A 57,671-nucleotide genomic window follows, 5' to 3' on the forward strand; every position below is an offset into this window, starting at 1 on the left:
TTCGATGCGATAATTACCATCAAAATCTGTTTGTGCGCCTTTTTCAGTACCTTCAATGAGAATAGAAGCACCTAGAACAGGCTGACCTGTTTGGTCTATAACATTACCAGAAAGTTCCCCATATACTTGAGCTCGTATCTGATTTATAAATAGCAAAGAAAGTATTAAAGCAGTATTTTTGATATTCATGACAGTAGGTTTAAGGTGTTTTAAAACACATTTGTTTAATTTTTTGATGCAAATATTAAACAAATAAGTATTATATAATAATAATTTTACACAATTTGGTGTTAAAAAATAGTTTTAATGAAGATTTACGAATTAATTAAGCAGTTGATAGATCTAGTAGGAGAGTTTGTAAATGAGCGAAAAAGTAATGATATACATTTAAAATCATTTGCAAATTGGTTATCTAAGCGTATGGATCAAACTAGTGCTTCGGAAAATTATACTATTACCGGGCATAGTAGAGAAGCAGAAATAGCCGCGCACATTGGTAGGTTAAGTAGATATTCTAATACATATATTAAATCGGCATTAGTTGATTTGCCATTTACTACTGATATGGATTTTGCTTTTACTGCGATTCTTCATCGATCGGGAGAGATAGGAAAAACGGATTTAATAAGAAAAATGGTGTATGATAAATCTTCTGGAATGGAGGTGATTAAGAGACTTCTGAAAAATGAAATTATAGAACAATTTCCAAATCCTGATGATAAAAGAAGTAAACTTTTGCGTCTTACAAAAAAAGGAGAAGAGCATGTAATTATGGCATATGGCGAAGCAAGCAAAGCTGCAAAGGTAGTAAGCGGTTGTCTAACAGAAAATGAACAGATATCATTATTGAATACTTTGAAAAAATTAGATGATTTTCATTTACCTATCTATCTGGAAGAAGAAAAAGATTTAGAAATAATTAGGGAGAAGTATTTTGTATAAAGTAAGATAAATCTAATCTTTAAAAATCTTAGTTGTAATATTCTAATGAATTAAACGTGTAAAATCTAAATCAGTATGTTTATCGTTCCAAATGAAAAGTTATTTTTGGTATCTAAACCTTAATTATGAATTTAAAACACTCTATCCTAAAAGTGCAAGCGGCTCTTGGTAATGTAAGAGCTATGGAAAAATTGCATGTGGATACTTATACCGAGGATATTATTATTAAAGTTGAAGGTACTCGATTTGCTTCTTCTGAATTAAATGAAATCTACATGGATGTTGTGGAGTTAGCTGGTTATTATTATATAAAAACAATTGTTTTAGGGAGTTTTCATATTAAAACATGGAAGGGAGCGAATCTTTTGATTAAAGGAAGAAATTTTGAATTAAATCTAGTTTCGGATATGCAAGAAATAGAATCTGACTTTTCCAATGTATCTAATAGAAGTGTCACTCAAATAGATTTTATTATTGAAGAACAGGATATTGATAAAATTGAAAAATCTCAAATAAACAAAATCACCATTTCTTCTAAAAAGAAGACAGCTCATTTTGACAATATTGTTATTGCTGACGAAGAAGAATAGTTCGTGGTGTTCTTTTTAAGAATCTAGGATTTCATTATTTTTAAACTATGAATACTACTTTAAATATTGCCTTAATTCAATCTCATTTAGCATGGGAAAACCCAATCCAAAACAGAGCAGTCTTTGAACAAAAAATCAAATCCATACCGAATGATACAGATCTGATTATTCTACCAGAGATGTTCAATACCGGGTTTACGATGAATGCTGTTGAAGTTGCCGAGACTATGGATGGAGATACCATAGCATGGTTACAAAAGTTAGCTAAAGAGAAAGATTGCGCTATTGCGGGAAGTGTTATTATAAAAGATGCCGAAGCGTATTTTAATCGTTTTCTTTTTGTAAAACCCGATGGGAGCATTAAGAAATATGATAAACACCAATTATTTACGCTGGCTAAAGAACAAGAAGTTTTTACGGCAGGTAATGATGAGGTAATTATCACATATAAGGGTTGGAAGATTAAACCACAAGTATGTTATGATCTTAGATTTCCTGTTTGGGCAAGAAATACTTCAGGATATGATGTGTTACTTTATGTAGCTAGTTGGCCAAAGCCACGAGTAAATGCTTGGGATACACTTCTAAAAGCAAGAGCTATTGAGAATATGTCATATTGCATCGGTGTAAATCGAGTAGGTCTTGATGGAAAAGGATATGAATATAATGGTCATTCTGCTATATATGATGTATTGGGAAATTCTGTTTTACAAGAAAATCCAATAGAAAGAGAGGAGATATTATATGCAACTCTAGATAAAACTCATATCGAAAATACTCGTAAAAAATTACCTTTTCTAGAGGATGCGGATAACTTTCGGATTACTCCAAAATAAACGTTTGTTTTAATTCCCAATTCGCCCTCACTTCTATGGGTTTAGGGTAATAAACTACTTTTTCTGCCTGAATTCCTTTTAGAAAATCTCCAGTATCCCACTTTCCATTTTTATTAGTATCAAAAATCACCCTTAGATTATACTTTCCGGGATCTAAATTATCAAAAATGGTTGTCTCTTCTTTATTTACTACTTTTTCGTCAATAAATACTCCCTTTTCATCAGTCGCCTGAATTAGAACTGGATATTCTTTTACATTTTGCAGGGTGAAAAATATTGTACCATAATCAGCCAATTTTGTAGTTCTAAAATTAACATTAATAGTATCATTTACATTACCTACAAAATCGGTAACAGCTTCTGGCAACAATTGCACTGTATAGGTATTACTTTCTGTTCTTTCGAAAGTAAATATTGCTTCATTATTAATTTTATCCAATTTCACTGAAAACGGTACGTTTAACGTATCTTTATCAGTTAATGAGATTAGTTTTTCATCAATGGTTTCTAGAGGAGTATTGGATAAAAGAGTGAAATCTTGATTAAAAGCTAGACTTCTTTTTATATTACTCGTAAGTTTTAAGGAGTCTTTATATTGATCTTTAAACCTCGCTATCAATGTATCTCGGAAATTTTTACTGTTAGTTACTTCGAAAATCAATGAATCTGCCTCGAAAAAAGGTTTAAACCAATAATGCAGCGTATCTTTTGTTTTATCTGGAAAGATTCTAGTTTCAAAATTTTCAGGAGTGTTACTTACCAAATTGATCTTCATTGAATCTGCTATACCGTTATATCCAAAAACAAAAGAGTTTTTTGATACTTGTTTTGGTTTTAATGCTTTAAAATCTAGAATTTCTTTAAATAGATCTATATTAAAGACTTTTGCTGTATCCGCAGGAAGTGTTACAATCTCTTCATAAAAACCAATTTTATCTTGTTTTGGTTGATAGGTATAGTTCGTAGCAACATCTTTTAGAGCAATTAGCTTGTATTTACCTTCTTTTAGATTATCTAAATCAAAATTAATACTGTCTAAAGTGCTTGTTATATATCTAGGGACCTCATTAAAAACTAAGGAATCAGAGTAGTTTTCATCAATTTCATATAGTGCAACTGTTATAAAAGGATCCGCTTTTTTTTCTAATGCATCTCCAACAGTACCTTGTATTCTAAGCGAATCTAATGAATCTCCAGTAGAGAAAACATATTTAAAAAATGGATTAGCGTTTCCTTCATTATTATCTTCGATGCTTTGACCAAAATTGATACTGTAGGTGGTGTTTTCTAATAAAGTGTCTAAAAATTTAATTTTCAGATACTTACTGGCGCCTCCTAAAGGTGTTATCTCTGGTTTGGGATCCATAGGAGGGGATATAATGATTTGTTTTTGTGCATCCTTTAGCTTAACGTACTCATCAAAATAAATCCGAATTTCATTCCTGTTAAAATTGGTTGAAAAATTAGGCGGGATTGCCTTTACAAACTTTGGAGGAATTTCATCCTTTTCACCTCCCGTTATCGTACCTTTTTTGGCACAACTAACAATCAAGATTAAATAAAAAGCAGTTAACAATAACGTATAGGATCTTTTATACATAGCTCCGTTACAATTTTTTAAAGACACAAAGAAACGACTATTTATAACAAACAAAAAATCTATATAGTGATAGCCATGGTAGCAATGCTTATTTTAATACCTGGGATCGATTTAAGAACTTGAATACAGGCTTCTAAAGTCGCTCCAGTGGTTACGATATCGTCTACAAGTAATATATGTTTGTTTATCAATAAGGACTCATTTTGTATTCCAAATGTTTCAGAAGTGTTTATCCAACGAGTTAAACGGCTATTTTTTGATTGTTTTTCATTGTAGGAATTTTTTTTCAAAACAATATCGATGTATTCTGCATCTAGTTTTTTAGCAATTTCCCTCCCAAATTTCTCTACTTGGTTAAAGCCTCTTTCTCTCAATCTTTTCGGATGGAGAGGTACAGGGATTACAGAATCAATATATTGATATTCAGATAATTGAGTTAGTTCCTGTCCTAGCCAAATACCAAGTTCTTGACCTATTTCTTCTCTACCTCTATACTTAAGATTATGTATCAGATTTTGCACTAAACTATCCTTTTCAAACACCAATAATGAGGTGGCATTTTCTATTTTGGCTCGCCCATAAAATACTTTTTCGATCTTTTTAGCGTTTACCTTATGAAAATTACCTAATGGGAGCTTATGTCTGCATGAAGTGCATAAGATCCTTTCGTTTTTATATAGAGGATTGTCACAAGCGGCACAATATATAGGATAGAATAAATAAGCTAAGTCGCTTAACATATTAGGTCAATTAACATTAATTATTATATTTAACTAAATTTACTATTTAACGTAACCATCAAAAATTAGAAATTTATTATGACAACTCAAAACAATAACTTGACCCTTAAGATACTAATTGGTGTTCTGGGAGCTCTTTTATTAATTCTGGGGATCTTCACGTATAAGTTTTACAACGAAGAAAAGAGAGAAAAAGCAATTTTGCAACAGGAAAAGGATTTAATTGAAAGTGAATTAGGAGAATTAATAACAAAATATGATAATGCTATTGCTCTGAATGAAGTAATGGATGATCATTTACTAAAAGAAAAGCAGCGTGTTGTTGTTTTATTAGATAGTTTAAAAGACTATGATGCTAATGTAGCATTGATCGCAAGATATAGAAGAGAAGTAAGTAAACTGAAAAAAGAACGTGAAAGACTATTTAAACTTGCTGATAGTTTAACAACGGCTAATGCTCAGTTGGCTACAGATCTAGATAGTACGAATACAGCTTTATCAGAAAGAATTGTATTCTCTGATTCTTTAGCGAACCAGAATAGCAAATTAGCGGAAATTGTAGAAAGAGGATCTGCTTTACAAGCTTCTGGGATCAAAGCAGAAGGTGTTAGAGTAAGAAATAGTGGTAAGATTACTACAACATCAAGATCAAGTAGAGCCGAAAAAGTAAGAGTTTGTTTCACTTTATCACCTAATAAATTGACCGAAAAAGGAGATAAGGATTTATTTGTTCAGGTGATTAATCCTGAAAATAATCTTATAGGAGATAAAGTTTCGATAAATTTTGATGATGCAGTTCTTACATACAGTGGGCGTAATAAAGTGTTTTATGAAAATGACGCTTTAGATGTTTGTGTTTTAGTAGATGCTGCCGATGGAGAGTTAGTTAAAGGAAACTATGTAGTAAACTTATTCTCTGGTCCTAGAATGATTTCTAATACACAATTTGAATTGAAATAAGAATAATTTTTCAAAACATATATACCGAACCACCATGTTAGTAGTAATATGGTGGTTTTTTTGTGTTTTTGTCAGAAATTACTTTATCCGATCATTAATTAAATAAATTCGTTTTCAATTCTTGTAAATTCAGTTATTTTTGCGCCATGGCAAATCAAGAAGATAAATTTAAAAAGGTGATTGCCCATGCTAAGGAGTACGGGTATATTTTTGGTTCTAGTGAGATCTATGATGGATTGAGTGCAGTATATGATTACGGACAAAATGGAGCTGAGCTTAAAAAGAACATTAGAGAATATTGGTGGAAAAGTATGGTGCATATGAATCAAAATATTGTAGGGCTAGATGCTGCAATATTTATGCACCCAACAACCTGGAAAGCTTCAGGCCACGTAGATGCCTTTAGTGATCCACTTATTGATAATAAAGATTCTAAAAAAAGATATAGAGCCGATGTGTTGTTAGAGGATTATGCTGAGAAACAATACCAAAAAGCTCAAAAAGAGATTACAAAGGCTAAAAAGCGTTTTGGAGATTCTTTTGATGAAGAACAATATACCACGACCAATCCAAGAGTAGTAAAATATCTTTCAGAACAACAGAGAGTATTAAAGCGTATGGCAAAATCTTTGGAAAATGAAGATCTGGCCGATGTGAAAGCTTTAATAGAAGAATTAGGTATTGCAGATCCCGATACAGGATCTAAAAACTGGACGGATGTTAGGCAGTTTAATCTGATGTTCGGTACTAAACTTGGTGCTTCTGCAGAATCTGCTACAGATTTGTTTTTAAGACCAGAAACAGCACAAGGTATCTTTGTTAACTTCTTGAATGTTCAGAAAACAGGTAGAATGAAGATTCCTTTTGGAATTGCTCAAACAGGTAAAGCATTTAGAAATGAGATTGTAGCAAGACAATTTATATTCAGAATGCGCGAGTTTGAACAAATGGAAATGCAGTTTTTCGTGCGTCCGGGAGAAGAAATGAAATGGTATGAACACTGGAAAGAAACACGTTTAAACTGGCATTTATCATTAGGTTTAGGAAAAGAAAACTACCGTTTTCATGATCATGATAAATTAGCACACTATGCAAATGCTGCAGCAGATATAGAGTTTAATTTTCCTTTTGGGTTTAAAGAATTGGAAGGAATTCACTCTAGGACTGATTTTGATCTAAAAGCGCATGAAGAATTCTCTGGTAAAAAATTACAATTCTTTGATCCAGAATTAAAGGAGAGCTATGTGCCTTATGTTGTAGAAACATCAGTAGGATTGGACAGAATGTTTCTTGCTGTATTCTCAACAGCTTTACAGGATGAGGTGCTAGAGGATGGATCTAGTAGAGTGGTATTAAAACTACCAGCAGTGGTAGCACCTGTAAAAGCAGCTATTCTTCCACTAGTTAAAAAAGATGGATTACCAGAAGTTGCAGAGAAAATAGTAGAAGATCTTAAATGGAAATTCAATGTGGCGTATGATGAGAAAGATGCTATTGGGCGCCGCTACAGAAGACAAGATGCCGCAGGAACTCCAATTTGTATTACGGTAGATCACGATACTTTAAATGATCAAACAGTGACGATAAGAGATAGAGATACTATGGAGCAGAAACGTGTTCCAATTTCAGAGCTTAAATCTATTATTTCTGAAAAAGTAGATCCAGAGTTTTGGTTAAAATAGGATAACAATAGTAATAATCAGCCGCTTTATAAGCGGCTTTTTTTGTTTTGAGAAGAAGGTAATTGTTAGGTTTGGTAGGGTTTATGGAGGTTTAGCTGTTTATTTATATACTTGGTAGGTGATACTTTTTTAATCTTAAGAAATTTGAAGGTTTCAATTGTAAGAAAACTCTTTTGTTTAGCGTTATTAGTATAGATTAAGTGTTTAGTTTTTACCATATTTTGAAGTTTAATTGTATTTTAGACCAAAAATCGAGATAATTCTCATCTTAAAAATTCTCTTATGCTATTGAAAAGGATAATTTTCTTTTCTTTTTTGTTTTTCTGTGTAGTTGGTTTTTCTCAAAGTAAAAAGACCATGACTGCTACTTTGGTTACTTCTTCTAGTTATATGAAAGATGTAGAACCACTGAAGGGTAAGAAGTTGATCTCAGAAGAAACTAGAGAAGGAGAAGTGAATCCTAAGAGAACTGGTGCTAATAAAATTGTACCTGGTAAAGGATTACCAAAGGGACAAGATCCTTTATTATTAAAACAAAAAAGTGCTAGTAATACTAGAGCTAATAGAACTCCTTCATTGATTTTTGAAGCTAATTCCAGTTCTTTTTCTCCATCAGACCCTACAGGAGCAATAGGACCTAATCATTACATAACGGCTAAAAATTTTGCGTTTGCAATCTATGATAGAAACGGAAATGTTTTAGTGCCTTCTACCTCTTTGACTAATATTTTTCCAGGAGAATCCTTGGGAGATCCGATTGTGTTTTATGATAATTTTGCAGATCGATTTGTAATAACACAGTTTAGTGAGACTCCTAATGGTTTTTTAGTGGCAGTTTGTAAAGGACCAGACCCAGTTAATGATGGATGGTATACGTATCGTTTTAATACAGGTAGTTTTCCGGATTATACTAAATTTTCAATTTGGTCAGATGGCTATTATGTAACAGCTAATAAAGATCAGGGGCAACAAATGACAAGTGAGGTAGTATATGTTATCGATAGAGAACAAATGCTAACAGGTGTCGATACAGCCCAAATGATTGGTTTCCCGTTACCTGGAGCTATAGTTGGAAGGTTTTATAGTCCAGCTTCTTTTAATGCAATAGGAAGTTCTCTTCCTCCGGCAGGAAATGCAAAGATCATTTATTTTCAGGATGATGAATGGGAAGGAGTCAACCAAGATGCACTAAAATTATGGACAATTAATGTAGATTGGATTAATCCCGAACAATCTACGATTACTGAAGCGGAAGAATTAAATGTTAGCAACGGAAATGTAACTCCTTTTGATTCTACATTCGATGGAGGTTCGTTTGCTAACCTACCGCAACCTGGAGATGGCCAAGATATTGATGTTTTACAGGGTACTGTAATGTATGCAACCAATTATAGAAGGTTTTGTAGTTATAATTCTGTGGTATTAAATTTTCCGATAGATATTGATGATAGATTAGATTCGGATAATATATCTGGAATTAGATGGTATGAACTCCGTCAAAATGGCGATGATCAGCCTTGGTCCGTATTTCAGGAAGGAACATATACCTCACCTGGCGGTAAAAGTGCTTGGTGCGCAAGCATGATTATGGATGTTTTTGGAAATATCGGAATGGGTTATACCACTATTGGTACTGTAGCTGATGGCGCAAATACAGATAGTTTTGGTTCTATTAGATATACTGGACGATTAGCAAATGATCCCTTAGGGACTATGACTTTTGCAGAACAAACGATAGCTGTAGGTACTGATGTAAGTATAACGACGAGAAATCGTTATGGCGATTATGCACAGATTACTGTAGATCCACTTGATGATCAAACGTTTTGGCATATTGCAGAGTATTTTGAGGGTACAGGGGACAATGCTAGAAATATTGTTGGCGTATTCAAAATTGCAGAAAACGTGGCAAATGATGTAGGCGTTATCAGTATTGATGCTCCAGACGATGCTACTTTTACTACTTCTGAAGTGATTACTGTAACGATTAAGAATTTTGGAAATACTACGCAGAGTAACATTCCAATAAGTTATTCTATTAATGGAGGAACCTCTGTTAATGAAATTTTTACAGGCTCTATTGGAGCAGGTCAAACAGCGTCATTTACTTTTAATACCACTGCAAATTTAACAGGCAATAGTACTTCTTTCATTGTCGCAGAAACAAACCAAGTTGGTGATGTCATGCCGGAAAATGATTGTATAACTAAAGAGGTTTCTGATTTATTACCAAATGATGTAGGAGCCATTAGTTTAGTATCTCCTGTATCTGGAGGAGGTCTTTCGTCTGCAGAAGCTATTACAATAACTATCAGAAATTATGGAGGTTCTCCTCAATCCAATATTCCAGTTTTTTATACACTTGATGGTGGAACAGTTGTAAATGAAACATTTACAGGAACTATTGCTGTTGGAGAAACTGCCCAGTATACATTTACAACAACCGCAGATTTATCTGAATTTGCGAGCTATACATTTCAGATAGGAACTTCTTTGACAATAGATGAGGATATTAATAATGATGCAATAAATAGAGTAATCGAGCATCGATTATGTTCACCTACGTCCGATTGTTTAAGATTTGGAGATGGATTGTCATCTTTTGAATTATCCAATATCTCAAATCGAAATATCGAGTGTGGAAATGGCTATGATGATTTTACTAATATGGTCATAAATCTAGATAGATCCATAGGGGTATATACATTAACAGTTCAAGTAGGTTTTGCTCAGGGTGATTCAGAACAACTATCTTTATGGATAGATTTTGATGACGACACCATTTTTGAAGATGAAGAATTGATTATTAGCAACCAAGTAATAGCAGAAGAAAACGTTAATCAAACTTTTCTCTTTGCTTTGGGTAATGAAGCTACATTAGGAACACATCTACTAAGGGTTAGGGCTGGTGATACCAATACCAATAATGGTGCAGATCTTAATGATCCCTGTGGGTCTATGCAGTTTGGTACTACACACGACTATACCGTAGAAATAGGAGAGAATACGAATCCTAATTCTGACCTTATGGTGATTAGTCAGCCGAATAATCAGTTTTTAATCACTATGAGTGATGCAAATGCAAATAATGTCCTCAGACTAAGTGTATTTACAATAACTGGAAAAACAATAGTTTCCAACTTGGTAGAAAAAGATGCCAATAGCAGATTTACATATTTGCTAGATATGTCTTACGCAAGTACAGGAATATATTTTGTTCGTCTTGGTGGAAGTAAGACAGGGAAATCAGCTAAATTTTCTGTAAATTAATCCGTACGCTTGTTTATTTCTTGTATAGAAACGGGTCTCGCTTCATTACATCTACTATTCATTCGTAGATCACTATATTTAACCCATACTTTTTCTGGCATATCGGTTTTAAAAAAATCCTGAATATTTATTGGATCTAGTTTGTCTGTGTATTTTTCTACAGTAAGGATATAAGGACAACCTTTAGATTTATTAGTAGATAGTGTGCCTTTAATAAACCCTTTTTCAACCATTTTTTGCGAATTTATAGCTTTGGAATCATTTGTGTCATCGTTAACCGCTTTTTCATTAGTTCCTTTGGTGGTGTTACAACTATACAGGAAAATACTGATTGCTAAGCAAGAAATTTTCAGGAGGCCTTTCATAATTTTTGATTTGTTTTATAAAGATAAGAATAAGTCTTAAAGGCAGTATTAAAAATATGCTCTAAGTTGTATGCTTCCGGTATGAATTGTATTAGCCGTTTCACTTTTTCGACCTAAATATGAGATGTTAAGATCGAGATACTTGGTTAATTTTTTTTGTGCTAAAACGGACCAGGTATAGTTGTCACCAGGTTGCAAACCATTAAGCAGTTGATATCCAACTGGTGAAAAAGCATTTCCTGCAAATTCATTATTAAAATAATTAAACTCACCAGTAATTGATACCTGTTGCTTATTCGCGTATGCAAAAGAAACTCCTAATTTTTGTTGAGCTAATGCTTCTTCTCCAGAAATATTTTCTTGATCATTTAAGAGGTAGAAGACGCTAAACTGTGTTTGTGGAGAAAGTAAGTAGGATAACTTAGGTTCAATTTTATAACCTTCTAAGAGGTAATTTCTATTACTAAAGTTTTCAGAAACGCTTTCGGTTTCTATAAATTCATTTTTTAGATCAAAAAGCCATGTTTTTGCCATTTTGTGTGCAAAAGTAAATTGATGACTATTTATAATATTTTCCTGAAGACCCGTAACTTGTAAGTTTGTGTTTTTAGTAGAAAGGAAAGTATAAGAAGTAGTATATCGCTGTTTTCCACGGTTAAAGAATAGGGTGTTTCTAAAGCTTAGATTTAGAGCTAGTTCATTATCATCTTTTCTAAAGGGATTAATGTCAAAAGAAGTATCATCACGTAGGTTTTTTCTATCTACGATATAAGACGTTTGATTATAAAAATGAGATAAAAGTTTTTTTATCTTATTTCCTGACCCAGACCAGGAAAGAGGATTTAAAGTAATAATTTGACTTAAACGATTTTGATGGGTTTTTACAAAAAGTTGGTTGGGCAATAATACCCTCAGATAGATGGCTTCATCTGTAAATTGAGCAATTTCAAACTCTTCTAATTCCTGAACTCCATTATCATTATAATCATTCCAGGTATAAGTTCCTTGTCCTGGATCTACCTGCGCATATGTAAACTCTTGCTGAGGTAAGGTTCCACTATTGGTTTCAAAAACAGTGTTCCAGTTGATTTTACCAGCAAAGAATTTCTGATTATATAACAATCTCGAATTTAATGATTGTTCGGTATCACGATTTTGATCTTCATTATTTAGTGTTCTGTAGTTTACAAACAAGGATAATTGTGTGTTGGCAGTATTTAGTAAATTAGATTTTAAAAAATAGGTGTTAGAGGTACTTACTTTATCCAAAAGATTATTCCTTACACTGTCATTGATACGATGTCTATATCCGACTTCAGCATAAATTTTAGTACTATCTCCTACCCCACTGAAAACCTCATAAGATTTAAACCTTTGTGTATTTAGGGTAAAAGTCTGGTCGCTTAAATTAATCTCTTTATTTTCTTCAGTTGCTATTTTAGCTCCAATCCAGTTTTTAGGAAAACTATAAGTTAGTATGCTATAGATTCTGAAAAACCTTGAATCTAAGTCAGCATTTTTACTATTTAATAAACTTGAATGTAAAGAAACGCCTAGTTTATTTAATCTAAGTTCTGTATTTAACAAATGTCTATTACCATTATAGTTTTCTGAAAAATTAAGATGCTGAAAAGAATATCGAGTAAATCCTTTTTTAGGATGAAGTATCTCCAGACCTGATTTAAAAAACTGTTGATTTCCTAAAGGATTAGTTAAATTCCAATCTCTATTAAATTCTACATTATAGATTCTTTCTATACTCTTAAATTCTTTCTGAATATAATCTCCATTGGCAAATGCATTCATTGCCCAACTACTATCTATCGAAAAAACACGCTGTTTCAGTTGAAGTCTTCCTGCTACTCCATCATTATCATCATCATCCAGATCTGAAAAAAGATTCAAGTCATTTTTACTTCCAGAAATTTCGAACCCAATGGTTGTTTTTTCATTTGGGATGTAAGATCCCTGAACTACGGCTGTCTGAAGTTTAGTAGGAGCTACTAACTGAATTACAGGAGCGAAATTACCTTGTGGTATACCATTGACGGGAGCTACATATTCAAAAATTCGACTAATTGTGGTAACATCACCTACAATATAATCACCTTGATTATCGCCCACTAATGAGAATCGAACGTTAAACAATTCGTCTTCTGGATTATTAGAAAACACAAAAACTTCCTGTCCATTAAGGATATCTCTTCTGTAGAGAATTTTGTTTTCGCTAAATACATCAGGAACGGCAGATGGGGAAATCATCTGTGTAATATCATCACCGGCATTGGATAGAATTTCTTTTTGTGGATCACTTAAATTTTGTTGTAAAGGTTGATTTTTTGCATCATTTTCTGAATATATAAAAGCTCCTATTTTCAGTTTTTCGCTAGTATGTTCAGCTCCACCATAAACGATGATTCTGGAGTAATTGCGTTCTGTAGTTTGGTATTCTATTGATATCCTCATATCAGAAGTAATCGGAAAAGTTGGATTAAAACGTACCTCTCCAGCATTGTAATCAATAATATAATCCTTGTTTTCTCCTCTTTCCAGTAATAAACCATTTACATAAACACGTTCACTGCCCGATACTATAAGAATAAACAATTCTCCATTGGGCCCTGTTAGTTTATAAGGTCCTTGATTTCCTTCCTGTCCGGTAAACTGACTCCTGGTAAAAACTCCTCTTACCAAAGCTCCTGAAGCAAATAATCCGGTTTTAGATTCTGGATGGTTTAATGTTCCATTGATGGATATTCCCTGTACATTTTTGGTAAATCTGTTAAAGTAGCTAGTGGTGTTTTGTAATTGTACATCACCAGCTCTAACGTTCCAGTTTTTGCTGTATAATTCGATAAAAACCTGATCAAACTCATCAAGATTTTGAGAATACCCACTTTGTTGTACGGGTACATTTGCATCTTGTATAGAAGCTCGTAACGATATGTTATCACTTATTTTTCCAGAAATTTGTAGATCCAGTTCAGAATTTAAAACCGTACTTTGATTACTACCTACGGTTACTCCTCTAGAGATACTTCCATTGGTGCTAAGTCCATCAAAAGGTGTAAACGCTTTATTGTTGTTTGCTTCAGATAAACTATACAGCTTCTGCAGATCACCGTTTTGTTCTACTATAATCGACGGATCAAATTCAAAATATTTTTTAGTCAAAAAATCGGGATAACGATAATACTGTATGGTAATTGAATCGTTTTGTGATTTCAGTTGTGGTGATAGGATAACTGAAGCATTTTCAAAACTAACTTTATACAATGTACTATCGATTGTAACACCTTGTTTTGAAAGTAATTTAAAATCAAAAGAATTGATACTCACAGAATCAATACGGATAGTATCAGTAACACGCACTTTTTTACTTCTGAAGTTTCCAGAAGTATCTTGCCCAAGTAAAGAGCTAGTACTAAAGAATAATAAAAAACCTAAAACCGTAAAAATGCGCATCGATACAAAACTAATTTTTTTCACTTACAGAGATAGTGTTAATCCCTTAAATTACTATGATTTGTGCAACAACTATTGATTGGAAAGGTTTTTATAATAGCAATAACGATAAAAGTAGCATTAAGTTTTATCAATTTATCAAAATTTCATGAATGTATTATAGAGCGATTTTTAAATTCTTTTGTGATGTAAACCTGTTCAACCTAGTATTTTGCCTTTTCATGTGTTTGATCAGCGGAATGTATTGGAGTATATTTTTGTTTAACACAGTAGGTATTTGGGTAGGATTACAGGGCTTTAAAACCTTTAAAAATAACGAATATTATATGTATGCTAATCTTGGATTTACAAAATCAGAGCTTACCATAAACGTGTTTTTTATGAATGTGTTTATATCATTGCCATTCCTGTTTTTACTCTTAACTTTTTTTTAATTCTAAAATATGAACCATCTTTTTATTAGGGATCTAACAAAATCATTTGGTAAAAACAACATTCTAAATGAGGTTACTTTGCAATGTGGTGTGGGCGAAATTGTTGGGGTTTTTGGCAGAAACGGAACAGGAAAATCTACGATGCTACGATGTATTTTTGGAACAATGAGATCTAATGCAATACATATTAGTATAGATGATGAAACGATAAAGCCTAAAGAGGTAATAGCAGATGGTAGAATAGGATATCTTTCTCAGGATTCTTTTGTGCCAAAAGAGAAAAAAGTAAGAGATATTATTCCTTTACTATTTCCCAATGGAGAGGATCAGGATAAAATATTTTATACAAAAGGAATACACAGCATAGAAAACCGAAGAGCAGGAAAACTATCATTAGGAGAGTTGAGGTATTTAGAAGTTGTATTGCTCTCGCATTTAGAGCATCAATTCTTAATGATGGATGAACCTTTTTCAATGATTCAACCTTCTTATAAGGAGTTGATAAAAGAGTTACTACTATCTATTAAGAAGAAAAAAGGAATTATCATTACAGATCATTATTATGAAGATGTATTGGATATTACGGATAGAAATTTATTAATAAAAGAGGGTGATTTGATAGCTATTCAAAATAAAACAGATCTAGTAACTCATAGATATCTTAGATCACGTTAAACTTGAGAAAACTATAAAGAATTAAATTTTTTAATATAAAGTAGGAGTCTATGACCGATTATATACATAAAAAAAGTTGGTGGTCTAAAAATAGAAGTTGGGTTTTAGTAGTTTTAGCGCTAGTATTTGGATTTATTTTAACTATACTAACATTTTTAGGGAAACCAATTGGAGATTTTACCAGGGCAATAATAGATCCAGCAGTATACGATAATGCTTTTGATTTGGTACAAGATGATGAGCGAGTAATAGCCTTATTAGGAGAGGTACAACCCATAAGTTTTTTTGAAGTTCTGGAAGGAGAAGTGCGATATAACGAAGCAGATAAAGCAATCATTACAGTAGGAATCAAAGGATCAAAGCAAAAGGGTAAGATGGATATTGTAGCAAATAGAGACAACAGCATTTGGGAATACCAAATCATCAGAATCCGAACCAAAAAACCAAGGAAAATAATTGAAGTTTTGGGTAATAAATAGCAAAAGTCAGTTCCCCTCTTGAGACCTGTACTGAGCTTGGTCCAAGTAGAGGTTAAGAATGTGTTCTTTATAGTATATTTGTTTTTATATCATACCCTGGACATCTATCTTTTAAACCCACCCACATGAACCCACTAAAAACCATCGTCTTCTTTTTATTTGTTACTAGCTTTTCTTTTTCTCAAACAGAAACTGTACAAGACACATTACTAGCATCTCAATATTTTAAGAAAGCGGATTCTTTGTTAAAGAATAAGAAATATGACGAATCTATTGAATTATTTGACAAAGCATTACCTATTTATGAAAAGGCACAAGCTTGGGAACGAGTTGCTGGGTGTTATAATAAAATATCAAAAAACCAAAAGCGGAAATATAAATTTAAAGAAGCTGTTATAAGTGTAAAAAAAGCATTAGAAATATTGATCAAATTGGATCCACAAGAACGTTTAGAGATTGCACATAATTATTCTGATATTGCATCTCTTTATTTTCACCTTTCAGATTATAAAAAAGCTATAGAATTTAATGAAAAATCATTAACAATTAGGATAGAAGATTTAGGAAGTAATCATTCAAAGGTTGCCCAGAACTATAATAATATAGGTCTTATATATTACGAAAAAAAAGAGTACGAAAAAGCAATTGATTATTATAACAAGAGTTTAACAATATGGATTAACACCTATGGTGAAACCCATAGATATGTTGGATATGCCTATCTTAATATCGGTACAAGTTATTATGACCTATTTCAGAATGATACAGCATTAGAAAATATTAAGAAAGCACTTAATATTTTCATTAAAATAGATAATCCTACCCTTATAGCTTATGCTAATAATAATATTGGAACAATTTTTTTGGAAAAAGAAGAATATTCTGAAGCATTAAATTATTATGAAAAAGCATTGTCAGGATATAATAGGTCGTATTTAGAAAATCGAACTTCCATAGCTGTACTTTTCCATAATATGGGTGTTATTAAAGAAAATCAAAAAGCTTATAATAAAGCTTTAGAGTATCATAAGAAAGCCTTAGACATAAATTTGATAACTTTAGGAGATAATCATCGTTCGGTAGCTGGTTCATACTCCTATTTAGGAACTAGTTATATAAAAAAAGGAGATAATAATACAGCTTTAATAAATTATCAAAAATCACTAAAGATTCTTCAAGATATAACTGGTGAAGAAAATCAAATTGTTTTACAAAATCATATTAATATTTCCAAAGTTTATCTTAAGCAAAAGGAATACAAAAAAGCCTTGAGTCATTACAATGACGCATTGTATATAAATTCTAAATTCAGAAAAAATTTCTTCGATCAAGATAAGTTTGATCCAAGTGAATATTGGAATTCAAATATGTTGCTATTTACATTAGAAGGTAAAGCTGAAATATTAAAACAGCGATATATCGAAAACAATGATACGCAGGACCTATCTCTTAGTCTTAAGTTATTCAAGAGAACAGATGTAACTGTTGATTTTATTCGTCAATCATTTAATAATTATAAGGATAAAATATCATTTGCCAAAAAGGTTAAAGAAATTTATTCAAATGCAATAGAATCTCAATTGTTATTTTTTAAAGAAAAACAGGAACAGCAAATTTTGGAGAAAGCGTTTTATTATGCCGAAAAAAGCAAGTCCAATACGTTAAAAGATTTGTTGAATGATTCTAACGCCAAAATTTTTTCAGGACTATCAACAGATCTTGTAAAATTAGAAAAAGATTTAAGAATTGATAAAGCATATTATCAATCTAAACTAAATGGAGAACTTGTCAAAAAAGAAATAGACTCTTCAAAATTTTTTAGTTATGAAAATAAACTCTTCGATATCTCTAGGAACCAAGATTCTCTAACCGAGGTTTTAGAAAAAAACTATCCTAAATATTATGAGCTAAAATACCAGAATGAAGTGATTTCCGTAGCTGAAATCCTGAAAAAATTGGATGATAACACAACCTTACTTGAGTTTTTTACTTCAGATAGTATTATCTATGCTTTTACTGTTTCAAAAAATAAGATGGCTGTTAAAGAATTATCTACTCCAAAACTTACAGAACAAATACAAGAATTAAGAGCTGCTATTGTAGATAAAAATACCAAAACTTATAAGGCCACTGCACACCAACTTTATGAACAATTGATGGCACCTGTAAAGGATGCAATTATTGGTGATGAATTAATTATTGTGCCCGATGGGCCACTATGGCATCTTAATTTTGATTTGCTATTGAGTAAAGAGGATGCTTCTAATAATCCAAAAGAACTATCATACTTAGTCAAAGAATATATGATTTCGTATGCCAATTCTGCTACGTTGCTGTTTTCTGAAGATAAAAACCTCGAAGAGCGATCTAAACAACAAGAAGAATGTTTAGCATTTTCATTTTCTGATAGTTCGAATGTTATGGATACTAAAACAATGAGTCTGGCAACCCTTAGAGATACAGGTGATGATCTGCCAGGAACTCGTAAAGAGATCAAAGCCATTGCGGATATTATCGATGGAGAGTATTTTTACGGATCAGAGGCAATAGAATCTAATTTTAAGAAAAATGCTAGTAATTATAGTATTCTGCACCTTGCTTTACACGGAGAAGTAGATAACGAACGACCAGAAAACTCCAGACTCTTTTTTACAAAAAATAATGATACTATAGAAGATAACCTTTTATATAGCCATGAATTGTTTGCTTTAGATATTCCTGCAGAGTTAACGGTATTGAGTGCCTGTAATACGGGAACAGGAAAAATAGCGAAAGGAGAAGGTATTATGAGTTTAGGAACCGCTTTTCAATATGCAGGAACTAAAAGTTTATTGTTAAGTAGTTGGGAAGTATCGGATCAAACCACTCCAGAGTTAATGAAATATTTCTATACGAATCTCAAGGAAGGAATGAATAAGGCAAAGGCACTTCAACAAGCAAAATTACAATATCTAAACACCAGTGATTTAAACAGAACTCAGCCTTTTTACTGGGGAGGGTTCTATTTGGTTGGAGATACCACAGCCATTCAGTTTCAAGATAATAATTATATCTATTGGTTGATTGGGTTTGGTATTTTGGCAGTTATCATATTAAGTTTGTTTTGGTATAGAAAGAAGAGTTCCCCTCTTGAGACTTGTACTGAGCCGAGTCGAAGTAGAGGTTAAGAATGTGTTCTTTATAGTATATTTGTTTTTGTATCATACACTGGACATCTATCTTTTAAACCCACCCACATGAACCCACTAAAAACCATCGTCTTCTTTTTATTTGTTACTAGCTTTTCTTTTTCTCAAACAGAAACTCTGCAAGATACATTGCTAGCTTCTCAATATTTTAAGAAAGCGGATTCTTTGTTAACTGAAAGAAAGTTAGACAGCTCCATTGTATATTTTAAAAAAGCATTACCTATTTATGAAAGAGCGAATGCTTGGGAACGGGTTGCAGGGTGTTATAATAAGATTTCTGAAACTTATTTTGAGTATTCAAAATACCAAGAATCATTAAACTTTGCTAGATCAGCACTAGATGTATGTGATAATTATTTGGGTAAAAACAACCTTGAAAAAGCAAGTGCTTATGATAACATCGGTCAATACTATTTAAAAAAGGCGGATTTAGATAACGCTAGAAAATACTTTGAAAAGGCACAGGGAATTTTTCTTATAAAAGAATATATTTTAGGCATTTCTAAATCCCATAACAATATAGGTCAAATATATACAAGAAAAGCTGAATTTGACAAAGCTAGAAGTGAATTTGACAAAGCAATTAAAATAGATAGTTCGAAAAACAATCCACATATTGGTTATTCATATAATAATTTGGCTAGAATTTCTTATATAAAAGGGGAGTATAAGGAATCTATTGAATTCATGAAAAAAGCAATATTATTGGAGATAAGTGAACTAGGAGCTAATCACCCAAAAGTTGGAGGGTATTATAATAATATTGGGACTATTTATGAGCGACTTGGTGAGGATGATCAAGCTCTTTCCTATTACAAGAATGCTTTGGCAATACAGTTGAAAGTTTCAGGTGAAAATCATGTTAATGTAGCTGCTTTCTATAATAATATAAGTAAAGTTTTAGAAAAAAGAGGTGATTTTGAAGGTTCAATAAAATATTTAGAAAAAGCTATAAAAATAAGATCCGAGTTGTTTGGAGAAAATCACCCAGATATGGCAAAATATTATAATAATATTTCATATTTATATGTAAAAGAAGGTTTGTTTAACAAATCACTTTTAGGCTTAAAAAAATCATTATCCATAAGCAAAGATTTTTTAAAAGAAGAAGACCCTTTGATGGCAGATATTTATAATAATATGGCTATTTCATATATCTTTTTAGATGAACTTGATGAAGGGTTACGATGTGCTTCAAGAGCTCTAAACATAAATATAAATAATTTTGGTGAAGAGCACCCTGAGATTGCTCGTAATTATATAAATATTGCAAGAATTTATAGTAAAAAAGGAGAGTTTGATATGGCTTTAGTTTATCAAGAAAAATCCAAAAATATTAGATCTAAAATAATTGGAGATAAAAATATTTATGTAGCAACAAATTACCTTTATATCGGGGGGTTACAATTAAAGAAAGGAGAATATGATTCAGCACTTAAAGCTTATATTAAAGCACTAAATATCTACAAAAACAAGCTAAATAAAAGTGATTACTTAATTATCAATTGTTATAATACTATTGCAAACCTTTATTTTAATAAAGGTGAATATCAAAATGCAATTATTTTTTTTAATAAAGCATTTGAATTAGGTTTTAAATACATTGATAAAGTAAATAACAGGGAATTACTAAATAATTCGTTTTCAACAGTGTTATTTTCAACGATAGTTGGTAAAGCTAAGAGTCATAAAGCATTATATATTAAAAAAAACAATGTTGATGACCTAAACAACAGTGATATTCTTTACCAGAAAGGATTACCTATGATAATTCATATTAGAGAAGGTTTAAACAATTATAAGGACAGATTAGTATTATCTAAGGAAGTTAAAGAAGCATATCAGGGTGCTATAGAAACAAAATTGTTAATTGAGAAAAGGAAAGATAAAAAAATGCTGGATCAAGCTTTTTATTATTCAGAAAAAAGCAAGTCTAATACTTTAAAGGGTTTATTAAACGAATCTAGCGCCAAAGAATTTTCTGGACTTTCAAAAAATCTTGTGGAATTAGAAAAAGAAGTAAGAATTGATAAAGCATATTATCAATCCAGAATTAATGAAGAATTATCTAAAGAACAAACAGATTCTATAAAAATGATGGGCTATGAAAGTAAACTTTTCGATATCTCTAAAAGCCAAGACTCACTTACAGAAGTTTTAGAAACAAACTATCCAAAGTACCATCAATTAAAGTATAATAATAAGGTTGTTTCAGTCACAGATATCCAACAAAAACTTGACGAGAAAACTACTCTATTAGAGTTTTTTACCGCAGATAGTATAACCTATGCATTTACGATTTCAAAAAATAAGATTGCGGTAAAAGAATTATCAACTCCAGCACTTATTGAGCAAATTGAGCAGTTTCGCGCTTCTATGACTAAAAACTATGAGCAATATCAAGAAATTTCATATCAATTGTACCAAACATTAATTACTCCAATAAAAAATAAATTAGTAGGTAATCAACTAATCATAGTTCCCGATGGTCCATTATGGCATCTTAATTTTGATTTATTACTTACAGAAGAAGAAATTTCTAACAATCCTAGGACTTGGCCATATCTTCTTAAAGAATATGCTATTTCGTATGCTAATTCAGCTACATTGTTGTTCGGGAATAAGATGCGAGAGGAATCGGTTTCTAAAGAAGAACAAGAATGTTTGGCCTTTTCTTTTTCTAGTGGAGATAATACTTCTGCCACACGAAATGTGAGTTTAAAAACTTTCAGAAATTCGAGTATGGATTTACCGGGAACTCGAGAAGAGATTAAAGCAATTGCTAATATTGTAGATGGACAATACTTTTATGGATCAGAAGCTACAGAAGAGAATTTTAAAAAGCACGCAGGAGCCTATGACATTTTACATTTAGCATTACACGGAGATGTGGATAACGAACGTCCAGAAAACTCTAAGCTTTATTTTACCAAAAGTAAGGATACAATAGAAGATAACTACCTGTACAGTCACGAACTATTTGCGTTAGATATTCCTGCAGAATTAACAGTATTAAGTGCTTGTAATACAGGAACCGGTAAAATCGCCAAAGGAGAAGGGATCATGAGTTTAGGAAATGCATTCCAATACGCTGGAACTAAAAGTTTATTGCTCACTAATTGGGAAGTATCTGATGAAACTACACCCAAGATCATGGAATATTTTTACACCAACCTTAAAGAAGGAAAAAATAAGGCAGAAGCCTTGCAACAAGCAAAACTACAATTTCTAACAACAACAAGCGAAGAAACCTATCACCCATACTATTGGGGAGGATTTTACTTGTTAGGAGATACTACTGCTATTCAGTTTCAAGATAACAATCATCTATATTGGTGGATTGGTATTGGCATTTTAGCATTGATATTACTAAGTTTGTTTTGGTATAGAAAAAAGCGTTCCTCTAGTGAGGTCAGTGCTAAGGCATTCCTGTCTTGAGAGGTGTGTTAGAATAGCAAATAATAATAAAATAACAAATAAGTGAAAATAATATCATACAACGTAAACGGAATCCGAGCAGCGTTAAAAAAAGGATTTATAGAATGGTTACAGCAAGCAGATCCGGATGTGATTTGTTTACAAGAAATCAAAGCCAATAAAGAACAACTAGAACTGGATGTTTTTGCCAAAGCTGGATATAAATATAACTATTGGTATAGTGCCCAGAAAAAAGGATATAGTGGTGTTGCGGTTTTATCTAAAACAGCCCCTGATCATATAGAATACGGAACCGGAATCGACTATATGGATCAGGAAGGTCGTAATCTAAGGGTCGATTTTAACGGAGTTTCTATTATGAGTCTCTATTTGCCAAGTGGTTCTAATATAGAACGAGTAGAACATAAACTAAAGTTTATGGATGATTTTCAGGAGTATATCAACGAGTTGAAGAAATCTCATCCAAACTTAGTGATTTTGGGGGATTATAATATTTGTCATGAGGCCATTGATATTCATGATCCAGTTCGTAATAAAAATGTATCCGGATTTTTGCCAGTGGAGCGCGAATGGATTGGTAATTTTATTGAAAGCGGTTTTATAGATTCATTTAGGCATTTTAACTCAGAACCTCATAATTATTCTTGGTGGAGCTATAGAGCAAATGCGAGAGCAAATAATAAGGGATGGCGATTAGATTACGGAATGGTAGCAAAACCATTGCAAGATAAACTAAAAAGAGCCGTTATCTTATCAGATGCCAAACATAGTGATCATTGCCCGATCATGGTGGAATTGAAATTGTGAAAATAGTATACCGAATTATCGAATTAAATCGTCACATTGAGGTTGTCGAAGTGTATTTTGGTTAATTAGTCTTCGACAAGCTCAGACTGATATGAAAACAAAAAACACGTCAATTGGAGCACTGTGAGGAACAAAACAGTGTATCGAGAATAGTGTTTTGTATTGAAAAGCTTTGTTGATAGCTCTTATGAGCTTGTCAGAGTACATTTTATCTTCATTTTACTATGATAGAATACTCGAGCTAACATTTTTTTAATTAAGAAAAATAAAAAATATGATAAAAAGAATTGCAATAATAGTATTCATCGGATTATTTACTACCTCCTGCGTTTCTTCTAAAGTACATAAGGAATTAGAGAGTAAATACGCTCGATTAAAAAGAGATAATCGCAAATTGCAGGATAAATTCAGGGTTTTAGAAAAAACTAGCAAGGCAGATAAGTTGGCTATGGATCAGCTTAATGATGAATATGAAAAAACTCGTATAGAGCGAGATGAATTGCGAACAAAGTATGATGCGCTTTCAGCTAATTATGAAAATCTAAAAAACTCCTATGACGCGTTAGGAAAAAATAGTGCAGCTGCACTAAATGCAAATAATAAGAGAAATAGAGAACTTTTATCTCAGTTAGAAGAAAAGGAAAGAACATTGGCTGTAGAACGCAATCGACTAGAAAAACTGCAGAGAGATTTAGATAGTCGTTCTAAAAGAGTGGATGAACTAGAAGGGCTGATTGCTGCAAAAGATGCCAAGATGCAAGCATTAAAAACTGCTATTTCTAAAGCTTTGCGAAATTTTGAAGGCAAAGGATTAACCGTAGAAGAACGAAATGGTAAAGTGTATATCTCTATGGAGAATAAATTGTTATTTGATTCTGGTAGTTGGGCTGTAGGAACGCAAGGAAGACAGGCTGTTAAGCAGTTAGCATCTGTGTTAGGAGAGAACCCTGATATTGCTGTATTGATAGAAGGTCATACCGATAATGTTCCGTATACCGGAAATGGACAGTTAACAGGAAACTGGGATCTATCTACCAAAAGAGCCACGGCGATTGTAAACTTATTATTGGAGAATAATCAAATAGATGCACAGAATCTTACAGCCGCTGGTAGAGGAGAATACTCACCAGTAGCATCAAATGATACATCAACGGGTAAAGCAAAGAACAGAAGAATAGAGGTAATCTTGACCCCTAAGTTGGATGAAATATCTAAATTGTTGAACGATATATAACAGTGAATATAATGTATAAAAAAAAGCGGTCAATTGACCGCTTTTTTTTATACATTATATTTTAGATAAGGATCTAATTGAATAAGTCTTTTAATATATTTTCAACATCAGCATCTTGATTTACTCTTAATTCTTCTTTTAACTTTAAAAGTTTAGATTGAAAGCTTTCAATTACGCGTTCAGCATTCATTTTATCTAACCTTATAGATTTTCCATTAGATGTCAATAGGTTATAGTAAAAATGCTGTAATTCTTTTGGTTTTGATTTGTCTAATTCTCTTTCAACAGAAATAGTACCTTTTCCTGTTTGTATAGAGATTACACTTCCCTGAGCAGTAACTTTATCTGTCTGCGCATTAAGATCTGTGGCAAGACTATATACATCATCAAAAATTTTCTTTTGATCTCTCCAATCTTCCTGTGCTTGGATAGTTGATCCTGCGCCTACCATAAGTAAAAGTAGAAATAATTTTTTCATAATATTTGGGTGTTATAAATTTAGTATCAAAACTGCGTATTTGATTTCACGTATTCCAAAACGGAATAAATATAATTTTAGTATTAAAGTTATCTTAAAAATCGGTTTAAAATAACCATTTTAATTTGAAGTTTCCAAAAAGTGTGCCATGAATTTAGCAGACAAAAATAAAATTCTTAAATATGCATATAACAAAAATGATAAAATCAAGGAAGACAGATAACAAAAGAACAGTATCAGACGTTTACAATACCCAAATCAATTTAAAACTATGAAACAAATGAAGCGGTTACCCATTTTTATAATACTACTATTATTTGTAGTAAAAGGGTTGAGTCAGGAAAGTGAAGAAGAGTATTATGAGGAAGAAGAAACACAAGATGAAGGAGAAGTACAAGAAGAAGAGGAAGGTCAAAGCAACTACTTTGATTACTATCAGTATTTTGAGTTTACCAATGATGAGTATGCCAATTTATTGGATAAAGTGAATGAGATGGATCCGGATCAGGAGGCTATGCTAAATACATTTGTCGTTGAGGTGCAGCAGGATAGAGTGCTAAAACGACGATTGTTCAATGAAATGGTTACAAAACCTAAGAAAAAAAGTCGTTATAAGGGTAAGGACAGTCCTGGTTTTGTTTGTATTATAAAAGGTCTTATGGAAAATAAAACAGTCTATGATGCCATAATTAAAGACGGTCGCTCTGAGCAACAAGCCAGAAATGCCGCAACACTTGCAGAAAGATCCATTCGGAGGAAATGTGGTATCACCAAAAAAGTGAATAAGGAAGAGCAATAAAATTTTATTTTAGATAATACTTCAATCTATAAGATGCTTAGATCGTTTTTTGAATAATTTTAGATATTAAATTATAGGAAAATCGTCACACTAAGTCCTTCGAATAAGCTCTGAGTAGATATCTAAATATATCGAAAACAAGAGATTTGTATGTTATATTATGATTATTAAAAAAACATATATCTTTGCATAGTACATGAGTATACGTTCTTTGTAACGACCATACTCCATAGTTTTTGAATTAAATGTTTAATTTTTAAAACTATGATTATGAATTGGAAAATTCAAAAACTATTGAATGGTGAGACGATTGTCTCCAAAGAACCTGGTAATTCGATGTTACCAATCTTACAATCAAAACAACCTGTGGTATTGGAACCCGTAAATTGGGAAGATTGCAAAGCAGGAGATATTGTTTTTTGCAAAGTAAGAGGAAACTGTTTTACGCATTTAGTGAAAGGAAAAAATGCAAAACGAGGATTACTAATCGGTAACAACCGAGGTCGCATCAATGGATGGACCAAAAATGTATATGGTAAAGTAATAGAAATATTACCAATGTCATAAGAGCAGCGCGATAAGCGCTTTTTTTATGATCCGCCATGGCGGATGAAAAGTTACCATAAGTAACGCACACAAAACTAATAGTTGAACTAATCCTGCAGTATTGCGGGATCTCATAAATGACTTAATCGCCTGTTTAATTTATAAATGTCAACCCGTAACCGAGGAAAAGAAGCTAGTGATGATCGTTTGTTCGGTGATCCTAAGATGCAGAAAAAGCTACAAGAGGCAGCTAAAGATATGTGTTACTTGCTTAGCAGAGGGTTTGCAGAAAAATCATCACTACAGTTAGTGGGAAATCGGTATAGGCTTAATGCCAGACAACAAATAGCTTTGAGAGGAATGAGCGCTAGCGAACAACAGATACTTTTGCGCTCAGAAAGAAGCATAACACCAAATAATCTAAAAGGTAAAACGGTTGCTATCGACGGATTTAATTTACTTATCATTTTAGAAAGTGCCATGTCTGGAGCCTATGTTTTTAAAGGATTGGATGAGTATTATAGGGATGTTTCAGGAGTGCACGGCACCTATAAAAGAGTTCGAAAAACAGAAGAAGCTCTTTTGTTAATTGGTAAGGTCTTACATGAATTAGGCGTGAGCGCGGTAGATTGGTATTTTGATGCTCCAGTTTCTAATAGTGGAAGATTAAAAACTATGCTTCGGGAATTGGCAGAGCAAAATCAATTTCCTTGGAGTATTTATTTAGACAATAATCCAGATACAGTTTTAGCAGAATCTGACCATATTGTAATAAGTTCGGATGCTTGGGTTTTAGATCGTGCTCAACAAAATTTTAATATGGTAGCATATCTTATAGAAGAACATATCCCGAAAGCTATTGTTGTGGATTCAAAATAACAAAAGTTACTATTTCCCTCATTCAAACTAGGGGTTCCCTCATTATGGTTTCTACGAACCAGAAAACTACGCTAATTTTATATCAATCTAAAAGATAATAAGTGTTGGATGAGTGAGGAATTAAATTTTAGGTTGGTTAGTTGTGAAACGGATGTGGTAATGGGGTAACTGCATCCGTTTTTTATTTTGACACCCCATTCTCATTCTCTTTATATATTTCACGGATTAGTTTATGATAAGAATTTCGGTTGATCACAATTCTATTTTCTTGTATTTCCATCAAAGGATTGTAACGTTGTAGCACTTTTTTTACGATTTCTTCAGTAAAATCAGTTTTAGAAGCTATTCTGTGTATAGCAAAACGTTTATTTTCTTTAGTTAAATCTTTGTAATATGTGTTTAGCATGGATGTATCTCACGAGTTAGTCATAAGGTTAAAAGTAAACTAAAGATATAAAAATATATATAAATAACGCTATTTATATATAATAATATATAAGTTGACTGTAATCAAGATGTTTAGTTGAATGTTTTTTTAGAGAACAGTACTTTAAAAAAAAGAGCTTCCTATTGCAGAAGCTCTTTTTCCGGTTAAAAAAGTAAAGGGTTCTGGGAAATCAAACCCTTTTATTGAGGTTATCAATACACCTCTTTTTGGTTGGTATAAACTTTTTTAGATTTCGTTCATCATCAAAACAAGCTGTAGTTTTTTTGTATACCCTTGATTTTATAAGGATATGTTATACTTATCGAAATAATTATTCCATAAATCTTAAAAACACATAAGTATTTGAAAAATAGGTACTTATAATTTGTTTAATTAAGTAAACACCTAATTCATGTGTGGATATTTATGTTGATGATGTAGATAATTTTCCCACTTTATGAGCTTTATTATGATAATTTTTGGAATATCTAAGAGGAGAGTCTTTAATTTTGGTTTATTCAATAAATTTTAGATTAAAGAATGAAGTATACCACATTACCAAATACAGATATAAGGGTTAGTAAAATATGTTTAGGCTCTATGACTTGGGGACAGCAGAATACAGAATCAGAAGGTCATGAGCAAATTGAGTATGCAATTAGTCAAGGGGTTAATTTTATAGATACAGCAGAGTTATATTCTGTACCTGCTAAGAAAGAAACCCAGGGAAGTACAGAACGAACAATCGGAAGTTGGTTAAAGAAATCCGGGAAAAGAGATGAGGTAGTCATTGCTTCAAAAATTGTTGGTCCTGCAGAGTTTTCGAAACACATAAGAAAAGGAGAGTTTAGCAAACAAGAGATAGCAGATGCTATTCATAAAAGTTTAGAAAGATTACAAACAGATTATATCGACCTTTATCAATTACATTGGCCAGAAAGACAAACTAACTATTTTGGTAAGCTAGGATATACTCATGATGAAAACGATGCTTGGATAGATAATTTTGCTGAGGTTTTGGAAAACCTTACTGATTTTGTAAAAGAAGGTAAGATAAGGCAAGTTGGAGTTTCTAATGAAACAGCATATGGATTGATGCGATATGCAGAAGAAGAAAGAAAAGGAGCTCCCAAAATGATTACGATACAAAACCCATATAATTTACTAAACCGAAAAGATGAAATTGGTCTTGTGGAGGTTTTACATCGTGAAAATATAGGTCATTTACCTTATTCACCACTAGGATTTGGGATGCTGACAGGCAAATATCTTGAAGAAATTCCAAAAAACTCTAGAGTAGATCTTTTTCCTAACTATAATAGGTATATGAATGAGAATAGTTATAAAGCAACAAGGTTGTATAATGAAATTGCTAAAAAACATAATATCAGTTTAACCCAATTATCATTAGCATTTGTAAATCAACAACCTTTTGTGACCAGTAATATCATTGGAGCTACTTCTATAGGTCAACTAACAGAAAACATAGGTAGTATTCACCTTACGTTGTCTGATGAAATTATCAACGAAATCAATGAAGTTCATATGCAAATTCCTAACCCAGCGCCTTAAAAAATGTTTACTAAATAAAAAAAGTGTTTTACTCGTTTAAAAGTATAGTTGGCTCAATCATTGTTGTAATAATAACGAGCTAGGTTTAATTTGCTTTATATAACTAATATTTTTTTGAAATGAGAAAAACATTGTTGCTTCTCCTTCTAGGAGTGTCCCTGCAAGCCCAGTCGGAGTTTACAGAGTTTGAGAATGGATTGATATATTCTCCGAATGCGATTGCTAAACTTCAGGAGATCGTTGGAGATAAAAATAAAGAATTTAGAAAATGTGATCTGACTAAGAGTTTTAGATCAATTCCACAGACAAAAGGCCTTTACATAGATATAGAAGCCTCTAATGCGGAGGGTCTAATAGAAATGTTAGAAGCAAATATTTCGTTGGAAAACTTTATTGCAAAATATGCCCCCAATGTAAAGTCTAAGCTAGCATTAATTACTAAAACAACTTATACTAGATATGATGGATCAGAATATATTAGAGTATCAGAGGAACCGAATGGTAGAGATGTTAATATCCAGGAAAAAGATTGGGGAAAATCTTTAGTCAATAACTGGATTATAAATAGAAGAAAAGGTAAAATAGAAGGTGTTGTTTATCTCCAAAGCGAGTTTAAGTCGTTAGAGCTTCCATATCAATATTCAAGGATGGTACAGTACGCGGAATGTTTAATAGATAGCACAACTCAAATTCATCCCGATGATGCGAAACGAACTCGAAGGGGATACAGAAATACTGAAAGTACTGTAAAACTAAATGAACTTTATGTATATATTGAAAAAGAGTTTGGGAAAAAAGAGCCTAAATTAGAAAAAGAGTTAACAGATTTAAAATACAAAGAAAGAGTCTCAAGTAAAAAGTATAAAAAATTCAGGAAAGACCATAGAAACTGGAAAATCACGCGTTCTAAGTTTATTAAAGAAGAGTTATCTAAAAAGGAAGAATTTATCAAGTTGCTTGATATGGCATTTAATGAAGCAATTGATAAACAGAGTTCAAATGATGAATTAGAAAATTATATATCAAAATACTTGTCTAAAGAAAAAGCGTTGATTTTAAAACGAGGTAGAGTTGTAGTTGGTGGCTGCAGTCAGGATCAAAGTCCCAGAATTCATGCTATGAACATTGCTCAACTTTCTGCAGAAAGTTATGATTGGGATGTGTTTTTAAGAGCTCATCTTAATGTGATGAATGATCGTTTTATTAGATCTTCTGATGGTAGTTATGCCTGGGCAGATCGTCTCACCTATGTTAAGGAACTTGAAGTATTGAATATTAACGTTTCCGATTTAATTTATGGAATAAGTTTCAGAGTAAAAAACCCTAGTAAAAATCATTATTATTCCAATATCAGAAGAGTCGGTAGAGCACTTTCCGAAAGCGAAATCAAGGACAAGATTGCTTCGGATTTAGTAGAAATGATTAAGGATAATGATTTAGATGATTATAATAGACTAATCTTATTTTATCTATATCATAATTTTAGGTATAATCAAAAGGATAGCTATACCAAAAGTCATATTAAATATATAGCAAATTTATTACCAGAATATATGAGACCAAAGATAAAATCATAACTATCCAAATAAATATTCTACTACATCTTCAATTTTAGCAACTAACTGGATATTGATACCAGTGTTTTTTTGAGAAATTTTGTTGTATTTAGAAACAAAAATAGTAGAGAAACCCAGTTTTTCCGCTTCTTGAATTCTTTGTTCTACTTTATTGATAGGTCTAATCTCTCCTGCAAGCCCAACCTCTGCAGCGAAACAATAATCTTTAGCTATAGGTATATCCTCGTTAGAGGATAATATGGCAGCAACGACGGCTAAGTCAATAGCCGGATCATCTACAGAAATTCCGCCAGTAATATTTAGGAATACATCTTTAGCTCCTAATCTGAAACCGGCACGTTTTTCTAATACAGCCAGAATCATATTTAATCGCTTTAGATTATATCCAGTAGCGCTTCGCTGAGGTGTGCCATAAACTGCTGTGCTGACCAGTGCTTGTATTTCTATCATCAATGGTCGCATACCTTCTACGGTAGCCGCGATAGCAGTTCCGCTTAACTCTTCTTCTTTTTTAGAGATTAGGATTTCACTTGGATTGCTAACTTCTCTAAGCCCACTGCCTAGCATTTCATAAATCCCTAATTCTGATGTAGAGCCAAAACGATTTTTCAGAGCTCTTAGAATTCTATAAACGTGGTTTCGATCTCCTTCGAACTGAAGTACCGTGTCTACCATGTGTTCTAGTATTTTAGGTCCTGCTATATTTCCATCTTTTGTGATATGACCAATAAGGATAACTGGGGTTGCCGTTTCTTTAGCAAATTTAATGAGTTCAGTGGTACATTCTCTAATTTGCGAAATACTGCCAGCGCTACTTTCTATATAATCACTATGTAGAGTTTGTATAGAGTCAATAATAACAATATCTGGTTCTGTAGTTTCTATTTGTCTAAAAATATTTTGAGTTTTGGTTTCAGTAAGAATCAGACAATTATCAGTTTTAGAATGTATACGTTCTGCGCGCATTTTTATTTGTTTTTGGCTTTCTTCACCAGAAACGTATAGAGTTTTATAAGGTAGTTTTAGGCTAATCTGTAGTAATAGCGTACTTTTTCCAATGCCAGGTTCACCTCCTAATAAGGTTAGTGACCCAGGAACTAATCCTCCGCCAAGAACTCGATTTAGTTCAGCATCGTCGGTATTATATCTAGCTTCGTGACTGGTGTCAATTTCAGAGATTTTTAAAGGTTTGGAAACTCGACGTTCTTTTGATGATGTGTTAGGATCTTTCCAGTCATTTTTTTGAGCCTTCTGTACTACTTCTTCTGCAATTGTGTTCCATTCTTTGCAAGAAGTACATTGTCCTTGCCATTTAGCATATTGTGAACCGCAGTTCTGGCAGAAAAAGACAGTTTTGGTTTTGGCCATAGCTTATAAATTGATTGTAAAAATACTATTATTTAAGTTCATTCTGCAATTAGAAAGAAAACAAAAAGATCCCATTTCCGGGATCTTTTTACTATCTGATTTGACTATTAAATTAGGTAAGTATTAATAACCAAAATCTTCTTTTATTTTATTAACTTTTTCTAACATATAATCTTTAGTTAGAAAAGCTATTTCGTTAAGCAAAAATCCGTTTTCATAAGCTCTCATTGCTTTCTTAGGCTCTCCAAGTTGCTCATAACCCAAGCCAAGATAATAGTATCCTAACATAGTTTCAGGATGCTCTTTAATAGCTAATTTACCAAGAGGCTCTAACTCTTCCCAAAGCTCCTTTTTTTCGATAGCTGTAGAAATAGCTATAAAATCATTGACTCTAATCTGGCGTTTGATTCCATATAATTTTTCAGTAGTATCATAAATATCTACTAGATAATCATACAATGATGTTTCTAAAGTAAGAATATCTTCCTTATAGGTTTTTTTACTAATAGGTCGATACATCTCGAAAATGGTTTCCAAGGCTTTTGGAATTCCTCTACCAACTAAGGTATAATGCGAAGACTCATCAAAATTATCAAAGAAATAATTGACCTCGGGATTTTCTATAGTAGATAATTTTTCATTTACGGCAATCAAATTTTTCTTGATGTTATCAGCATCATTAGTAGCAGTTGCTAAGTAATACCATACATCTGAATTCGCACCATTTAGAACATTAAAAATTCGCTCTTCCATTGGTGGAGTTAACTCAGGGCTTAGGTTGATATATGCCTGAAATATTGGATTATCTTTAAATAAGAAATAATTAATAAAATTAGAAGTGTAGTCGTGACCAACGATCATTTTTAGCTGAGCAGTTCTGTAAGTTTCTTCTATATACGGTAATAATTCCTGACCAATAAATTCAAAAAATTCTGCCCCTTTACCTTCAGGTAAATAGCTGGCTAAATCATACCTACAGTCATCTTCTCTTGTTTTTCTCTGAAGCACACCTACTACGATAGACTCCGGCATATCCTCCCAATAAGAGAAATAATCTACATTACCCGCTACTGGCTCGAATAAATGATCACCATCTAATACAATAATTACAGGATATGTTTTATCTTCATTTTTCTCATAATTACGAGGTAATTGGATTTTTAAATCTCGGTTTTGATCTAGTTTGATAGATCTAAATGTTTCGTATTTTACCTGACCATATGAGATTGAGGTAAAGATGGATATAAGAATTAAAAATATACTTTTCTTCATAAGTGGTAAGATTAAGGTTAAGCAAGTGGCAATATATAAATTATTTTAAACCTTTAAAATTTTATAATAAACCGATACGATAATCAATCTATTGTTTACAAGGGCTTTATTAAGTTTTCTTTTCTCTGTTTAAAATCGGTAGAAATAAAAATGATAACGCCCCAACGATAATATTTATTGCAGTTTGAGAACCCCATAAAATCCAACCAAAAGCTTCTCCATCACTTTTTTCGAAACCAAAAAAGATAAATACTGCTCCAACAACAATTGGGAATGGTAATATGCCAATACCTCCATTAGTGGTAGACATAGAAAAAGAGCCAACTACAAAAGCAACTAGAATTACTCCTATGGAAGCACTATTCAAGTTCGGGACAGCAAATTTTACAACATAAAACATTAATACATATAATAACCAGATAAGAATAGTATGAAAAAGAAAAGCCCATTTTTGCTTCATAGAAAAAATGCTTTTCATCCCATCTAATAAACCCATCCCGAAATCTTTAATTTTTACAATCCATTTATTAGATGATTTTTGGAGAATTTTTAGTCCTAAAAAACCAATAAGGATTAATAAAAAAATTATCCCAAGTGTTAATAAAGGATTAATGTTTTTTTCTTCAAGAAAGTTGAGTAAATACTCCGTCTGTAGAATACCTGCCATAGTGGTTACTATGATAAGCATAATTAAATCAGTTATTCTTTCAGAAACTATGGTTCCGAAAGCTTTCTCGAAAGGAATTTTTTCGTAAGTAGATGCTGTAAAACCTCTTAATACTTCACCAGACCTAGGAACTCCCAGATTAGATAAGTAACCCACCATTACTGCCATAAAACTATTGTGTAATTTGGGATTGTAGCCAAGAGGATTTAACAAAAATTTCCAACGATAAGCTCTGGAGACATGAGATATGATGCCTAATGTAAGTGATATTAGTACCCAAACAGGGTCAGCATTTTTAATGTTTTGTAATAATTTAGTTCTGTATTCTGGAGTTGCAGAACTGAGAAAATACCAAATTAAAAAAACTCCCAGCATAAGCGGGAGTATTATTTTTAAGAATTTTGTGAGTTTAGGATTCACTCTTTTACTTTAGCAAATTATTTTCCTCATTAGGGAATAATAAAGATGGTTTAAACTTTTTAGCAGCTTCAATATCCATCATTGCATAAGTAATAAGGATCAATATATCACCTTTAGCTACTTTTCTGGCAGCCGCTCCATTTAATGTAATTTCTCCACTATTTCTAGGTCCGGGAATAGCATAGGTTTCCAAACGCTCACCGTTATTGTTATTAACGATTTGCACCTTTTCACCTTCTATGATATTAGCAGCATCCATTAGATCTTCATCAATAGTAATACTACCTATATAATTTAGGTCAGCACCTGTTACTTTAACTCGATGAATTTTTGATTTTACAACGTGTACAAACATGTTACAAATTTAGTTATTTTTAATTTAGGGCAATGTTATCTATAAGTCTAACTTCTCCTGCAAAAACTGCAATGAAAGCTCGATACTTGGTGTTCTTTCGTTTTCTTTTGATCGATTTAAGATTAGAAACTTTAGCGATCTCGAAATATTCTAATTCCAGTGTGTCATTGTTTTTGAACTGTTCTGAAACCCAATCGGTTAAATCTAGTACACTTTTTGTGCCAAAATCATTTTTGACTTGTTTTAATGTCTTATATATCAAAGGAGATTCTAGAAGTTGTTTTTTGTTTAATCTTTTGTTTCGGGAACTTAATGCCAATCCACTGTCTTCTCTATAAATAGGGCAGCCAATAATTGTTACTGACATTTTTTCAATCTCAACTAGTTTTTTTACAATTTGAAGTTGTTGAAAATCTTTTTCCCCAAAGTAAGCTTTGGTTGGAGAAACAATAGTAAATAAATGTTTAAGAACAGTTCCAACTCCATCAAAATGGCCTGGACGAAATCTACCTTCCATTTCATGTTCTAAACCACTAAAATCATATTTAATAGAATTGTTTTTTGATCCATATATTTCTTCCGGCTTTGGCGCAAAAACAATAATTTCTTTAGATAAATTAGAAAGAAGTGCTATATCTGAATCAAGAGTACGAGGATAATTAACTAAATCTTCAGAGTTGTTAAATTGAGTTGGATTGACAAATATGCTTACAATAACAACTTGATTTTGATCGATCGCTTTTTGTACCAACGCTAGATGACCATGATGTAAAGCTCCCATTGTAGGAACAAAACCAATGCTTTTATTTTGTTTATGTAAGTCTGCAACATCCTGTTCAATGTCCAGTCTTTTCTCGTATACCCGCATTTATCTAAAAGTTAAAGGCGTGCAAAAATAAGATATTACTGGCAGACTACATAAATTTTCGTAATTTTGCAAAAATTTATTCCTAAGGAGACGAGAAAAGTAGATCATATGAAAGATAAGAGGATATTGTACGTATCATCAGAAGTAATACCTTACCTACCAGAGACAGAGATTTCATCAATGTCTTTTGAAGCACCAAGAATGGTAAACAGCAAAGGCGGGCAAATTAGAATTTTTATGCCCAGATACGGAAACATTAATGAACGTAGACATCAACTGCACGAAGTAATTCGTTTATCAGGGATGAACCTTGTTATTAATGATTTGGATATGCCTTTAATTATTAAAGTAGCTTCTATTCCTAAAGAAAGGATGCAGGTTTATTTTATTGATAATGAAGATTATTTCAAGCGAAAAGCTACTCTTACTGACGAAGAAGGAAATTTATTTCCAGATAATGATGAGCGAGCAATATTTTTTGCAAAAGGAGTTATCGAGACTGTTAAGAAATTGAATTGGTCTCCTGATGTAATTCACGTTCATGGATGGTTAGCATCTATGCTACCATTATATCTAAGAAATTATTACGCTAATGAACCATTATTTAGTCATAGTAAGATTGTAACTTCTGTTTATGATCATGGGTACAAAGGGACATTGGATAAAAATATGTTAGAAAAAGTTAAGTTTGATGGAATAGATGAACAGAAGATCACTGACCTTGCTAAACCGACATATAATAATGTAATGAAAGTTGCTATAGATAATTCGGATGCAATAATTGTTGGGTCAGAAGAAATCCCTGAAGAACTTTCCAAACATTTAGAAACTATAGATCAACCTGTATTAGAATATAAAAAACCAGATGAATTTGCTGATGCCTATGAAGCCTTCTATCAGACAGAAGTGTTGGTGTAGCAAAAGGAACTATTATGAATTTGAAAAATGTTTTGATCAAAATAACAGCTATAGTAGCTGTTGTTTTTACCGCTGTATCTTGTGATGATGATTTTAATTCAGTTGGAAGTGAAGTAATTGGAGATGTAAATTTTGAAGATGATGAATATAGTGCTGTTCCAATAGCCTACAGTAAAAGGTTCGAAAAAGTACAAACCAGCGGATTGCCTAATAACTTATTAGGTGTTTATAATGATCCAGTGTATGGTCCATCTGTTTATAGTATGGTTTCTGAGGTGTTACCAAGTCAATTTAATCCTTCTTTTGGGAGGGATGCGATTTTGGATAGTGTAGTGTTGAATTTGCCATATTTTAGTACGATAACAGAAACTAATACTGAAGATGGAGTAGTTACAAATACATTTGAATTAGATTCAGTATATGGCTCTAACAACATAAAATTATCAATTTATCATTCGAACTATTTCCTAAGAGATTTTGATGTTGATGAAGGAGCAGAAGAAATACAAGTATATTATTCTGATGATATTACCGAAAACTTTGGACCTAGCCTAGAGAATAGATTATTATTTACAGAACAGAATTTTAGACCTTCAGCCAATGAAATACGTTTGTTGACAGAGACAGAGGATGATGCTACTGACGATACCGATGCTGATGGTACTGAATTCTCGACATTTATTCCAGCTTTAAGATTAGTATTGGCTTCTGAAGATGCAGCGGCTGCAGCTACAGTATTGAATCCGGATAATACTAGGGTTGGAAATCAAGAACTTATTAATTATTTCACGTCCTTGTTTTTAGATAAAGAAGGAAGTATTGAGTTAAGTAACCCAAACAACTTCCGGAACTATTTTAGAGGTCTTTATTTTAAGGCAGAATCAATTACAGATGATGGGAGTCTTGTGTTTTTTGATATATCAGATGCGAATCTCACATTACACTATTCTTTTGAAACAGATAATGTAGATGAAGAAGATGAGGATGGAGATGGAAATATAACAGAGTTTTTACGAGGTGAAGGTAGTTTTATACTTAATTTTTCAAATAATATTGTAAATAGTATTGATTTTAATTTTGCGAACGCTACATTAAATGATGGCACTAGTTTCGAAAATGCTTTAGACAATCAAGATGAAGTTAATGGTGAAGCAAACTTATTTTTAAAAGGAGGAGAGGGATCTTATGCAGTCCTAGATTTTTTTAATGGCATGGTCACGAATGAAGATGGAGAATTAGAAAACGAATTAGATTTCTTAAAACGACAGAATTGGTTAGTTAATGAAGCAAGTATGAAAATTTATATCAATCAGGATGAAATGGTTTCTGGAGATACCGAACCGGAGAGGATATATATATTTAACTCGGAAAATGGAGCAGTTCTTGTTGACTTTTTAGCAGATCCAACATCTAATCAAACGAGTCCAATACTCTCTGTTACTAACCATTTAGGAAGGATTAGTCGAGATAGTGATGAAAATGGAGAATTTTATAAAATAAGATTAACACGTCATTTGATCAATATTCTGAATGAAGATATAGATAATGTAAAACTAGGATTATCAGTATCTCAAAACGTTAATGTTGTAGAGAACGCTGAAGGATTTACCCCTAACAACACAGAAGATGAAGTTATCCCCTTTTCATCTGTAATATCCCATGAAGGGACAATTCTTTACGGAAATGGAGCCAATGTTCCTGAAGAAAAACGTTTAAAGCTTGATATTTTTTATACAAGATCAAAAAATTAACCAACAAAAAAGTAAATCATGTGTGGAATTGTAGGGTATATAGGTCATAGGGAGGCCTATCCAATAGTATTAAAAGGATTAAAAAGGTTAGAGTATAGAGGTTATGATTCTGCAGGAATTGCCCTTTACGATGGTCAGGATATTAAGTTATCTAAAACCAAAGGTAAAGTTGCTGATCTTGAAGAAAGATTAGTAAAAGAAATTTCTACAGATGGAAATGTTGGAATAGGGCACACTAGATGGGCTACTCACGGAATTCCAAATGATGTAAATTCTCATCCTCATTATTCTAATTCTGGAGATCTGGTGATTATTCATAACGGAATTATAGAAAATTATGAATCGCTTAGAAAAGAATTAATAAATAGAGGGTATACTTTTACTTCTGAGACAGATACAGAAGTATTGGTTAATTTGATTGAAGATGTAAAGACAAAAGAAAATGTCAAATTAGGAAAAGCTGTTCAGATTGCATTAAATCAAACAGTTGGTGCTTATGCGATTGCGGTTTTTGATAGGCAAAAACCTGATGAAATAGTTGTGGCTCGATTAGGAAGTCCTCTGGCTATTGGTGTAGGTGAAGATGAGTTTTTTATCGCTTCAGATGCTTCGCCATTTATAGAATATACGAATAATGCTATATACCTCGAGGATGGTGAAATGGCAATTGTACGTAGAAAAAAAGGGATAAAAGTAAGAAAGATCCAAGATGATAGCCTTGTTGATCCATATCTTCAGGAATTACAGATAAATCTGGAGCAAATAGAAAAAGGAGGCTACGATCACTTTATGCTTAAAGAAATTTATGAACAACCAAGCGCGATTAGTGATACCTATAGAGGTAGAATGAGAGTAGCTGAAGGGATCATAAAAATGGCAGGGATTGATGATAACCTTGCAAAATTATTGAATGCTAAACGTATTCTTATTATTGCTTGTGGTACTTCATGGCATGCTGGTCTTGTAGCTGAATATATTTTTGAAGAGTTAGTAAGAATTCCTGTAGAGGTAGAGTATGCTTCAGAATTTAGATATAGAAATCCGGTGATCCATCAGGATGATGTGGTTATAGCTATATCGCAAAGTGGAGAGACAGCAGATACAATGGCTGCAATTAAATTGGCAAAAGAGAGAGGAGCGTTTGTTTTTGGAGTATGTAATGTAGTAGGATCTTCTATTTCCAGAGAAACACACGCAGGAGCCTACACACATGCTGGTCCTGAAATTGGAGTAGCATCTACCAAAGCTTTTACAACTCAGATTACAGTACTCTCGCTGATTGCTTTAAAGTTAGCAGAAAGAAAAGGAACGATTTCTAATAGTGATTTTCATTATTATTTACAGGAATTAGAGCGCATCCCAGAAAAGGTAAAACTTGCATTAGAGTCTAATGAGCATATTAAATTAATTGCTGATAAGTATAAAGAAGCTAAAAACTTCTTATACTTAGGAAGGGGTTATAATTTCCCGGTAGCCTTAGAAGGTGCGTTAAAATTAAAAGAAATTTCATATATACATGCAGAAGGGTATCCAGCTGCAGAGATGAAACATGGTCCTATAGCTCTTATAGATGAACATATGCCTGTTGTTGTAATTGCTACCAAAAAAGGACATTATGAAAAGGTCGTAAGTAATATCCAAGAAATTAAATCCAGAAAAGGAAAAATCATAGGAATTGTAACAGAAGGAGATGAAACGGTAAAAAAGCTTGCAGATCATGTAATCGAAATTCCTGAAACTATTGAGTTTCTTACTCCGCTTTTAACTACGATACCTCTTCAGTTGTTATCGTATCATATTGCTGTAATGTTGGATAAGAATGTAGATCAACCAAGAAATCTTGCCAAATCAGTTACCGTAGAGTAATATTTGAAATACACTAAAATATTTATTTAAATGCAAAAATGTGCGATATATCGCACATTTTTGCATTTAATCGATAAAAAACTAATGAAAATTACTTTTATTAGCATTTTTTTACTAGTTTCGCGGCAAAAATGAAGTAAACTCATTTTTAACAAAAGTTAAGCTAACCCCATAGACTTAAAACTTTAAAAAAAACCTATTTATGAAAAAAATTACTTTTATAGTAACACTATTGTTATGTGTTATTAGTAATGCACAAACTACCATAAATGGTAGGGTTGTTGATGATTTTGATCAACCAATTCCAGGAGCGAACATCTCTTTAAAAGGAGAAGGCATTGGAACGGTTACTGATTTTGACGGTCTTTTTTCGTTAACGGTGACCAAAAAACCACCTTTCACAATTACAGCTAGTAGTATTGGATATGAGTCTAATTCTGTAGAAGTAACTTCAACTTCAGAAGAAGTGACTATAGTTCTTACCGAAGGTAATGTTCTGGATTTAATTGTAATATCGGCATCCAGAGCGCCAGAACGTTTATTTGAATCTCCGGTAAGTATCGAACGATTTGGTGTTAAAGAGATTAAAAACACGCCTTCTGTAGATTTTTACGATGGTTTGGAAAACTTAAAAGGAGTTGATGTTAATACAAATAGTTTAACATTTAAGTCAATTAATACAAGAGGTTTTGCATCATTTACAAATACTCGTTTTGTTCAGTTGATAGATGGAATGGATAACACTTCTCCTTCCTTAAACTTTGCATTAGGAAATCTTATTGGAATGAATGAACTGGATGTGGAGAATGTCGAATTACTTCCAGGAGCATCATCTGCATTATATGGTGCGAATGCATTTAATGGAATATTGTTTATGACTAGTAAGAGTCCTTTTGAGAAACAAGGGATTAGTGCTTACGGAAAAGCGGGAATTACATCTCAGGAAGCTGCCGGCAATAATGAATATTATGATGTTGGAATAAGAGTTGCTCATAAGTTTGCAGACTTTTTTGCTGCTAAGGCGAACTTTTCTTATATGAATGGTACGGATTGGTTTGCTACAAGCATAGATAATATTGAAAACCCTGGAGAGAGTCGTGAATTAGATCCTGCATATAATGGTCTGAATGTTTATGGTGATGAAGTTAGAGCACTTCTACCAGGTGCTGGTGTTGTAACCAGAACAGGATATAACGAATCTGATTTAACAGATTATAATGCAGAAAGTATCAAATTTGATGGAGCATTGCATTTTAAGCCTTTTAAGAACGATTTCGAAATTATTTATGCAGGTAAATTAGGAAAGGGACAAACAATATTTCAGGATTCTAACCGATTTTCTTTAAAAGATTTCTTTTTTCAGCAGCATAAGTTAGAGGTGAAAAATGATAACTTTTTTGTAAGAGGTTATATTTCTGCAGAAGACGCAGGAGATACCTATGATATGCGCTTTACAGGAATTAATATCAACAGAAGATGGAAAAGTGATGAAGATTGGTTCCAAGAGTATGCAACTACATTTGCAACTGCATTAGGTACTGATCAGGAAAGACATGAAGCCGCTAGGAATGTTGCAGATACAGGTAGGTTAGAGCCTGGCACTACAGGTTTTGAGAATGCATTTAATGAAGTAATAAATACTCCTGATTTTCAAACAGGATCAAGATTTATTTCTAAAACAGAATTACGTCACGTCGATGCTAATTATAATTTAGGTCATATTACTAATAGTTTTGCGGATATTCAGGTAGGAGGGTCGTTTAGAGAATATTCATTGAATTCTGAAGGTACCTTCTATACAGATTTTGATGGAGCAATTAATTATTCTGAATTAGGTATTTATTCTCAAATTCAGAAGAAGTTATTAGATGATCGATTAAAATTAACCGGATCTGTTAGATATGATAAGTCTCAATTGTTTGATGGTAATTTCTCACCAAGGTTTTCTGTAGGGTATACTTTAGGAAAGAATAGAAATCGTAACCTTCGAGCGTCTATCCAAACAGGTTTTAGAAATCCAACAACTCAGGATTTATATTTGGGTCTTGATATTGGTGAAGGAGCTATCATAGGATCTGCTCCAGATAATTTAGATCGTTATTCAAGAATTGTAAATGGAACTACCATTACAGGTCGTGCAGCTTATGAAAATTCTTATACAGCAGAATCTGTTGAGAATTTTATAAGATCAGGAGGTACAGATGAATTAGTAGTGGCAAATCCAAATATCGTACAACCAGAGAAAGTAACAGCTATAGAAATAGGATATAGAGCAGATTTTGGAAAGTTATTACTTGATTTAAGTGGTTACTATAATATGTATCAAGATTTTATTTCCACAATTGATGTAGTAAGTCCGTTAAGCGGGACCGCAGGAACTCCTGAAGGTCAAGCCGCAATTGGTACTGGTAGTTTTGCAGGTTTTCAGGCAACTACAAATTCTGAAGCAGATATCAATTCGTATGGAGCTGTATTAGGAATTAACGCTAAGGTATTTGGAGATTTTGATCTTAATGCGAGTTATACATATGCTAAGCAGGATTTTGATCAAAACGAAGATCCTGGTTTCAGAACTAATTTCAACACACCAGAGCATAAGGCTAAAGCAAGTTTTGGACACGATAATTTATTCAGAAATTTTGGTTTCAATACAGCCGTTAAATGGAGTGGAGAATATGTTTGGGAATCTGCTTTTGCGGTAGGTGATGTACCATCATTTACTGTTTTTGATGCACAGGTTAATTATAGAATTCCATCGTTAAAAACAACTCTTAAGCTTGGTGGAACCAATATTGGAGGTAGTGAGTATTTTACAGCTGTTGGAACAGCTCCAATTGGTTCATTATACTACTTTGGATTGACCATTAATAATTTCTAATATAAAAAAATAGGTGATGAGTTAGTTAACTGACTTGTATCTGTAATATAATCCCTGTTTAGGAAACTAAACAGGGATTTTTTTATTATCACGAATTGAGTATTTGTTAAAATTGTAAGATTTTTACGTGTAAACCGTAATATTTTTATTGTAAATGTTGTTTTTCATCGAGTTTTTTATACTTTAGACGATGTCTTTGTTAAAAGCTTAAGATAAAAGTATTTTTTATAAGACATTTTAGTGTCCCAAACACTTGAACTTAAACCTAAAAATCTATGAAAAAAAAATTACTATTATTTAGTATGTCTCTTTGGTGCGCCTTTACTTTTGCGCAAACAACGTTAACAGGAAGGGTGACCGATGAGATAGGTGAGCCAATTCCGTTAGCCAATGTTAAGTTAAGAGGAGAAAGAGTTGGAGCCGTTGCGAACTTTGATGGTGAGTTTGTTTTAACAATAAAAGATAAACTACCTGTAACATTGATTGTAAGTAGTATCGGATATGAAACAGTCTCATTAGATGTTGCTTCTAGTGCCGAAGAGATTCTAGTAGTATTAAAAGAAGGAACCGAGCTAGATGTTGTAATTGTTTCTGCTTCAAGATCACCAGAAAGGATATTCGAATCACCTGTAAGAGTTGAATATTATGGATCCAGACAAATAAAAAACACTCCTTCAATTGATTTTTATAGTGGATTAGAGAATCTAAAAGGAGTAGATGTTAATACGAATAGTTTAACATATAAATCTGTAAATACTAGAGGATATGGATCGTTTTCTAATACTAGATTTGTTCAGCTAGTAGATGGAATGGACAATAGCTCTCCGGCGTTAAACTTTTCTTTAGGGAATTTAGTAGGAGTTTCAGAATTAGATGTTAGTAATATTGAACTGTTGCCAGGAGCCTCATCCGCATTATATGGAGCCAATGCTTTTAATGGTATATTATTTATTAATAGTAAAAATCCATTTGATAATCAAGGGATAAGTGCTTATGCCCGAGGAGGTGTTACATCTCAGGAAGCCGCAGGGAATAATTCCTTCTATGATGTTGGTTTTAGGATGGCAAAAGCATTTTCAGATAAATTTGCAGCAAAGGTAAATTTCTCTTTTTTCAAAGGAACGGATTGGTTTGCTATTAACGAAACAAATATAAATAATGCTTCACTTAATCGGATTACAGATCCTAATTATGACGGTGTTAATGTTTATGGTGATGAAATAAATCTAAATATTCCTGGTGTCGGTTTTGTTAGTAGAACAGGATATGAAGAAAGAGATTTAGTAGATTATGATGCAGAAAGTTTAAAATTTAGTGGAGCGCTACATTATAGACCATTTGCTGATGATTTTGAAATAGTTTATAATGGTAGAATAGGAAGAGGAACCACAATTTTTCAGAATGCAAATAGATTTTATTCTCCTGACTTTTTCTTGCAACAACATAAACTAGAAGTTAAAAACAACAACTTTTTTGTTAGAGGTTATATAACAGATGGGGATGCAGGAGACACTTATGACACTAGAATTGCAGCATTTAATATTAATAATAGATGGAAGGATAATCGCACTTGGTTTGGTGAATATGCGGGAACATATTTTGCTGCTATAAGTGGAGGTTTGACTTCTGATCAAGCACATTTGGCTGCAAGAGATCAAGCAGATACAGGAAGGTTAATACCAGGAACACCTGAGTATCAAGAAGTATTTGACTCAGTAATATCTGATCCGGATTTTTCAACTGGAGCAAGATTTCAGGATGAAACTCAGCTACGACATGTAGATGCTAATTACAATCTTAGTTACTTGACTAAGAATTTTGCAGATATACAAATAGGAGGTTCTTTTCGAGAGTATAAACTAAGATCCTTTGGTACAATATTTACTGATATTGATGGACCTATTCGCTATTCTGAACTGGGTGCATATGCACAATTACAAAAGAAAATCTTAGATGAACGGTTAAAAATAACGGGCTCAGTGAGATTCGATAAAGCTGAGTTGTTTGAAGGTAATTTTTCTCCAAGATTTGCGTTGGGTTATACTTTAGGTGAAGATAGAAATCATAATATTAGAGCTTCCTTTCAAACCGGTTTTAGGAATCCAACTACCCAAAATCTGTACATGGGATTAGACGTAGTTCGAGCAATTACTATTGGTTCTGCAGAGGATAATTTGGATCGAGAGCAAAGAGATTTTGAGCTAAGCGCTAATGGAGCGTTGTTAGTAGGGCAAGATTCTGTAACCATAACAGGAAGAGATGCGTTTGAAAATTCATATACATTGGCTTCTGCAATTGCTTTTTCTCAAACATCGGATCCATCACAATTAATTCAATCAGCTATAGAATTGGTAAAACCAGAAAAGGTTACGAGTATAGAATTAGGATATAGAGGAGATTATAACAAGATATCACTAGAAGTAAGTGGTTATTATAACATGTATAAAGATTTTATTACTAGCGATAATGTTTTGGTTCCGTTTTATGGAATTGTGGGTTCTGTAGAATCCTTTCAGGCTATTGCCAATGGAGATTTTAAGATATATAATATTTCAACTAATTCTACAGAAGATGTGAATTCTTATGGAGTTATTGTAGGCGCGGATGGTAAGGTATTTCGTAATTTTGATTTTGGAGTGAGTTATACGTATGCTAAGGAAGATCTAGATTTAGATGATGAAAGTACTTTTCAATCAGAATTTAATACACCTGAACATAAAGTAAAGTTAACCTTTGGGAATAGAAATGTTTTTCAGAATTTTGGTTTCAATACGAGCGCAAGATGGAGTGATAGCTTTATTTGGAATGATGCTTTTGGTTCTGCAGAAGTTCCTTCTTTTACTGTAATAGACGCACAGTTAAATTATAGAATACCAAAATTAAAATCAATACTTAAAGTTGGAGCTACTAATATTGGAGGAGATGAATATTTTAATGCTCTCGGTACTGGTTTTATAGGATCACAATACTATATAGGATTATCGATAAACAATTTGTAAATCAGTAGATTATAAAATTTAAAGATTGTGATATCTGAACCTGTTTGGAGTTTTTTCAAACAGGTTTTTTTATCTAAAAAGCTAATATTTTTAAGGCAAATAGATCACTTTATTAGTGTTTTTGATTTTAGATAAAAACAGGTGGTTGCTCTAATAATTGATTAAATTTTCAACAGAAAAGAGTTGTGTTTGATAAAAACACAGCTTTTTAACTTTTTTTTAAAGAATTAGTAAAAAAACGTATATTGTTGTCATAACATAAAAACTAATCTAGGATATGAGGACAATTACGTTAGTAATAATGCTTTTTATAGGTATTATTTCTACTGCACAAACAACAATTAGTGGAACGGTCGTTGATAATAACAATCAACCAATTCCAGGAGCTAATATTGCATTACAGGGGGCATCGGTAGGAACAGTAACCGATTTTGATGGACTATTTACTTTAACACTGGAGGAAACGCCTCCATTTACTATTATAGTAAGTAGTATTGGTTTTGAGTCTGCCACTGTAAATATTACTGCCAGCTCAAGTGATTTAAGGATTACCTTAAAAGAAGGAACAGAATTAGATGAGGTTATTATTTCTGCTTCAAGAACACCAGAACGTGTATTTGAATCCCCGGTAAGTGTAGAGCGCTTCGGAATAAAGAAAATAAAAAATACACCAGCAGCAGATTTTTATGATGGTTTAGAAAATTTAAAGGGAGTTGATATTAATGCGAATAGTCTAACCTTTAAATCTGTAAATACTAGAGGATTTGCAGATTTTGCTAATACTAGATTTGTACAGTTAGTTGATGGAATGGATAATGCTGCGCCTGCATTAAATTTTGTTCTGGGTAATTTATTAGGGATGACAGAATTAGATGTGAATAGTATAGAGTTGCTTCCAGGAGCATCTTCTGCGTTGTATGGAGCAAATGCTTTTAATGGAATCTTGTTTATGACGAGTAAAAACCCATTTGATCATCAAGGAATAAGTGCTTATTTTAAAGGTGGTATTACTTCCCAGGATGCTGCTGGTGATAATGAATACTATGATTATGGGATTAGGATGGCCCACGCGTTCTCAGATAAGTTCGCAGCAAAAGTAAATTTCTCATACCTAAGAGGTACAGATTGGTTTGCTACAAGTGAAGTTAGTGTGTCAGATGATATTATTACAGGAACGAGATTAGATCCTAATTATGATGGACTTAATGTTTATGGAGATGAAGTAAGTACAAATATTAGAGGAGTTGGTGTGGCTTTGGTAAATCTTGGGGTATTACCAGCTGGAGCGGAGAATTTATTACCTAATGAAGAAGTAAGTAGAACAGGTTATTTAGAGAGTGATTTAAATAATTACAATGCAGAAAGTATAAAGTTTGATGCAGCATTGCACTATCGTCCTTTTGCAGATGACTTAGAAATTATATACTTAGGAAAAATTGGACGAGGAACTACAATTTATCAAGGAGCAAATAGATATTCTATTCGTAATTTCTTCTTACAACAACATAAATTAGAAATTAAAAACAATAACTTTTTTATTAGAGGTTATATTACTGATGAAGATGCAGGAGATTCTTATGATTCTAGGTTTACAGGAATTAACATAAACAGATCATGGAAAGACGATCAAACCTGGTTTGGTGAATATGCCGGTACTTTCGCACAGGCAACTCTTGCAGGTCAGTTACCAGAACAAGCCCACTTGATTGCAAGACAAACTGCTGATACTGGAAGGTTACTTCCTGGTACTCCAGAATTTGAAAACGCATTTAGAACAGTAACCTCCGATCCTGATCTTGCTACGGGATCTAAATTTCAGGATGCTAGTCAACTAAAACACGTTGATGTTAATTATAACTTTAGTCATCTAACAGAAAGTTTTGCTGATATTCAGGTTGGAGGGTCTTTTAGAGAATATAAATTGAATTCTTCAGGAACTATTTTTACAGATTTTGATGGACCTATTCGTTACTCAGAATTTGGAGTATACACACAAGTGCAAAAGAAATTAGTAGACGATAGGTTAAAAATCACAGGCTCTATTAGATATGATAAGTCAGAATTATTTGACGGAAACTTTTCTCCAAGATTATCTTTAGGTTATACGGCTGGTGCTGACAGAAATCATAATATTCGTTTTTCTGCACAGACTGGTTTTAGAAACCCAACAACTCAGGATTTGTTTATTGGATTAAATGTGGGTAGAGCTATTCTTGTAGGATCAGCCTCAGAGAACTTAGATCGAGATGTTAGAACTTTTGATCTAAGCGGTGATGGTCAAATATTAACTGGTAGCAATACCGCTAGTGTAGTTGGTAGACAAGCTTATGAAAATTCATTTTCATTAAACTCTGTATTAAATGGCACTCCAACGGTTTCTAACGTGGATCTGGTAGAGCCTGAAAAGGTTATTGCTTTCGAGGTCGGATACCGAGGAAAGGTCAAAAAATTCGTAATTGATTTGAGTGGTTATTATAATTTTTACACAGATTTTATTTCGACAGAAAATGTATTAGTTCCCCTCTATGGAGAAGTTGGTGATGGAACCCTATCTCTTGCTGCTTTACAAAATGGAGATACCGAAATATATCAGGCGTATACTAATTCTGATGCAGATATTAAATCATATGGAGGAACTGTTGGTGTGGATACTAAGATATTAGGAAATTTTGATGTAGGAGTAAATTATACATTTACAAAACTAGATTTTGACAAAAGTGAAGACCCTGATTTTAGAACAACTTTTAATACCCCGGAACATAAGGTGAAAGCCTCTTTTGGGCATACCAATTTGGTGAAAAACTTTGGATTTAATACTAGTTGGACTTGGAGTGATGCCTATTTCTGGGAAGCTTCTTTTGGAGATGGAGATGTGCCTTCTTTTAATGTTGTTAATGCACAAATTAATTACACGATCCCAAAATTAAAGGCTATACTTAAGGCAGGTGCGACCAATATATTGGGAGACGAGTATTTTACTGCTTTTGGTACTGGATTTATTGGATCTCAATACTATATAGGTATATCTATAAACAACTTATAATTAATTCAAAATATTTTAAGAAATATGAATATTCAATATAAATGGCTATTAATCTTATTGGTTTTTGGATGTATAGCTTGTGAGTCAGATGATGATTCTACAACAATAGAAGAGGTAGTGATCACCTCTGGAACAGCAGATTTTTCAACCTATGTGGCTTTAGGAAATTCGCTAACTGCTGGTTTTACAGATGGAGCATTATTTATTGCAGGGCAAGAAAATTCAATGCCTAATATTTTAGCGCAACAGTTTGCCCTCGCCGGTGGAGGTTCTTTTTCCCAGCCTCTTATGAGTGATAATGTTGGCGGAGCCTTATTAGGAGGAAATCCGATATTAAGTCCAAGATTCTTTTTTAATGGAGCAGGTCCAGCAGTATTACCAGCGACTCCAACAACAGAAATTTCAGCAGGGCTATCTGGTTCTTTTAATAATATGGGGATTCCGGGAGCAAAGAGTTTTCATTTACTAGCTAATGGATATGGGAACATAGCCGGTTTAGCTTTAGACCCACCACTTGCAAATCCTTATTATGTACGTATAGCCTCTAGCCCAACTGCATCTGTAATTGAAGATGCGATGGATCAAAATCCTACATTTTTCTCTTTATGGATTGGTAATAATGATGTTTTAGGGTATGCATTATCTGGAGGAGATGGTACAGATCCTATTACAGATACTGCTACATTTGATGGAGCGTATAATGCACTGGTAGCTACTCTTACATCAGGTGGAGCAAAAGGTGTGATAGCTAATATTCCAGATGTTACATCAATTGCTAATTTTACTACCGTACCTTATAATCCAGTGCCATTAGATGCTGCTACTGCAGGAGCTGTTAATGGTGCGTATGCAGCGTATAACGGTGGTATAGTGCAGGCTTTTGCATTTTTAGTAAGTCAAGGTGCTCTAACCCAAGAAGAAGCGGATCTCGAAATTGCTAGAAGAACAATTAGTTTTCAGGCAGGAGAAGGGAATGCAGTTGTTATTTTAGATGAGGATTTAACCGATTTGACAGCAATTAACCCAGCTTTAGTTAGTATGAGACAAGCTACGGCTGATGATTTATTAGTTTTAGCATCAAGTGCTTTTATAGGAACGTTAGCAGATCCAGGTAATCCGTTATCGGTTAATGGAGTTGCTATTCCTTTAGCTGATAAGTGGGTGTTGACACCAGAAGAACAAGAAGAAATCGCTACAGCAACAACAGCATTTAATGCAACTATTGCTACTGCTGCACAACAAGCGGGATTAGCTTTTGTGGATGCTAATGCGTTATTAGTTGAAGCTTCAGATGGTGGTACTACATTTGATGAATTCTTATTGCAGGGTGATCTGGTGTTTGGAGGATTATTTTCGTTAGATGGAGTGCATCCAACGGCAAGAGGATATGCCTTTATTGCAAACAAAACAATGGAAGCAATTAATACTACCTATGGTTCTAATTTACCGATGGTAAAAGCGGCGGATTATCCAACGTTTTATTCACCTATGTTGCCATAATTAATAATATATACAAAATGTAAAACTGGTAATAAAATATTTTATTGCCAGTTTTTTTATACCATTCGTTTATAAGTTCCAGTTACATATTTTCTTTCAATAAGCTGAAAATAAACCGATACTATAAATGAAAGAATGATATATGTAAATATAATATACGTTCCTCCTGATATAAGATCATCTATTCCAAACCAACTTCCTCCTTGGATAATGAAATAAATTCCTAAACCAAGTTTGATAATCTCTGTATAAACGGAAATGATATGTCGATCCATTAAAGAAGTATACGCAAATATAGAAATCATTAAAAAGATCGAGTAATTTACAATTTGAATAAAAGGGAGCTTACCAACACTTATTAATAAATAATACATTAAGGCAACGGTTACAATCAACTGTGTCCAGGACCATATTTTTAATAATAACGAACTTTCTGTTTCGTATTTTTCTCGGTTATAAGGATTTGTTGTAATTGCAATAGGATATTTCTTTGTTACATCGTCTGGTCTCCATCCAGTCGGCATAAACCATACCCTAATTTTATCCCAGAACCTTTTTGTCTTTATAGAGTCTTTTAGGATTCCCCATATATGCATGAAATTAATAAAGAAAGGATTCCAGGTATTCACAGGTTTTTTTACTCCGTAAACTGGCGGTCGATCTGGTAATTCTTTTTGAAATGTTCCAAATAACTTATCCCAAAAAATAAATATCTCGGAATAGTTTTTATCCAGATACTCATCGTTTATTGCGTGATGAACTCTATGATGAGAAGGAGTTACTATTATGTGTTCTAAAACGCCCATTTTATCTATTAATCTGGTATGATACCAGAACTGTGCAAAAAAGTGAATAGGAGCCACAAACGCAACAACTTCTGCGGGAATACCCATTAAGGCAATGGGAATATAAAGAAAGAAATATATAGAGACTATGGCAGAAATATTTTGTCGCAATGCACAAGCCAAATTAAATTCTTCACTACTGTGATGTATAATATGTCTGTTCCAAAACACATTTACTGTATGATTAAATCGATGAGACCAATATCCGACAAAGTCTAACCCAATAAAGGTTATAAAATAAATTAAGAATGAGGATTTAATTTCTATTAAAGCAATACGATCAACCATCCATTCATAACTTATAATGATGACAGTTAACCCCATTAGGCTCTTTAATGTGTTGGTAATTCCTGAACTAATGCTGGAAATTGTGTCCATCCCTTCATTTACAGGGGTTCTCTTCCATCTGCTTATCAAATATTCTAAGAGAATAAGCACAATAAATCCTGGAATAGCATAGCTTAATGCAATAGCATATGTTTCCATAGGTACTCTTTTTTATAAAAACAAAAATGAACTTGTAGGAAAAGTACGATTTAAAGATTTCAAAATCAAATAAAGCTTCCTGAAATCAATACTTTTTGTACAGGAAATAAGCTTCAGATTTTTGCATAAAAAAAACAAAATAAAAGACAGTATTTTTTTCATTTTAAAAGCCTATATTTGCAGCCTGAAAAAAGGTCGTATTCGGTACATTCGAAAAAAGGGTCTTTTAAATAGTTAAATACTAAACATTAAATAGTTATATAATGTCTCAAGTTACGGGTAAAGTATCACAAATTGTAGGTCCGGTTATAGACGTAGCATTCGCTGCCGGTACTGAATTACCAAAAATTTACGATTCGTTAGAAATTAATAAAGCAGACGGTACCAAGTTGGTGTTAGAGATTCAATCTCACATTGGTGAAGATACTGTACGTACGATCGCGATGGATTCCAGTGATGGATTAAGTAGAGGAGTAGAAGCCGTTGCAACTGGATCTCCAATCCAAATGCCAATTGGAGGAGACATATATGGTCGTCTATTTAATGTAATAGGTGATGCAATTGATGGTCTGGGTGATCTTCCTAAAGCGGGAGATGATGGTCTTTCAATTCACCGTCAAGCACCTAAATTTGAAGACTTATCAACTTCTACGGAAGTTTTATTTACAGGGATCAAAGTAATTGACCTTATTGAGCCTTACGCAAAAGGAGGTAAGATTGGATTATTTGGTGGTGCCGGAGTAGGTAAAACAGTATTGATCCAAGAGTTGATTAACAATATTGCAAAAGGTCACGGTGGTCTTTCTGTATTCGCAGGAGTAGGAGAAAGAACACGTGAAGGAAATGATTTACTTCGTGAGATGTTAGAGTCTGGAATTATCAAGTATGGTGATGACTTTATGCATTCTATGGAAGAAGGAGGATGGGATCTTTCTAAAGTAGATAAAGAAGTGATGAAAGAATCAAAAGCTACTTTCGTATTTGGACAGATGAATGAGCCACCAGGAGCACGTGCTCGTGTTGCACTTTCGGGTCTTACGATTGCAGAATATTTCCGTGATGGAGCTGGAGATGGACAAGGAAAAGATGTACTTTTCTTCGTAGATAACATCTTCCGTTTTACACAAGCAGGTTCAGAGGTGTCAGCACTTCTAGGACGTATGCCATCTGCGGTAGGATATCAGCCTACTTTGGCAACAGAAATGGGTGTGATGCAGGAGCGTATTACTTCTACTAAGAAAGGATCTATTACATCTGTACAGGCGGTTTATGTACCTGCGGATGATTTAACAGATCCAGCACCAGCAACAACATTTGCTCACTTAGATGCAACAACAGTATTATCTCGTAAGATTGCTGAGCTTGGTATTTATCCAGCGGTAGATCCATTAGATTCTACATCAAGAATTCTTACAGCTGATATATTAGGTGATGAGCACTATAATTGTGCACAAAGAGTAAAAGAGCTTTTACAGCGTTATAAAGAATTACAAGATATTATTGCTATCCTTGGTATGGAAGAATTATCTGAAGAAGATAAATTAGCGGTAGGACGTGCACGTCGTGTACAACGTTTCTTATCTCAACCATTCCACGTAGCAGAACAATTTACTGGTATCCCAGGATGTTTAGTAGATATTAAAGATACTATTAAGGCATTTACAATGATTATGGATGGTGAATTAGATCACTTACCAGAAGCAGCGTTTAACCTTAAAGGAACAATCGAAGAGGCTATCGAAGCTGGTGAGAAAATGTTAGCTGAAGCATAATTTAGTTAATTGTTGATAGTTGGCAGTTTTTAGAGTATAGATTCTAAAAAACTATCAACCAACAACGAACAACAAAAAACTATAAAATATGTACTTAGAAATAGTAACTCCAGAAGCAGTTTTATTTAGTGGTGAGGTAACTTCAGTTGCGGTACCAGGTGTTAACGGAGAATTTCAGATGTTAGATAATCACGCACCAATCGTTTCTTTATTAGGAAAAGGAAATGTAAAAGTGTATGGAGATATAAATCTGGAAGAAGAAGTAGCAGAGAAGTTTTCTAAAGAAAATGGAGTTACACTTCTTTCTATCAATTCTGGAACTATCGAAATGAAAGATAATAAAGTAATCGTTTTGGCTGACTAAATGTACTTTTATTAGTTATTACAATTATAAAGATTATTATATTTAATCCCTGTTATATGTTAACAGGGATTTTTTTATGCTTTTTAATAAGTCTTTTCCATATTCTACTTCACTTACAAATCATGTAAAGATTGCTGCCATTTTAAGTTTTGCAGTAGTTTTTATACTTATTTTTTTACAACCTTTTGGAGCAAATAACTTTAATCATCCTTATAAAGATCTTTATTTTATAGGGTATGGAATTATTTCGTTTATAGTATATCTTTCTCTTTATTTTTTATCGAGATATTATTACCTGAATTTTAAAGGGTGGAGATGGAGGGAAGAATTTGTGTTCTGTTTTCTCTATGTTTCAGTTGCAATTACAATTTCCTTTTTTTATACCGAATTATCTATAAATAAAAGATCAAACTTTATCAATTTTGATTTTTTTATAGAGTGGTTTCGATTTATATTTCTTGGTTTTGGAATAATTTTATCCATAGTATCATTTTTTTTGAGAAACTACTACGGGAAAACAATTGAGAGTATACAAAAAACTGATTTAAGTCATAATAGGAAGGTATTGCTAAAAAGTTCTTTGAAAAAGGAATCTTTTTTGGTGGTATTAGCAAATGTTATTTATGTTAAGTCAGAAGATAATTATGTGAACATTTATTACGAAGAAGGGCAAGAGATAAAGAAAAAAGTAATGCGTAATACGCTTTCGTCAGTACTTGATCAATTAGAAAGTATGATTAGAGTGCATAGATCATATATTATTAATCCTCGTTATATTTCTTCTTTAGATGGTAATGCGCAGAATGGTAAAGTGCATCTGGAAAATATAGAAGAAGTCATTCCTGTATCTAAAACTTATTTTGATGAGGTAAAATCTCATACGAATTGACCCCAGAAAAGTAAAATTTCACCACAAAAAATATTTCTCTACCACAGAAAGTATGTAATCATCACATTCTTTTTTTTGTGTGTAGTATAGCACGTTTATTTGAATCATTAAACGATTAGAAATATTACAAATGAAGACATTTATTAAAGCGGGAAAGATAATTATCGCAGCAACAATTCTCTTAATAGTTGGGAGTATATTATACATCAGATTTTCTAGATATACTGATGTAATGATTTATCACACCAATGAATTAGCATATGAAAATTTTGAAACCTCTATGAATCATTCAGAATACTATTTTGAAATTGATCAGAATACTCAATTACACGGAGTTCTTTTTAAACCAAATTCTCAAAACCCTATAGCTACTATTATACATTATTCTGGTAAGGGTATGCATTTAATGGCATCCCAAAAGTATTATGAAATATTAACCAAAAATGGGTTTCAGGTATTTAGTTTCGAACGTAGAAATTTTGGAAAATCCACAGGGTTAGCCGATAATTCATTAATGCTTAAAGAAGATGCATTATATGTATTTGATAAAATAGTTGCAGATGAAAATATGACAGAAAAACCAATAGTAATTTGGGGACAATCATTGGGAGGAGCATTTGCTATAATGAATGCAGCAGAGCGTAATGATAAAATAGCAGGGGTAATTGTAGAGGGTACGTTCAATTCATTCCCTGATATAGGAAAGGTGTATGCTAAAGCAATAAATTTAGAAAACTTTAAATGGATGATACCGCTTTTAATGAATAATGATTTTCCTGCTGAAAAGGAAATAAAAAATATAAGTAAGCCAATAATCATCATCCATAGTGATGCTGATGAACAGGTTCCTTATAAGCTGGGGAAGAAGCTTTATGAAGCTTCAAATAAAATGAATACTCAGTTTTGGGAAATAGAAGGGAAACATATTAGAGGGATATTTGATTATGAAGAACATTATATAGAGCGTTTTGAGAAGATGATAAACCAATAAAGTATAACTCCTAATTCTCACTTAATAAGAATTAGGAGTTATACTCGGTCATGTATCATTATCTATCTAAGAAGATTATAACCGAGTTATATTATCAATTCTGTTTTTATCCAAACGAGTTCCGTAAGGATCAATTGAAACATATACGGGCAACTCATTAACTATGATCTTGATTTGAGAGGTTTCATTATCAAAGTTGTGAGGTTCGAGATATAAAATCTGTTCTCCTACTCCAACCTCTTTAGGATGTTTCGTAAACAATCCTATCTGGATAGGTTCATCAAGAGAAATAGCTGCATCTTCACCTTGTTTTTTGGTTTCAAATCGTTTGGTAACCACATCTAAAACAACTTCAAACTGACCATTCGATAATTCTTTATATGAAGTTCCCTCTACACTTAGATCATAGGTTATAATACGTTTAAACCAATCGTCCACCAAGGTGTGATATTTTGCAGGAGTAACCTGATATACTTCTTTTAGAAAATCAAGGGTAACAACTTCTAATTCTTCTTTATTTCTGTATTGGGATACTATTTTTTGTAAAATGGCATCTATTTTTTCAGCTCCTATCAATTCTTTGAGCGCTAACATAGTGGTATAGTCTTTACCATAAAGAAGATGGTCTTCTCCATCAGATAAATATATCGGAGGTTCTATTTCAGAAGCATACGAACGGCCAGTAAAATATCGATTATTAGAATATTCTGATAAGTTCCATAACACACCTTTTCCATAGTATTTTTCCATCACTACAATTTCTGTGTATTTAGCCAATCCTTCAATAAAGAAGCCTGCTCCTCTGGTCATTTTTGGGGTTAATATATGTCCCCACCACTGATGTGCTATTTCATGAATAGTACGTTTAGCAACGAGATTGAAAATATCCGTATCACGTTGATCTAATAAATAAAACCGATCTTCGACCATACTAATAGTGCCTGGTAATGCTTGACCTCCAAACGGCCAATAGGCTGGTATTTCTGCAATACGAAGATGATCAAATGGATAATCCCCAAAATTTTCTATACAATAATCTAGCGTTTCCTTACTTGCTTTCATAGTTGAAGCAACATTCATATCATGACTAGAATGAAAATACTGTGCTATAGTAACTCCGTTATGCGTTTCTTTTTGCACTTCGTATTTAGCAGAAAAATATCCCAACATCGGAGACACTTTCTCTTCCGTTTTATAATGATAATAGTTTCTGTTATCTTCTTTCCATTCTTTGATCAAATTTCCAGGAGCTAGAGCAATTTGATCTGATTGTGTAGATACAATTGTTTCAAAAGGAAGTTTACCGATTAGATTGTCAGGAATGCTATGCAGGTCGTTAGCCTCCATGGTTTCTTCTTTAAGCTGAGGCAAACCACGCTTTTTTCGCTCTGAAGCATTTCGTATTTCCCGACTATTTCGATATCCTAAGGAAGGAC

General features: G+C 32.9%; 42 protein-coding genes (2 of these 42 only partly in view). 28 read left to right on the forward strand and 14 right to left on the reverse strand.

Annotated features, from left to right (window positions below):
• Window positions 1–189, reverse strand: the 5' end (the start) of a protein-coding gene (locus Q0829_RS22870) for a TonB-dependent receptor (RefSeq protein WP_298547286.1). 2,169 nt of this gene lie to the left of the window's left edge; only the first 189 of its 2,358 coding nucleotides appear in the window; it begins with the start codon at window positions 187–189; its stop codon lies beyond the left edge, outside the window.
• A gap of 117 nt (window positions 190–306) precedes the next feature.
• Between Q0829_RS22870 and Q0829_RS22875 the strand changes: the two genes are divergently transcribed.
• The 3 genes from Q0829_RS22875 (at window position 307) to Q0829_RS22885 (ending at window position 2,368) form a co-directional block, all read left to right on the forward strand.
• Window positions 307–942, forward strand: coding sequence for a MarR family transcriptional regulator (locus tag Q0829_RS22875; protein ID WP_298547289.1), 636 nt, complete (start codon window positions 307–309; stop codon window positions 940–942).
• Between the two features lie 125 nt (window positions 943–1,067).
• On the forward strand, window positions 1,068–1,532 hold the full coding sequence (locus Q0829_RS22880; protein WP_298547291.1) for a hypothetical protein: 465 nt from the start codon (window positions 1,068–1,070) through the stop codon (window positions 1,530–1,532).
• Between the two features lie 47 nt (window positions 1,533–1,579).
• Window positions 1,580–2,368, forward strand: a complete 789-nt coding sequence (locus tag Q0829_RS22885) for an amidohydrolase (RefSeq protein ID WP_298547293.1) — start codon at window positions 1,580–1,582, stop codon at window positions 2,366–2,368.
• On the opposite strand, the gene Q0829_RS22890 is transcribed toward Q0829_RS22885, so the two are convergent.
• Together Q0829_RS22890 and Q0829_RS22895 are read right to left on the reverse strand one after the other, a co-directional pair.
• Window positions 2,355–3,968, reverse strand: coding sequence for an Ig-like domain-containing protein (locus tag Q0829_RS22890; RefSeq protein WP_298547295.1), 1,614 nt, complete (start codon window positions 3,966–3,968; stop codon window positions 2,355–2,357). The genes Q0829_RS22885 and Q0829_RS22890 overlap by 14 nt on opposite strands.
• Window positions 3,969–4,027: 59 nt before the next feature.
• The gene (locus tag Q0829_RS22895; RefSeq protein ID WP_298547297.1) at window positions 4,028–4,708 is read right to left on the reverse strand and encodes a phosphoribosyltransferase family protein; all 681 of its coding nucleotides are present in this window, start codon (window positions 4,706–4,708) and stop codon (window positions 4,028–4,030) included.
• 78 nt (window positions 4,709–4,786) lie between these two features.
• On the opposite strand from Q0829_RS22895, the gene Q0829_RS22900 reads away from it, so the two are divergent.
• From Q0829_RS22900 to Q0829_RS22910, 3 genes are all read left to right on the forward strand, one after another.
• Window positions 4,787–5,668, forward strand: a complete 882-nt coding sequence (locus tag Q0829_RS22900) for a hypothetical protein (RefSeq protein WP_298547300.1) — start codon at window positions 4,787–4,789, stop codon at window positions 5,666–5,668.
• A gap of 146 nt (window positions 5,669–5,814) precedes the next feature.
• Window positions 5,815–7,350, forward strand: coding sequence for a glycine--tRNA ligase (locus tag Q0829_RS22905; protein ID WP_298547302.1), 1,536 nt, complete (start codon window positions 5,815–5,817; stop codon window positions 7,348–7,350).
• Window positions 7,351–7,638: 288 nt separating this feature from the next.
• The gene (locus Q0829_RS22910) at window positions 7,639–10,620 is read left to right on the forward strand and encodes a GEVED domain-containing protein (RefSeq protein ID WP_298547304.1); all 2,982 of its coding nucleotides are present in this window, start codon (window positions 7,639–7,641) and stop codon (window positions 10,618–10,620) included.
• On the opposite strand, the gene Q0829_RS22915 is transcribed toward Q0829_RS22910, so the two are convergent.
• Window positions 10,617–10,985, reverse strand: a complete 369-nt coding sequence (locus tag Q0829_RS22915; protein WP_298547306.1) for a hypothetical protein — start codon at window positions 10,983–10,985, stop codon at window positions 10,617–10,619. The two genes, Q0829_RS22910 and Q0829_RS22915, sit on opposite strands and share 4 nt — an antisense overlap.
• A gap of 48 nt (window positions 10,986–11,033) precedes the next feature.
• Complete coding sequence (locus tag Q0829_RS22920; RefSeq protein WP_298547308.1) at window positions 11,034–14,450, reverse strand: hypothetical protein; 3,417 nt, start codon at window positions 14,448–14,450, stop codon at window positions 11,034–11,036.
• A gap of 443 nt (window positions 14,451–14,893) precedes the next feature.
• Here Q0829_RS22920 and Q0829_RS22925 point away from each other — a divergent pair, with 443 nt between their 5' ends.
• From Q0829_RS22925 to Q0829_RS22950, 6 genes are all read left to right on the forward strand, one after another.
• Window positions 14,894–15,559, forward strand: a complete 666-nt coding sequence (locus tag Q0829_RS22925) for an ATP-binding cassette domain-containing protein (RefSeq protein ID WP_298547310.1) — start codon at window positions 14,894–14,896, stop codon at window positions 15,557–15,559.
• Window positions 15,560–15,609: 50 nt separating this feature from the next.
• Entirely contained in the window at window positions 15,610–16,038 is a 429-nt protein-coding gene (locus tag Q0829_RS22930) for a cytochrome c oxidase assembly factor Coa1 family protein (protein WP_298547312.1), read from the forward strand.
• Window positions 16,039–16,163: 125 nt separating this feature from the next.
• Window positions 16,164–19,205, forward strand: coding sequence for a CHAT domain-containing protein (locus Q0829_RS22935; RefSeq protein WP_298547314.1), 3,042 nt, complete (start codon window positions 16,164–16,166; stop codon window positions 19,203–19,205).
• 69 nt (window positions 19,206–19,274) lie between these two features.
• Entirely contained in the window at window positions 19,275–22,664 is a 3,390-nt protein-coding gene (locus Q0829_RS22940; RefSeq protein WP_298547317.1) for a CHAT domain-containing tetratricopeptide repeat protein, read from the forward strand.
• A 42-nt stretch (window positions 22,665–22,706) separates the two neighbouring features.
• The gene (locus Q0829_RS22945; RefSeq protein ID WP_298547319.1) at window positions 22,707–23,471 is read left to right on the forward strand and encodes an exodeoxyribonuclease III; all 765 of its coding nucleotides are present in this window, start codon (window positions 22,707–22,709) and stop codon (window positions 23,469–23,471) included.
• Between the two features lie 274 nt (window positions 23,472–23,745).
• Complete coding sequence (locus Q0829_RS22950; RefSeq protein ID WP_298547321.1) at window positions 23,746–24,705, forward strand: OmpA family protein; 960 nt, start codon at window positions 23,746–23,748, stop codon at window positions 24,703–24,705.
• Between the two features lie 73 nt (window positions 24,706–24,778).
• Here Q0829_RS22950 and Q0829_RS22955 read toward each other — a convergent pair whose 3' ends face one another.
• Window positions 24,779–25,183 carry a hypothetical protein gene (locus Q0829_RS22955; RefSeq protein ID WP_298547323.1) on the reverse strand — a complete coding sequence of 135 codons (405 nt, stop codon included), beginning with the start codon at window positions 25,181–25,183 and terminating at the stop codon, window positions 24,779–24,781.
• A gap of 271 nt (window positions 25,184–25,454) precedes the next feature.
• Between Q0829_RS22955 and Q0829_RS22960 the strand changes: the two genes are divergently transcribed.
• The 3 genes from Q0829_RS22960 to Q0829_RS22970 all read left to right on the forward strand — a co-directional run bounded on the left by Q0829_RS22960 (window position 25,455) and on the right by Q0829_RS22970 (window position 27,407).
• Window positions 25,455–25,982: a hypothetical protein gene (locus Q0829_RS22960; protein ID WP_298547325.1), complete on the forward strand. Its 528-nt coding sequence runs from the start codon at window positions 25,455–25,457 to the stop codon at window positions 25,980–25,982.
• 270 nt (window positions 25,983–26,252) lie between these two features.
• Window positions 26,253–26,549, forward strand: coding sequence for a hypothetical protein (locus Q0829_RS22965; protein WP_298547327.1), 297 nt, complete (start codon window positions 26,253–26,255; stop codon window positions 26,547–26,549).
• A gap of 144 nt (window positions 26,550–26,693) precedes the next feature.
• On the forward strand, window positions 26,694–27,407 hold the full coding sequence (locus Q0829_RS22970) for a DUF434 domain-containing protein (protein ID WP_298547329.1): 714 nt from the start codon (window positions 26,694–26,696) through the stop codon (window positions 27,405–27,407).
• Between the two features lie 181 nt (window positions 27,408–27,588).
• Here Q0829_RS22970 and Q0829_RS22975 read toward each other — a convergent pair whose 3' ends face one another.
• Window positions 27,589–27,813: a hypothetical protein gene (locus Q0829_RS22975; RefSeq protein ID WP_298547331.1), complete on the reverse strand. Its 225-nt coding sequence runs from the start codon at window positions 27,811–27,813 to the stop codon at window positions 27,589–27,591.
• 561 nt (window positions 27,814–28,374) lie between these two features.
• Between Q0829_RS22975 and Q0829_RS22980 the strand changes: the two genes are divergently transcribed.
• Together Q0829_RS22980 and Q0829_RS22985 are read left to right on the forward strand one after the other, a co-directional pair.
• Window positions 28,375–29,406, forward strand: a complete 1,032-nt coding sequence (locus Q0829_RS22980; RefSeq protein ID WP_298547333.1) for an aldo/keto reductase — start codon at window positions 28,375–28,377, stop codon at window positions 29,404–29,406.
• A 119-nt stretch (window positions 29,407–29,525) separates the two neighbouring features.
• The gene (locus Q0829_RS22985) at window positions 29,526–30,983 is read left to right on the forward strand and encodes a hypothetical protein (RefSeq protein ID WP_298547335.1); all 1,458 of its coding nucleotides are present in this window, start codon (window positions 29,526–29,528) and stop codon (window positions 30,981–30,983) included.
• Here Q0829_RS22985 and radA read toward each other — a convergent pair whose 3' ends face one another.
• The 5 genes from radA to panC form a co-directional block, all read right to left on the reverse strand.
• Window positions 30,984–32,351 (reverse strand): DNA repair protein RadA, encoded by a 1,368-nt coding sequence (radA, locus tag Q0829_RS22990; protein WP_298547338.1) that lies wholly within the window; start codon window positions 32,349–32,351, stop codon window positions 30,984–30,986. It lies immediately after the preceding gene.
• Between the two features lie 123 nt (window positions 32,352–32,474).
• Window positions 32,475–33,623 (reverse strand): alpha/beta hydrolase-fold protein, encoded by a 1,149-nt coding sequence (locus Q0829_RS22995; protein ID WP_298547340.1) that lies wholly within the window; start codon window positions 33,621–33,623, stop codon window positions 32,475–32,477.
• A gap of 109 nt (window positions 33,624–33,732) precedes the next feature.
• Entirely contained in the window at window positions 33,733–34,710 is a 978-nt protein-coding gene (locus tag Q0829_RS23000) for a lysylphosphatidylglycerol synthase transmembrane domain-containing protein (protein ID WP_298547342.1), read from the reverse strand.
• 4 nt (window positions 34,711–34,714) lie between these two features.
• Window positions 34,715–35,065, reverse strand: coding sequence for an aspartate 1-decarboxylase (panD, locus tag Q0829_RS23005; RefSeq protein WP_118459936.1), 351 nt, complete (start codon window positions 35,063–35,065; stop codon window positions 34,715–34,717).
• A gap of 19 nt (window positions 35,066–35,084) precedes the next feature.
• Window positions 35,085–35,933 (reverse strand): pantoate--beta-alanine ligase, encoded by an 849-nt coding sequence (gene panC, locus Q0829_RS23010; protein ID WP_298547344.1) that lies wholly within the window; start codon window positions 35,931–35,933, stop codon window positions 35,085–35,087.
• A gap of 108 nt (window positions 35,934–36,041) precedes the next feature.
• Here panC and Q0829_RS23015 point away from each other — a divergent pair, with 108 nt between their 5' ends.
• The 7 genes from Q0829_RS23015 to Q0829_RS23045 all read left to right on the forward strand — a co-directional run bounded on the left by Q0829_RS23015 (window position 36,042) and on the right by Q0829_RS23045 (window position 50,888).
• Window positions 36,042–36,851 (forward strand): glycogen/starch synthase, encoded by an 810-nt coding sequence (locus tag Q0829_RS23015; protein ID WP_298547453.1) that lies wholly within the window; start codon window positions 36,042–36,044, stop codon window positions 36,849–36,851.
• 14 nt (window positions 36,852–36,865) lie between these two features.
• Entirely contained in the window at window positions 36,866–38,602 is a 1,737-nt protein-coding gene (locus Q0829_RS23020) for a DUF4270 domain-containing protein (protein ID WP_298547347.1), read from the forward strand.
• Between the two features lie 18 nt (window positions 38,603–38,620).
• On the forward strand, window positions 38,621–40,468 hold the full coding sequence (glmS, locus tag Q0829_RS23025) for a glutamine--fructose-6-phosphate transaminase (isomerizing) (protein ID WP_298547349.1): 1,848 nt from the start codon (window positions 38,621–38,623) through the stop codon (window positions 40,466–40,468).
• A 202-nt stretch (window positions 40,469–40,670) separates the two neighbouring features.
• The gene (locus Q0829_RS23030; RefSeq protein WP_298547351.1) at window positions 40,671–43,346 is read left to right on the forward strand and encodes a TonB-dependent receptor; all 2,676 of its coding nucleotides are present in this window, start codon (window positions 40,671–40,673) and stop codon (window positions 43,344–43,346) included.
• A 275-nt stretch (window positions 43,347–43,621) separates the two neighbouring features.
• Entirely contained in the window at window positions 43,622–46,345 is a 2,724-nt protein-coding gene (locus tag Q0829_RS23035; protein ID WP_298547353.1) for a TonB-dependent receptor, read from the forward strand.
• A 277-nt stretch (window positions 46,346–46,622) separates the two neighbouring features.
• Complete coding sequence (locus Q0829_RS23040; RefSeq protein WP_298547355.1) at window positions 46,623–49,388, forward strand: TonB-dependent receptor; 2,766 nt, start codon at window positions 46,623–46,625, stop codon at window positions 49,386–49,388.
• A gap of 24 nt (window positions 49,389–49,412) precedes the next feature.
• Window positions 49,413–50,888: a G-D-S-L family lipolytic protein gene (locus Q0829_RS23045; RefSeq protein WP_298547357.1), complete on the forward strand. Its 1,476-nt coding sequence runs from the start codon at window positions 49,413–49,415 to the stop codon at window positions 50,886–50,888.
• Between the two features lie 56 nt (window positions 50,889–50,944).
• Here Q0829_RS23045 and Q0829_RS23050 read toward each other — a convergent pair whose 3' ends face one another.
• Window positions 50,945–52,219 carry a sterol desaturase family protein gene (locus Q0829_RS23050; RefSeq protein ID WP_298547360.1) on the reverse strand — a complete coding sequence of 425 codons (1,275 nt, stop codon included), beginning with the start codon at window positions 52,217–52,219 and terminating at the stop codon, window positions 50,945–50,947.
• 263 nt (window positions 52,220–52,482) lie between these two features.
• Between Q0829_RS23050 and atpD the strand changes: the two genes are divergently transcribed.
• The 4 genes from atpD (at window position 52,483) to Q0829_RS23070 (ending at window position 56,235) form a co-directional block, all read left to right on the forward strand.
• Window positions 52,483–53,991: a F0F1 ATP synthase subunit beta gene (atpD, locus tag Q0829_RS23055; protein ID WP_298547361.1), complete on the forward strand. Its 1,509-nt coding sequence runs from the start codon at window positions 52,483–52,485 to the stop codon at window positions 53,989–53,991.
• 88 nt (window positions 53,992–54,079) lie between these two features.
• Complete coding sequence (locus Q0829_RS23060; RefSeq protein WP_298547362.1) at window positions 54,080–54,355, forward strand: F0F1 ATP synthase subunit epsilon; 276 nt, start codon at window positions 54,080–54,082, stop codon at window positions 54,353–54,355.
• A 580-nt stretch (window positions 54,356–54,935) separates the two neighbouring features.
• Window positions 54,936–55,244, forward strand: a complete 309-nt coding sequence (locus tag Q0829_RS23065) for a LytTR family DNA-binding domain-containing protein (RefSeq protein WP_298547366.1) — start codon at window positions 54,936–54,938, stop codon at window positions 55,242–55,244.
• A gap of 130 nt (window positions 55,245–55,374) precedes the next feature.
• Complete coding sequence (locus Q0829_RS23070) at window positions 55,375–56,235, forward strand: alpha/beta fold hydrolase (RefSeq protein ID WP_298547368.1); 861 nt, start codon at window positions 55,375–55,377, stop codon at window positions 56,233–56,235.
• 75 nt (window positions 56,236–56,310) lie between these two features.
• On the opposite strand, the gene Q0829_RS23075 is transcribed toward Q0829_RS23070, so the two are convergent.
• Window positions 56,311–57,671, reverse strand: partial view of a M1 family aminopeptidase gene (locus Q0829_RS23075; protein ID WP_298547370.1) — the 3' end only. 2,212 nt of this gene lie beyond the right edge of the window; the window shows 1,361 of its 3,573 coding nt (coding positions 2,213–3,573); its start codon lies beyond the right edge, outside the window; its stop codon occupies window positions 56,311–56,313.

The sequence above is a fragment of the uncultured Aquimarina sp. genome, assembly GCF_947492405.1.
GTDB lineage: Bacteria > Bacteroidota > Bacteroidia > Flavobacteriales > Flavobacteriaceae > Aquimarina.

Coding starts and splice junctions, on each gene's coding strand:
- Q0829_RS22875 (WP_298547289.1), top strand. CDS start 307: ATGAAGATTTACGAATTAATTAAGCAGTTGATAGATCTAGTAGGAGAG.
- Q0829_RS22880 (WP_298547291.1), top strand. CDS start 1,068: ATGAATTTAAAACACTCTATCCTAAAAGTGCAAGCGGCTCTTGGTAAT.
- Q0829_RS22885 (WP_298547293.1), top strand. CDS start 1,580: ATGAATACTACTTTAAATATTGCCTTAATTCAATCTCATTTAGCATGG.
- Q0829_RS22890 (WP_298547295.1), bottom strand. CDS start 3,968: ATGTATAAAAGATCCTATACGTTATTGTTAACTGCTTTTTATTTAATC.
- Q0829_RS22895 (WP_298547297.1), bottom strand. CDS start 4,708: ATGTTAAGCGACTTAGCTTATTTATTCTATCCTATATATTGTGCCGCT.
- Q0829_RS22900 (WP_298547300.1), top strand. CDS start 4,787: ATGACAACTCAAAACAATAACTTGACCCTTAAGATACTAATTGGTGTT.
- Q0829_RS22905 (WP_298547302.1), top strand. CDS start 5,815: ATGGCAAATCAAGAAGATAAATTTAAAAAGGTGATTGCCCATGCTAAG.
- Q0829_RS22915 (WP_298547306.1), bottom strand. CDS start 10,985: ATGAAAGGCCTCCTGAAAATTTCTTGCTTAGCAATCAGTATTTTCCTG.
- Q0829_RS22920 (WP_298547308.1), bottom strand. CDS start 14,450: ATGCGCATTTTTACGGTTTTAGGTTTTTTATTATTCTTTAGTACTAGC.
- Q0829_RS22925 (WP_298547310.1), top strand. CDS start 14,894: ATGAACCATCTTTTTATTAGGGATCTAACAAAATCATTTGGTAAAAAC.
- Q0829_RS22930 (WP_298547312.1), top strand. CDS start 15,610: ATGACCGATTATATACATAAAAAAAGTTGGTGGTCTAAAAATAGAAGT.
- Q0829_RS22935 (WP_298547314.1), top strand. CDS start 16,164: ATGAACCCACTAAAAACCATCGTCTTCTTTTTATTTGTTACTAGCTTT.
- Q0829_RS22940 (WP_298547317.1), top strand. CDS start 19,275: ATGAACCCACTAAAAACCATCGTCTTCTTTTTATTTGTTACTAGCTTT.
- Q0829_RS22950 (WP_298547321.1), top strand. CDS start 23,746: ATGATAAAAAGAATTGCAATAATAGTATTCATCGGATTATTTACTACC.
- Q0829_RS22955 (WP_298547323.1), bottom strand. CDS start 25,183: ATGAAAAAATTATTTCTACTTTTACTTATGGTAGGCGCAGGATCAACT.
- Q0829_RS22960 (WP_298547325.1), top strand. CDS start 25,455: ATGAAACAAATGAAGCGGTTACCCATTTTTATAATACTACTATTATTT.
- Q0829_RS22965 (WP_298547327.1), top strand. CDS start 26,253: ATGAATTGGAAAATTCAAAAACTATTGAATGGTGAGACGATTGTCTCC.
- Q0829_RS22970 (WP_298547329.1), top strand. CDS start 26,694: ATGTCAACCCGTAACCGAGGAAAAGAAGCTAGTGATGATCGTTTGTTC.
- Q0829_RS22975 (WP_298547331.1), bottom strand. CDS start 27,813: ATGCTAAACACATATTACAAAGATTTAACTAAAGAAAATAAACGTTTT.
- Q0829_RS22980 (WP_298547333.1), top strand. CDS start 28,375: ATGAAGTATACCACATTACCAAATACAGATATAAGGGTTAGTAAAATA.
- Q0829_RS22985 (WP_298547335.1), top strand. CDS start 29,526: ATGAGAAAAACATTGTTGCTTCTCCTTCTAGGAGTGTCCCTGCAAGCC.
- radA (WP_298547338.1), bottom strand. CDS start 32,351: ATGGCCAAAACCAAAACTGTCTTTTTCTGCCAGAACTGCGGTTCACAA.
- Q0829_RS22995 (WP_298547340.1), bottom strand. CDS start 33,623: ATGAAGAAAAGTATATTTTTAATTCTTATATCCATCTTTACCTCAATC.
- panD (WP_118459936.1), bottom strand. CDS start 35,065: ATGTTTGTACACGTTGTAAAATCAAAAATTCATCGAGTTAAAGTAACA.
- panC (WP_298547344.1), bottom strand. CDS start 35,933: ATGCGGGTATACGAGAAAAGACTGGACATTGAACAGGATGTTGCAGAC.
- Q0829_RS23015 (WP_298547453.1), top strand. CDS start 36,042: ATGAAAGATAAGAGGATATTGTACGTATCATCAGAAGTAATACCTTAC.
- Q0829_RS23020 (WP_298547347.1), top strand. CDS start 36,866: ATGAATTTGAAAAATGTTTTGATCAAAATAACAGCTATAGTAGCTGTT.
- glmS (WP_298547349.1), top strand. CDS start 38,621: ATGTGTGGAATTGTAGGGTATATAGGTCATAGGGAGGCCTATCCAATA.
- Q0829_RS23030 (WP_298547351.1), top strand. CDS start 40,671: ATGAAAAAAATTACTTTTATAGTAACACTATTGTTATGTGTTATTAGT.
- Q0829_RS23035 (WP_298547353.1), top strand. CDS start 43,622: ATGAAAAAAAAATTACTATTATTTAGTATGTCTCTTTGGTGCGCCTTT.
- Q0829_RS23040 (WP_298547355.1), top strand. CDS start 46,623: ATGAGGACAATTACGTTAGTAATAATGCTTTTTATAGGTATTATTTCT.
- Q0829_RS23045 (WP_298547357.1), top strand. CDS start 49,413: ATGAATATTCAATATAAATGGCTATTAATCTTATTGGTTTTTGGATGT.
- Q0829_RS23050 (WP_298547360.1), bottom strand. CDS start 52,219: ATGGAAACATATGCTATTGCATTAAGCTATGCTATTCCAGGATTTATT.
- atpD (WP_298547361.1), top strand. CDS start 52,483: ATGTCTCAAGTTACGGGTAAAGTATCACAAATTGTAGGTCCGGTTATA.
- Q0829_RS23060 (WP_298547362.1), top strand. CDS start 54,080: ATGTACTTAGAAATAGTAACTCCAGAAGCAGTTTTATTTAGTGGTGAG.
- Q0829_RS23070 (WP_298547368.1), top strand. CDS start 55,375: ATGAAGACATTTATTAAAGCGGGAAAGATAATTATCGCAGCAACAATT.